Source organism: Nocardioides ochotonae, assembly GCF_011420305.2.
GTDB lineage: Bacteria > Actinomycetota > Actinomycetes > Propionibacteriales > Nocardioidaceae > Nocardioides > Nocardioides ochotonae.
The window spans coordinates 4,191,898-4,247,682 of sequence record NZ_CP061769.1 but is presented as its reverse complement, the minus strand read 5'-3'; the positions used below and the strand labels follow the sequence as shown (position 1 = coordinate 4,247,682).

Here is a 55,785-nt window from a genome sequence, read left to right as displayed (position 1 = left end):
GTCGAGGGTCGGGCCGGTGGTGCGTCCCGGGTTGCCGGCGGCGAGGCGGCGCGCCGCGTCGCTCACCGCGGGGTCGACCAGCCAGGTGATCGGCCGGGACCCGGACGCGGCGCCGAAGTCCACCAGGCTGTGCAGCCGGCCGCCGGGGCTGAGACTGCTGGTCCACCCGTCGACGTCGTCGAGGGAGCCGTCGTCCTCGTAGGCGATGCCGCGCCGCAGCGGCACCACGATCGCGGTGTCGACCGGGGCGCTGGCCCGGGCGCGACGCACCAGCGGGAGGAACATGCGGGCGCGGCCGTCCGCGACCACGTCGCGCGGGGTGGTCCTGGACTCGCCGAGGGCGTGGACGCCGAACCAGTAGACGCCGGGCTCGCTCACCGGCAGCACGCTGCGCGGCACCCGGACGGTGTACGTCGCGCTCTCCCCGGGGGCGAGTCGCTTGATGGTCGCGAACGGTCCGGGATCGGTGATCCGGTCCCCGACGAAGGTGGTGGCGTCTGCGGTGGCGGCGTCGGCCAGCTCCGCGCGGGTGGTCATCGGCGTCGTGGAGACGAACGGGTAGAGGTTGATCCTCGACCAGGCCACGTCGTCGAGGTTGGTGACGGTGCCAGTGACCCGTACGGCGCCACGCTGCGGGATCGCCGACGGGGCGAGCGAGCCGACGCTGATCGCGAGCGGGGCGTCGTCCTCGGCGCGGACCGGGGCGGTGGTCGCGGTGGTCGCGTCGGCCGGCGAGGCGGCGCCGAACGGCGTCGCGAGGGTCGCCAGCGCCACGAGGGCAGGCAGCAGCGACCGGGGGCGGACCATGGCCGTGACTCTATCGCCGGGTGGGGCAGCCCCGGGATGGCAGTTCGCCGTGAGCGCCGCCGTAGACTTCTCCGCTGTGTCCGACGCCTCGCTGCCGCCCCTGAACGTCGCCGACGTGCAGCGCTCGGTGAACGCCGAGCTCGACCGGATCGGTCCGGTCATCGACGAGCTCGGTCGCCGCTTCGCCGCTGCCGGTCACGAGCTCGCCCTGGTCGGCGGGCCGGTGCGCGACGCGATGCTCGGACGCCACCACCACGACCTCGACTTCACGACCTCGGCGCGCCCCGACGCCACCGAGAAGATCCTCAAGTCCTGGGGCGACGCCACCTGGGACATGGGCCGGGCCTTCGGCACCATCGGCTGCCGCAAGGGCGACTACGTGGTCGAGGTCACGACGTACCGCTCGGAGACCTACGACCCCTCCTCGCGCAAGCCCGACGTCGACTTCGGCGACACCCTCGACGGTGACCTGGGCCGGCGCGACTTCACCGTCAACGCGATGGCGGTGCGGATCCCGGGCCGGGTCGTGGAGGACCCGTACGGCGGCGTGGTCGACCTCGCCCACCGGGTGCTGCGCACGCCCGGCACGCCCGAGGACTCCTTCTCCGACGACCCGCTGCGGATGATGCGCGCGGCCCGGTTCGCCGCCCAGCTGGGGTTCACCGTGGCCCCCGAGGTGGTCGCCGCGATGACCGCGATGGCCGAGCGGATCACGATCATCTCCGCCGAACGGGTGCGCGACGAGCTGGTCAAGCTGGTGTGCGCGCCGTACCCCCGCCTCGGCCTGACCCTGCTGGTCGACACCGGGCTCGCCGCCCACGTGCTGCCCGAGCTGCCGGCACTGGCGCTGGAGCGCGACGAGCACCACCGCCACAAGGACGTCTACGAGCACACGCTGACGGTGCTCGAGCAGGCCATCGAGCTGGAGGACCGCCTCGGCGGGGAGCCCGACTTCATCTCCCGCTTCGCGGCGCTGATGCACGACGTCGGCAAGCCGCGCACCCGCCGCTTCGTCGACGACGGCACCGTCACCTTCCACCACCACGACGTGGTGGGCGCCAAGATCACCCGCAAGCGGATGAAGGCGCTGCGCTTCTCCAACGACGAGATCGACGCGGTGGCCCACCTCGTGGAGCTGCACCTGCGCTTCCACGGCTACGGCACCGGCGAGTGGACCGACTCCGCCGTACGCCGCTACGTGCGCGACGCCGGTGACCAGCTCGAGCGCCTGCACGTGCTCACCCGCGCCGACTGCACCACCCGCAACAAGCGCAAGGCCGAGCGGCTGCGGCGTACCTATGACGACCTCGAGGAGCGGATCGCCCGGCTCTCCGAGGAGGAGGAGCTGGCCTCGATCCGGCCCGACCTCGACGGCAACCAGATCATGGAGATCCTCGGGATCGGCCCCGGTCGCGACGTCGGCCAGGCCTACCAGCACCTGCTCGAGCTGCGCATGGACCGCGGCCCCCTCGACGAGCCCACCGCCCGCGCCGAGCTGTTGGCGTGGTGGAAGGCGCGGCAGGAGGGCTGAGGGCCCCCTCCCGCATGTAACGCGGGGTTGTTGACGCTGCACACGCGGTGTGCGGCGGTGGAAGCGTCAACAGCGCGTGGGAAGTCGCCCCCGCGTCGGCGCGCGCCCGCACCTGCCCGCGCCCAACCACCCACGTACGCCGACGGCCCGCCCGGATCTCTCCGGGCGGGCCGTCGGCACCGCAACAGCAGGACTTCAGCGTGCGGGGAGGGTCACTCCTCGCCGCGGATGAAGGCCTCCACGCGGCGACGGCCCTCGTCGTCGGGCAGCTGCACCGGCGGGGACTTCATGAGGTACGACGAGGCCGAGATGATCGGGCCGCCGATGCCGCGGTCCTTGGCGATCTTCGCGGCGCGGATCGCGTCGATGATGATGCCGGCGGAGTTCGGGGAGTCCCAGACCTCGAGCTTGTACTCGAGGTTCAGCGGGACGTCGCCGAAGGCGCGGCCCTCGAGGCGGACGTAGGCCCACTTGCGGTCGTCGAGCCAGGCCACGTAGTCCGAGGGACCGATGTGCACGTTGCGGTCGTCGGCGGTCGCGCCACCGAGCGGACCGCTCAGGTTCGAGGTCACGGCCTGGGTCTTGGAGATCTTCTTGGACTCCAGGCGCTCACGCTCGAGCATGTTCTTGAAGTCCATGTTGCCGCCGACGTTGAGCTGGTAGGTGCGGTCCAGCACCACGCCGCGGTCCTCGAAGAGCTTCGCCATCACCCGGTGGGTGATGGTGGCGCCGACCTGCGACTTGATGTCGTCGCCGATGATCGGGACGCCGGCGTCCTCGAACTTCTTGGCCCACTCGGGGTCGGAGGCGATGAAGACGGGCAGGGCGTTGACGAAGGCCACGCCGGCGTCGATCGCGCACTGGGCGTAGAACTTGTCCGCCACCTCGGAACCCACCGGGAGGTAGGAGACGAGGACGTCGACCTGGCGGTCCTTGAGGATCTGCACGATGTCGACCGGCTCCGCGGAGGACTCCTCGATGGTCTGGCGGTAGTACTTGCCGAGACCGTCGAGGGTGTGGCCGCGCTGGACCTCGACGCCGAGGGTCGGGACGTCGCAGATCTTGATGGTGTTGTTCTGGGAGGCGTTGATCGCCTCGGAGAGGTCCTTGCCGACCTTCTTGTCGTCGACGTCGAAGGCGGCGACGAACTCGACGTCCTTGACGTGGTAGTCGCCGAAGGCGACGTGCATCAGGCCAGGGACCGCCCCCGAGGGGTCAGCGTCCTTGTAGTACTCGACGCCCTGGATCAGGGAGGTCGCGCAGTTGCCGACCCCCACGATTGCTACTCGAACCGAACCCATGGGGGATTCCTCTCTTGTCACTGCTGCGGGGATCGCTGCTGGTGGTGGTCGGCGGCCGCGAGGCCGTCCGGGGACACGTCTGCTGGCGCGGCGGAGTCGCCGTGCATGAAGCCCGGGGATGGCCCCGGGGGGCTGCCGGCGCTGCGCTCGGCGTTGATGAGGTCGGAGAGCCAGCGGACCTCACGCTCGACCGATTCGACGCCATGGCGCTGGAGCTCGGCCGCGTAGCGGTCGACCTCCTTCTCGGTCATCGACAGCTGGCTCTGGACGCGGTCGAGCCGCTCCTGGAGCCGGATCCGCCGACCCTCGAGCACCCGGAGCCTGATCTCCATGTCGGTGGAGGAGAAGAAGGCGAAGCGGATGTCGAAGTTGTCGTCCTCCCAGGCGGTCGGGCCGACCTCGGACATGAGTCGCTCGAACTCGGCCGTGCCGGCGGCGGTGACCTGGTAGACGATGCGCGGACGCCGCGAGACCGGGGTGACCAAGGTGCTGGCCTCCTCGATGAGGTTGTTGCGCAGCATCTTCTTCAACGCCGGGTAGAGCGAGCCGTAGGACAGCACCCGACCCCACCCGAGCATCAGGTTGAGCCGCTTGCGCAGCTCGTAGCCGTGCATGGGTCCCTCGTGCAGCAGTCCGAGGACTGCCAGCTCGATGGTCTCTCCACGGCGTGCCATGCGACCTATCGTAGCGATATATCCGCCAGACGTGAATCGTGAGAGGTTCGTCGCGTGGTGCCCGCCTATACCGGCGGATGCGTACTCTGGTCGATTGGAACCGACCACCTACGCCCGGTCTGCTCCTCGGTTGCCCGTGACCGAGCGGACCGGGCGCCGCGACGAAAGAGCCGAGCTTGAGTGGAAAGCGCAGGGCCGCGGGTCCGCCCGTGACCAAGCCGCCGAGGACCAGCAGCACCTCCCAGGCGAAGCCCGGCAAGCCGCCCCGCACGCGCAAGCAGAAGGTGCTGCGCGTCGTGAAGTGGGCCTCGCTGGCCGCGTTCGTGGGCCTGCTCGCGCTCGTCGCGGTGTTCGTCGTCCTCTACCGGACGATCGACATCCCGGACCCCAACGAGGACTTCCAGACCGAGACGTCGTTCATCTACTACGCCGACGGCTCCACCGAGCTGGGCAAGTTCGCCACCCAGAACCGTGACTCGATCCCGCTGCAGGAGATGCCGCAGCACCTGCAGGACGCCGTGGTCGCCGCGGAGAACCGCACCTTCTGGAGCGACAGCGGCATCGACCCCCGCGGCATCGTCCGCGCGGCGTTCAGCAACGCCTCGGGCAACTCCAGCCAGGGCGCGTCGACGATCACCCAGCAGTACGTGAAGATCCTCTACCTCAGCTCCGAGCGGACCTACACCCGCAAGATCAAGGAGGCGGTCCTCTCGCTCAAGCTGCAGCGCCAGCAGAGCAAGCAGGAGATCCTCGAGGGCTACCTCAACACCATCTACTTCGGCCGGGGCGCGTACGGCGTCCAGGCGGCCGCCCAGGCGTACTTCGACAAGCCCGCCGCGAAGCTGAGCCTGCGCGAGTCGGCGGTCCTGGCCCGGGTGCTGAACAACCCCAGCCGCTACGACCCCGCCAAGGGCAAGGACGCGCGGCGCTCGCTGAAGGCCGGCTACGAGCGGGTCCTCAACGGCATGGCCGAGATGGGCACGATCGACGCCAAGCAGGCCGAGAAGGCCGCGAGGAAGCTGCCCAAGTTCCCCAAGATCGAGGCCGAGAGCACCTACGGCGGCCAGCGCGGCCACATGCTGTCGATGATCAAGAAGGAGCTCCAGCGCCTCGGCTTCAGCGAGGAGGAGATCGACGGCCAGGGCCTGCGGGTCACCACCACCCTCCAGCAGCCGGCGATGCGCGCGGCCGAGGAGGCGGTGAAGGAGGCCAAGCCCGAGGGCTTCGGTGACGAGCAGCTGCACGTCGGCGTCGCGACCGTCGAGCCCGGGACCGGCGCCTTGCGCGGGTTCTACGGCGGCCAGGACTACCTGGACTCCCAGATCAACTGGGCGGTCTCCGGCGGCCAGGCCGGCTCGACGATGAAGGCGTTCGCGCTCGCGGCCGCGATCAAGCAGGGCTTCTCGCTGCGCGACACCTTCGAGGGCAACAGCCCGATCGAGATCGGCGACACCTCGTTCGGCAACCAGGGCGACACCGACTACGGGTCGGGGGTCAACATGCTCCAGGCCACCGCCAGCTCCATCAACACCGCGTTCATCGACATGACCGACGCGATGGAGGACGGCCCGCGCAAGATCATCGACATCGCCACCGCGATGGGCCTGCCCCCGGCGGAGCCGAAGGGCGCGAAGGCGCCCGGCTTCCCCAACTCCTCCCCGGGTCTCAAGCCCGAGCTCGGCGTCTCGCTGGGCAGCGCGACGGTGAGCCCGATCAACATGGCCGGGGCCTACGCCACCATCGCCAACGGCGGGGTGGCCGCGGAGACCTACCTGATCGAGTCCGTCGAGGATGCCAACGGGGACGTGCTCTTCGACCACAAGGTCAAGACCAACCGCGCCCTCGACGAGGACATCGCCGCCGACGTCTCCTACGCGCTGCAGCAGGTGACCGAGTCCGGTGGTTCCGGCGCCGACGCCGGCGCCACGCTCGCCCGTCCCAGCGCGGGCAAGACCGGCACCTCGACCAACGGCCTCGACGACGTGGTCTCCTCCTGGTTCGTCGGCTTCACCCCGCAGTACTCCAGCGCCGTCGTCTACACCCGCGGCAAGGGCAACGAGCCGCTCGACGGGTGGCTGCCCTCCTTCTACGGCGGTGACTACCCCGCCGACACCTGGGCGCGGCTGATGGTGCTCCTGCACGACGGCCTCGAGGTCAAGGACTTGGCCGACCCGGCGTACGTCGACGGCGACGCGCCGTCGGACGGCCACGCGCCGTACGTCCCGCCGTCGAACCCGGCCCCGCAACCGCGCCCGAGCAAGAAGCCGAGCCCGACCAAGGAGCCGACGAAGGAGCCCACCAAGGAGCCGACGAAGGAGTCGACCCCGACCGAGGAGCCGGAGCCGACCGAGGAGCCGGAGCCCACACCGACCGTGCCGGAGCCGACACCCACCGTGCCGGAGCCGACACCGCCCAGCCCGACGACCAGCCCCGCGGCCGGCGCACCCACCCGCGGTCCCGACCCCGGGCGCGGGTAGGCCATGACCGGCGCGCCGGGCGGGTCCGGCCCGTACGTCGACCCGACCCGGGACGACCCGGCGGTCGGCGCGCTGAGCGCAGGTGTCGGCGGGCCGGTCGGGCGGCGCGCCGGCCGGCACCCGTGGTGGACGCCGGTGCGGGTTCTGCTCGCCCTGGTCGCGCTCACCATGGCGCTGGGGATGGTGCAGAAGGCCCCCTGCGTCGACGACGAGTGGAGCTCGCAGGACGTCCGCGCGACGTACATGTGCTACTCCGACCTGCCCTACCTCTACACCGGGCGGGGCTTCGTCGAGGCGGCCTGGCCCTTCGACGACGACGCGGAGGTCCGCGAGCGCTACGAGGTGATGGAGTACCCCGTCGGGATCGCCTACTTCGCCTACGCGACGGCGAAGGTGACCCACGCGCTCACCGGCGCGGACGCTGGCGAGCGGGCGGACCGCCCCACCGAGGAGTTCTGGGGCGATGACCGGGTCCAGCGCGAGATCACGGTGTTCCTCGCCCTGAGCGCGCTCGCCTTCGCCCTCGCCGCGATGCTCGCGGTGTGGTTCCTGGCCGGGGTCAACCGCCGCCGGCCATGGGACGCGGCGCTGTTCGCGGTCTCGCCCGCGTTGCTGGTGACCGGCCTGGTCAACTGGGACCTGCTCGCGGTGGTGCTGGTCGCCGGGGCGCTGTGGGCCTGGGCCAAGGACAGACCGGTGCTCACCGGCGTGCTGATCGGGCTGGGCGTGGCCACCAAGCTCTACCCGCTGTTCCTGCTCGGCGCGATCCTCGTCATCTGCCTGTGCGACCGCCGGATGCTCGACTTCGTGCGCGCGACGGCCGCGGCGGCCCTCGCGTGGGTGCTCGCCAACCTCCCGGCGTACCTCTCCGGGCCGGAGGAGTGGCGGGTGTTCTGGTCCTTCAACTCCGAGCGCGGGCCCGACCTGGGCTCGGCCTGGCTGGTGGCGGCGCAGTGGCTCGACCGCACGATCGAGCCCGAGACGATCAACCTCTGGTCCTGGCTGCTCTTCGGCGCGTGGTGCGTCGGCGTGTTCGTGATCGGCGTGCTCGCCCCCGAGACGCCGCGCTTCGCGCAGCTGGGGTTCCTGATCGTGGCCGGGTTCCTGCTGGTCAACAAGGTCTACTCACCGCAGTACGTGCTCTGGCTGCTGCCGCTCGCGGTCCTCGCGCGGCCCCGGCTGCGCGACCAGGCGGTGTGGCAGCTCAGCGAGCTGTTCTACTTCGCGGCCGTGTGGTGGTACCTCGCCGGCTGGCTCGCCCCCGGCGGCGGGGACGACCCGGGGTTCTACTGGCTGGCGATCGTGCTGCGCATCGCCGGCGAGCTGTACCTCGTCGCGCTGGTGGTGCGCGACGTGCTGCGCCCGCAGCACGACCCGGTGCGGGCCGCCCGCGAGGCGCCGGCGGCAGCGCCACCGACGCCGGTGCCGCTCAGCTGACGACGCTCAGCTGATCACGACGCGGTCGAAGGCCGTGGTCGTGAACCGCACCCGGACGTCGATCTCGTCGCCGACCGCCGGCACGTGCGCGCCGTGCGGCAGGAACAGCATCGAGGCCTGCATGTGCGGGGGCTCGGCGAAGAGCCGCTGCTTGCCGTCGATGGCGAACGGCGAGCGCACGAAGCCGACCGCGTCGAGACCGCCGCGCGCCAGGGTGGCCGCGCGCGCCTTGATCGAGGAGTCCCCGGTGGGCGCCTCGAGGCCGATGCCGTGGGCGGTGCCGCCGCTGACGACGAGCAGGTGCCCGGACTTCGGCGCGGTGCGGCCGCGGTAGCCGAAGGAGTCGCCGCGCTCGACCGGGTGGACGTCGAGCACGGTCGAGGTGACCCGCAGCGCGCCGCGGTCGCCGAGCCACAGGCCGGTGCCGATGCGCGGGCGCACGGTGTAGTCGGCGTACGACGTGGCCAGCTGGGCGAGCTCGTCGTCGGTGAGGTGGCTGACCCACAGGGTGCGGGTCGGCAGCTCCGCGGCGACCACGTCGTTGAGCAGCCGCTGGACCTCGGAGAGGTGGGAGCCCTGGGCGAGCGGCAGGTGCAGCGCGACCCCCTCCAGGCGGGCCTGGGGATGGTCGCGCAGCTGCTCGGCGACCGCCCACAGCTCGCGGGCGCTGAGCCCGTGGCGCTGCATGCTGGTCATCCGCTCCAGCACGAAGCGGGCGTCGGGCTGGCGGGCGAGCAGGTCGGTGACGTCCGCGGGCCGGCCGAGGGTGTGCACCACGCGGTCGGCCAGCGCCGGGTCGACCTCGAGGGCGACGCCGAACGGGCGCCACGGGGTGAGCACAAGCAGCGAGCCGTCGAAGCGGTGCGCGACGTGCTCGAGCTCGTCGTAGGTCCCCACGGCGAGGGTGTCCACGCCGTAGCCCTGGTCGGCCAGCCACTGCGCCTTGCGCGCCAGCCGGCCGAGGGTGAAGCCGTAGCCGTTGCCCTTGGCCACCGGGACCAGCCCGGGATGGGCGGCGGCGACCGCGCGGAGGTGGTCGCGCCAGCGGGGGCCGTCGACGTCGAGGGTCAGGCTCATCTCAGCCCCGCCGCTTCATGTAGAGGTCGAAGGCGGCGTACAGCGGCCGGTTGAGGGGGAGGTCCCACTCCCCGGCGTACTCGACGGCCTGGCCGCCGGTGCCGACCTTGAACTGGATCAGCCCGACGTGGGAGTCCTCGGCGTCCAGGGTGTCGGTGATGCCGCGCAGGTCGTAGACGCTCGCACCGGCCGCGAGGGCCTCGCGGATCATCGCCCACTGCACGGCGTTGGAGCCGCGGACCTCGCGCTTCTCGGTCGAGGAGGCGCCGTAGGAGTACCAGGCGTGGGTGCCGACGCGGATCGCGATGGTGGCCGCGACCAGGTCGCCCTCGTGGTGGGCCAGGTGGAGGCGGAACCGGTCGGGGTCCTCGGACTCCAGCGCCTCGGCCATGGTGCGGAAGTAGGCCAGCGGGCGCGGGGTGAAGTGGTCACGCTGCGCGGTGTGGACGTAGAGGGTGTGGAAGGCCTCGAGCGCGGTGAGCGGGCTGCCCTCGCGGGAGGGGTCGCCGGCGGCCACCGTGGTGACCTCGACGCCGGCCTTGGCCGCCTTCTTGATGTTGCGGCGCCACAGCTGGTTCATCCCGGCCAGCACGGACTCCTCCGTGCGCGGGGTGCCGTCGGCCTCCACCAGCGGGACCTGGAAGACGTACTGCGGCTGGCCGGCCGCGAAGCCGCCCTCGGCGACCTGCTGGCGCCAGCCGAGCTGGTCGAGCTGGGAGACCACGCGCGCACCGGTGCCGTCGCGCTCGAGTGGCACGATGTCGTCGAGGCGGCGCACGGCCGGGTCGGCGATGCCCTCCTTGACCTGCGCGGCGCTCCAGCGTCGTACGACGACGGGCGGTCCCATCCGCACCCCGAAGGCGCCGCGGCGCTTGAGGTGGGCGGTCATCGGCGTCAGCCAGGGGGCGAGGTCGTCGGCGGCCCAGTCGAGGACCGGGCCCTCGGGCAGGTAGGCGAGGTAGCGGCGGACCTTGGGCAGCTGGCGGTAGAGCACCAGGCCCGCGCCGACCAGCCGGTCGCCGTCGAACCAGCCCAGCGACTCGCGGCGCCACTCCGACTTCACCCGGCCCCAGGCGGGGGTCTGCAGGAACGAGGCGGAGGGCTGCGAACGCAGGAACGCCAGGTGGTCGGACTCGGGGATCTCGCGCACGGTCAGCACTGCGCCGAGGCTACCGGTGGCGGCGCTGGTGGCCGGTGTCGCGGCGCTCACAGGCGCTCCCGCAGCCAGGCGAAGTCGGCGACGTGGGCATCGACCGGTCCGGGGGTCTCGCAGACCACCGGCGCCGCGGCCTCGCGGACCACCGCGGCCAGCAGCTCGGGGTCGATGCGGCCGGCGCCGAAGTTGGCGTGCCGGTCGGCGCCGGAGCCGAAGTCGTCGCGGCTGTCGTTGGCGTGCACCAGGTCGATGCGTCCGGTGATGGCGCGGACGTCGGCGACCACCGTCTCCAGGGCGTTGCCGCCCGCGTGGGCGTGGCAGGTGTCCAGGCAGAACCCGACCCGGTCGGCCTGCTCGGCGGTGGAGATCGCCTCCCAGACCCGCGCGATGCGGTCGAGGTGGCGGGTCATCGCGTGGTCGCCGCCGGCAGTGTTCTCGATCAGCAGCGGGACCTTGAGGTCGGTGGCCTCGATGGCCTTGCGCCAGTTGTCGAAGCCCTTCGCCAGCAGCTCAGGGTCGTCCCCGGCCTTGTCGACGTGGCCGCCGTGGACGATCAGTCCCTTGGCGCCGATCGACGCGGCGGCGTCGACGTGCTGCTGGAGCAGCTTGCGGCTGGGGATGCGGACGCGGTTGTTGGTGGTCGCGACGTTGATGATGTACGGCGCGTGGACGTAGAGGTCGACGCCGGCGGCCTCGGCCTCGGCGCGCAGCCCCTCGGCCCCGCCGGGGTGCTCGAACACCGGTCCCTTGAAGCTCTGCGGGCTGCCGAGGAAGAACTGCACCAGGGGGGCCTGGCGGGCCTGGGCCTCCCCAACGGGGTCGGCCTGGTCGACGTGGGCTCCGATCTGCATCGCCCCATCGTAGGGAGCCGTGCCGACAGTCCCGGGCCGGGCCGGGGGCCGCCGTCGTCGCAGGTCCGGACCGGTGCCGGGGCCTGTACACAGGATTGGGACCGCCGTACCGCGCGCTGCTAGCCTGTCGTGTCCGCTGCGCCCTGCCCACCGACGGGTTCTGGTGCGCTACCGGGCCCCCGCACTCGTGCGGGGAACGCAAAGCCCTCCTGCCACGGAGAGACCGTGGCCGCCGAGTCCAGAGGAGGTGGAGACCGCTATGCGTGATTACGAAGTGATGGTCATCCTCGACCCCAGCCTTGAAGAGCGGACCATCGAGCCGTCCCTCGACAAGTACCTCAACGTCATTCGCAACGACGGTGGCACCGTCGAGAGCGTGGACGTGTGGGGCCGTCGCCGTCTGGCGTACGAGGTCAAGAAGAACGCCGAGGGCATCTACGCCATCGTCACGCTGAAGGCCGAGCCGGCCACGGTCAAGGAGTTCGACCGCCAGCTCACCCTCAACGAGTCCATCCTGCGCACGAAGGTCATCCGCCCCGACGCTCGCTGAGCGTTTGTGGATGATCCCCGTCCGCATGTCGGCGCCACCGGTCACGATGGTGCCGACCGCGAGACATCCGATCAGTTCGACAGCTAGGGAGACCTCATGGCAGGCGAGACCGTCATCACCGTGGTCGGCAACCTCGTCGACGACCCGGAGCTGCGCTTCACCCCCTCGGGTGCGGCCGTGGCCAACTTCCGGATCGCGTCGACGCCGCGCACCTTCGACCGCCAGACCAACGAGTGGAAGGACGGCGAAGCGCTGTTCCTCTCCTGCTCGGTGTGGCGTCAGGCCGCGGAGAACGTCGCCGAGTCGCTTCAGCGCGGCATGCGAGTGATCGTGCAGGGTCGCCTGAAGCAGCGCTCCTATGAGACCCGCGAGGGTGAGAAGCGCACCGTGATGGAGCTCGAGGTCGACGAGGTCGGCCCCGCGCTCGCGTTCGCCACGGCCAAGGTCACCCGGGCCTCGCGCTCGGGCGGCGGTGGCGGTGGCGGCGGCTACTCCGGCGGTGGCGGGGGTGGCGGCTACTCCGGTGGCGGCCAGCAGCAGTCCCGTCCGCAGCCTGCCGCGGCGGGCAACGACCCGTGGGCCACTCCCGGTCCCCAGGGTGGCGGTCCGTCGGGCGGTGGCGCTCCTGCCAACGACCCGTGGGGCGCCCCCGGCGTGGGCTCCGACGAGCCTCCGTTCTGATCAAACCCACCTGAACACCCTCAACCATTCCGGCGTCAGCCGGGCTTCTAGAAAGGAAGCACCACAATGGCCAAGGCAGTGATTCGCAAGCCCAAGAAGAAGGTTTGCCAGTTCTGCAAGGAGAAGGCGACCGGCGTCGACTACAAGGACGCCACGCTCCTCCGCAAGTTCATCTCGGACCGCGGCAAGATCCGCGCCCGTCGCGTGACCGGCAACTGCGTCCAGCACCAGCGTGACGTGGCCACCGCGGTCAAGAACGCCCGCGAGGTCGCACTCCTGCCCTACACGTCCACCGGTCGCTGAGAGGATCAGGGAAGATGAAGCTCATCCTGACCCAGGAAGTCACGGGCCTCGGTGGCCCCGGCGACGTCGTCGAGGTGAAGGACGGCTACGGCCGCAACTACCTCGTCCCGCGTGGCGTCGCCATCCGCTGGACCCGCGGTGCTGAGAAGACCGTCGAGTCCATCAAGGCCGCCCGCGCTTCGCGTGCGGTCCGCGACCTCGGCCACGCCGCCGAGATCAAGGCCAAGCTCGAGGCCCAGACGGTTCCCGTCAAGGTCCGTGCCGGTGAGGGTGGTCGTCTGTTCGGCTCCGTCTCCGTCACCGAGATCGCCAACGCGCTGACCGAGGCCACGGCCGAGAAGGTCGACAAGCGCACGATCGCGATCAAGAACCCGATCAAGTCGCTCGGTGCCCACACGGTCACCGTGCGCCTGCACGACGACGTCTCGGCGACCGTGTCGCTGAACGTCATCCCCTCCTGAGGCTCCGCCTCCGGATCAGCAGCGCCCAACGGGGCCGTCCTCCCTTCGCGGGAGGGCGGCCCCGTTGTCGTGCCCGGTGGCCGTCACGGCGCGCCTGCGTCGCGGCCTGTCCGTCGTGGTCCGTGCATCCGGGGAGATCTAGGTATCGGCCATACTTAGATATGTGAGCGACACTCCGCGCTGGCCGATGGCCTGGATCCGGGCCGGGCTCGACCTGGCCGTGCTGGGGAGCCTGTCCGTCGGGCCCCTGCACGGATACGCCATCGCCCAGAGGCTGGCTGCGCTGGGCTTCGGGGTGCTGAAGGGCGGATCCCTCTATCCGGTCCTCAACCGGTTGGAGGAGGCCGGCAGCGTCGACGCCGTCTGGGTGGAGGGGATGGGTGGACCCGGGAGACGGGAGTACCACCTCACCGCCGCCGGCCGCGCGCGGCTGGGCGAGGAGCTGGCGCAGTGGCGGCAGCTCACGGACACGTTGTGCGCCATGGCAGAGAACGACCCGGGACCGAGCAGCACGGGGGAGACGCGATGAACGAGGCCGATCGGCGGTCCGCGGACGTCGAGCACTGGCTTGACAGCGCCCGCTTCCGGCTGGCGGCGGCGAACGTGGCGTCCCCGGTCCGAGACGAGATGCTCGAGCGCGCGCGCCTCCTGGTCGACCAGACTGGTGAGTCCCCCACTGGTCTCTTCGGTCCGCCCGGGGAGTGGGTGGAGGAGCAGATCGCCGAACGCCGGAGCCAGGGACTGCCCTGCGTGGCCCCCGACCCGAGCGCGAGTTGGCGCGACGTCCCCGTGATGGGGATGTACGTCGCCGCCGGCCTCGGGGCTGTCCTCCTCGCCCTGGCACTGATCAAGCGGAGCGGGGAGCTCGACTACGACCTCCTCGGACTCGTCGGCTTCACGGTCGTCGGTGGGCTGACAGTGATGACCGCGCTCACTGCCTGGGAGAAGACCCTCTCCCGGCGTCCTGTCGGTGTCGCGATCGCGGTCGGTGGGGCCGTCGTGCTCGGTGGGGCCCTCGGTGTCGCCCTGCTGTTCGGGTGGGGCCGTGACCACCCCACCGCTGAGGCCAGTGCGTGGCACCTCGGCCTGCTGGTGCTGGCCTGTGCGCTGGGCGGCAAGATCCTCGACCGCCTGCTCCCGGAGCAGGAGCCCCGCACATGGCGTACGCCGCGTGCCGACGATGAGTGGCTCGGGGTGCTGGCCGGTGTGCTTCGCCTGCGGGCAGACATGCCCGAGTCGCGGGTGCACACCATCGTGGCCGAGGCGCACGCCCACGCCGCCGAGGCCGGTTCGACACTGCAGGAGGAGTTCGGCCGCCCTGAGGACTACGCGTCGCAGTTCTCCGTGGACGAGCCCAATCGGGCGCGTCGCAAGGCGTGGCTCTATTCGGCGCTGGCGGTCCTCGCCGCTATCACCGCCCTTCCGCCCGGCAGCAGCTGGTCGGCAGTGCTCGTGACCCTGCTGTGGGGCGCCCTCGCCACCCGGGAGTGGAGGCGGTTGCGCCGCTCAGCCGGACGGGGCCAGCGCTAAGACGGCCGTTGTCGTGCCGAGCGGGGTGCGAGGACCGCAGGTGTCAGCGCGGCGCCGCGGTCGCGCTGCGGGCCCACGCGCGGTCGGCGTAGGCGAAGGACAGCACGACCTGGAGCAGGCCGACCAGCAGGGCAAAGACCGCGGCCAGGGCGACCAGCGCGCCGTCGACCCCCAGCGGCAGCAGCACGGCCGGCAGCACCGCGACGACGACCGCGCCGACCCAGCAGATCTGCAACCAGCCGGCGGCGTCGTGGTTGCCGGCCGTCTTGGCCAGCTGCTGCAGCGCGTGGAAGAAGAGCACCGTGAAGACCACCTGGGGCAGGCTGAGCGCCCAGCCCAGGGCCGGGTCCGCCTCGGAGACGGCCTCGGCCACGCCGGGGATCCCCAGGGGCACCGACACCACGGCGGCCGTGATCGCGGCGGCGAGGACCGGGGTACCGGTGCTCAGGCGGGGACGCAGTGCGACGACACCGACCAGCACCAAGGCCCAGCCGATCGGGTCGGGCAGCAGGTCGACACCGCCGATGGTGACGGTCAGGAGGATGAGCAGCAGGCCGCACCCGGTCGCCTGGAGGGGCTTCATGGCGATCAGCGTACGGCGGCTGCTCCGGTGACCAGCCACGCCTCACCGCGGGCGCGGTGCAGCAGCACGAGCAGGCGGGCACCCATGAAGATCGCGCCGAACGCCGCCCAGACCCACGTCAGGCCGCTGCCGAGCGCGGCGAGCACCAGGACGACCGGGGCGTAGGCGAGGAGCACGACGGTGCCGGCGCGGGCCAGGTAGGCGCCGTCGCCGGCCCCGATCAGCACGCCGTCGAGGACGAACACCACGCCGGCCACGGGCTGGGCGAGGGCGGCCACGAGCAGCACCGGCACGAGCGTCTCCTGGACGGCGCGGTCCGGGGTGAACAGCTGACCCAGGAACGGGCCGGTGAGGGCCAGCAGCACTCCGGTGACGACGCCGGACCAGATCCCCCACCGCACCATGCGCCGGGTGACGGCGCGGGTGCTGTCCACGTCACCGGCGCCGAGGTGGCGCCCGGTGAGCGCCTGGGCGGCGATGGCGATGGCGTCGAGCACGAAGGCCAGGAAGGTCCACAGGGTCATGGCGAGCTGGTGGGTGGCCACCGGCACCGCGTCGTCCCCGGGCGCGGCGCCGGTGGTCACGGCGTACGTCGTGACGAGCAGCGCGGCGCGCAGCGTGAGGGTGCGGATCACCAGTGCGACGGCGGCCCGCGCGGCCAGGCGGATGCCCGCCGGGTGTGGGCGCAGCGAGGCGCCCTCCCGGCGCGCTCCGCGCACCACCACCGCGACGAGGGCGACCGCGCAGGCGACCTGGGCGATGACCGACCCGATCGCGGAGCCGGCCAGCCCGATGCCGGCGAAGGAGGCCACGCCGTGGACGAGCACCACGTTGAGGACGACGTTGAGTGCGTTGCCACCGACGGCGACGTAGAGCGGGGTCCGGGTGTCCTGCAACCCGCGCAGCACGCCGGTGGCCGCGAGCATCACCAGCAGCGGGACGGTGCCCAGGAACGCCAGACGCAGGTAGGTGGCCGCGTCGTCGGTGACGCCCGGGCTCGCCCCGAACAGCTCGACCAGCGGTCGGGTCAGGAGCATGCCGAGCACGGTCGCGATCGTGCCGATGAGCACCGCCAGCCAGATGCCGTCGATGCCCTGGGCGAGCGCGGCGCGCCGGTTCCCGGCACCGAGCAGCCGCGCGACGCTGGCGGTGGTGCCGTAGGCGAGGAACACGCACAGCCCGACGACCGTCTGCAGGACGGCACCGGCGATGCCCAGGCCGGCGAGCTCGCGGGTGCCGAGATGGCCGACGACCGCGGCGTCAGCGAGGAGGAAGAGCGGCTCGGCGACCAGCGCCAGGAACGCGGGGACGGCGAGGCGCAGGATCTCGCGGTCCTGCGCGCGGGTCGGGGACGTGCTCACGGGGCCGATCGTAGGGACCGAGGGCCTCTACCAGCAGATCGGCGCCGAGCGGTGGATAACTCGACGAAAATCACGGCCGATCCGCCGGTTGGGTGGCTTTGTCGACATCTGATCGGCGTGTCGCGGTCCTCAGCGAAAACAGTTGGCCACGAATTTTGCTCCACACCGGCCGAACTGAGTCTGCGCAGGTCAGGAGGGGTGTCCGGTCAAAGGGGGCCGCTTTATCCACAGGCCACTCCCCAGCCTGTGCACATCCTTCGTGCGTGTCGTCCACGGGTTATCCCCAGTTATCCACAGGGCCTGTGGACAGGCTGGTGTCGGAGCCCCGCCCCGGGCGCGTACGGTCGCGGGGCGAGGGGGCTCCGTACGGAGCTGTCGGTGGTCCTTCCTAGGGTCGGCGATGCCAGTCGATCAGTGGTTCTTCGCCCGTGGAGGAGGCAGGCTTGAGCGTCGCCGAGCAGTCGGAGCAGGACATCCCTGAGCCGTCTTTCGAGGACTGGGGCGATGGCCCGGTCCCGTACGCACCGGGGGAGCGTCCCTCACGTCCGGGCGACCGCACGCCGCCGCAGGACATGGCCGCCGAGCAGTCCGTGCTCGGCGCGATGCTGATCTCCAAGGACGCGATCGCCGACGTCTCCGAGACGATCCGGGGCACCGACTTCTACCGGCCCTCCCACGAGTCGATCTTCGACGCGATCATCGACCTCTACGGTCGTGGCGAGCCGGTCGACATGGTCACGGTCGCGGCCGACCTGCAGCGCAAGGGCGAGCTCCAGCGCATCGGCGGCGCGCCGTACCTCCACACGATCGCGGCCAACGTCCCGATCGCGGCCAACGCCGGCTACTACGCCGAGATCGTGCGCGAGAAGGCGATCCTGCGCCGCCTGGTCGACGCCGGCACCAAGATCGTGCAGCTCGGCTACGCCGGCGAGGGCCAGATCGACGACGTCGTCGACAACGCCCAGGCCGAGGTCTACAAGATCGCCGACAAGCGCAGCGGCGAGGACTACGCGCCGCTGAGCGACATCATGACCGGCGTCCTGGACGAGATCGAGGCGATCTCCAACCGTGAGTCCGGCATCTACGGCGTGCCGACCGGCTTCGCCGACTTCGACGAGCTGACCAACGGCCTGCACTCGGGCCAGATGATCATCGTCGCGGCCCGACCCGCGATGGGTAAGTCCACGCTGGCCCTCGACTTCTGCCGGGCGGCCTCGATCCACAACAACCTCACCAGCTGCTTCTTCAGCCTGGAGATGACGCGCGCGGAGATCACCATGCGCCTGCTCTCCGCCGAGGCGAAGGTGCCGCTCAACCACATCCGCAACGGCAACATGACCGACGACGACTGGGTCAAGCTCGCCCGCAAGATGGGCGAGGTCTCCTCGGCGCCGATGTTCATCGACGACTCGCCCAACATGACGATGATGGAGATCCGGGCCAAGGCGCGACGCCTCAAGCAGCGCCACGACCTCAAGCTGATCGTGATCGACTACCTCCAGCTGATGAGCTCGGGCAAGAAGGTCGAGTCCCGCCAGCTCGAGGTCTCGGAGTTCTCCCGCCAGATCAAGCTGCTCGCCAAGGAGCTCGAGCTCCCGATCGTCGCGCTCTCGCAGCTGAACCGTGGCTCGGAGCAGCGCGCCGACAAGCGCCCCGCGGTCAGCGACCTGCGTGAGTCCGGCTCGATCGAGCAGGACGCCGACATGGTCGTCCTGCTGCACCGCGACGACGTCTACGAGAAGGAGTCGACCCGCCCCGGCGAGGCCGACCTGATCGTGGCCAAGCACCGCAACGGCCCCACCCGCGACATCACCGTCGCCTTCCAGGGCCACTACTCGCGGTTCGTGGACATGGCGCACTGATGTGAACCGGTTGCCGGCAACTGGGGAATCTGAAGCTCTGACCTCGAATCTGAGATCAGTTCAGTTCAGAGGCGATTTCGAGAGTCCGCCACCATCCGGCTACTACGGTCAGCCGGATGGACCACTCGTTGGCGGTTGTTTGGCGGCTTTCGATGGAACGCCCGGGTTCGGCAAGATCGCGCTCACCGACGTTGGTGTCCGGCTCTATTGGAAGGGGCCCTTGACGCCAGGCTCGTAGGCGCGGCGATGACGACGATCCCTGGTGTTCGCGTGGAGGTGATCCCGTGCGATCTGGACGCAATCGAGGTCCAAGCCGCTATCTCACGAGTCCTCGAGCTACCGGCGGCGCTCACCCAGGCAATCGTCGAGATCGCCCCTCGTGACGACCTCTCCGGCCTGCAGGTCGTGACGCGGTCCGGAAAGGGCGTTCAGCGCGACCAGATGGAGGCAGCGGCGGGCGTCCCTGTCGAGGTGGTTCACCGCGCACCGCCAGGAGTCACCTCCTCGGGAGCACAGCTGTAACGCGGGGTTATGGACGCTTCACACGTGTTGTACGACGGGGGAAGCGTCCATAACCCCGCGTTACAAGAGGAACGGCCCGGGCGGGGTCGTCCTCGAGCCGTCACGGACCCAGTGCGACGCCCAGCTCGCTCTCGACGAGGTCCACCAGCTCCGCCGAGCTGTCGACGCCGCCGGGATGGACCGTCACCGACCCGTCCTCGGCGATGAACGCGAAGCTGGGGAACGCGCGGATCCGAAGATCGGATCCGGTGACAGACGTGTCCGGGTCCGCCAGCTGGGGGTAGGTGGCGCCGGTCTTCCTGGCGAGCTTGAGCGCCTGGTCGGGCCAGACGTCGATGCTGATCCCGATCACCTGCACGTGCTCGCCGTGCCGGTCGTGGAACTCCTGGATGGCCGGCATCTCCTTGCGGCACGGCGGACAGGCGGCGTACCAGAAGTTGATCACCGCGGGCCCGGAGATCGCCTGCAGGTCGGTGCTGGCGCCGCCACCGAGGCAGGCGAGCTCCAGGTCGGGCATCTCGTTGGGTGAGGAGCGTGTTCCGGGCTCGCACGGGTCGATCCCGGCGTCCTCTCGGAGCGCCCGCAGCTTCGGGGTGTCCACCTCGATGTCCGACGGCTTGGGCGCGAGGCCGGGCACGGACTCACCGGAGCAGGAGGTGAAGAGCTGCAGAATCGCGGTGCCGGCGAGGGCGAGACCGACTCTTCGCCAGATGTGCACGGCAGCACACTAGGCCAGGCTGCTCAGTCGCCCCGTGCCCTCTCGGGCCCTCGCTACGCTGCGGCGATGGGTGGACGCTCGAGGATCAATGCCGGCAGCGTGGTGACGGGCATGCTCGCCACCTTCTTCGGCCTGGGGGTGGCGCTCGGGCTCGCCGGGGCGGGTTTCATCGTCGCCTTCACGTCCGGCTGGTGGGGCGTGGGGGTGCTCGCCGTCCTGGTGGGGCTGTTCGCCGCGGTCCTGACCTACCGGCTGCAGCGGGGACGCGCGCGGCCCTGACCTCGGCCGACTCGGCAACTGGGTCAGGCGCGGGCCGCGGAGGCGCCGGCCCAGTGCTTCACCGCTCGGGCGCGAACGCCTGCCGCGAGCCGGCCTTGAAGCGGCGCACCTCCTGCGGCCAGCCGCACCCCTCGGCCACCCTCCCCGCCCACATGCGAGCGGACTTGTCGTCGGGCACGTCCACGATGGTCAGACCGCCGAGCCATTCCTCGGTCAGCCCGAACGGACCGTCGGTGACCACCGCCTCGCCGCTCGTGGCGTCAGCGCTCGCTGCCTCCTCGAGCGCCTCGACCAGGCCGCCGGCGTACACGAGGACACCTTGGTCCTGCATGTCGCGAACGACCGCCCGGGACGGCTCGACACGACTCTTGAACCATGCCTCGTCGTGGTCACCGACCCACTGCTGGTTGAAGTAGATGAGGTACTGAGGCATCGCTGCTCCCTTCCTCGGACGGACCTGTGTCGGCCGTCACTCATGCTACGAGCACGCCAAGGCCGACCCGGCCATCACCTTCACCGCGGTCGAGCCCGGCTACACCGACGCCGACATGACCGCGGCGATGGGCGGCGGCCGCCCGGTCGAGGAGAGCGCCCGGGTCGTCGTACGCCTGGTGACGGCCGGCGCGGACACGCCCTCGGGGACGCTGCACGACGAGGCCGGCCCGCTGGCCTGGTAGCCGCCCGCGGCGGCACCGGCACTCCCAGCGGGGCCGAGAATCTCACCCCTGGGTGTGGTGCATGCCACATCGGGGCGCGGCTACCGGCACGAGTCACGCACTATCCCCGAAGGGAGCGACAGCATGATCAACGAGTCCCAGGCATCCCACGTCGTCGGCGCCACCGCCTACGGCGCCAGCGGAGCCAAGATCGGCAAGGTGGGCCAGCTCTTCCTGGACGACGCCACCGGGCGCCCCGAGTTCGTCACCGTCAACACCGGGCTGTTCGGCACCAAGGAGTCGTTCGTCCCGGTCTCCGATGCCGAGCTGGACGGCGCAGACCTGCGTCTTCCGTACGAGAAGGACCTGATCACGGGTGCCCCGCAGGTCGACCTCGAGGGCGGGGGGCACCTTCCCGAGGGCGAGGAGGAGCGCCTCTACGCCCACTACGGCCTCGGGTCCGGATACCTCGCCGGCGACCCGGCGCCGCCGGCCGGGACCGGGTACGTCGACCCCGGCCTGACCGGCAGCGGCACCGGCACCACGGGCACCGGGACGGTGGGGCACGACACCTCCGGACCGACCACCGACGACGCGATGACCCGTTCGGAGGAGCGTCTCGACATCGGCAAGACCTCCCAGGAGGCGGGCCGCGCCCGGCTGCGCAAGTACGTCACGACGGAGACCGAGACCCACACCGTCCCCGTCACCAAGGAACGGGCGGTCGTCGAGTCCGAGCCGGTCACCGGCGACAACCTCGACGAGGCCCTCGACGGCCCGGCGATCTCCGAGGAGGAGCACGAGGTGGTCCTCAACGAGGAGCGGCCCGTGGTCGGCAAGACCACCGAGCCGGTCGAGCGGGTGCGCCTCGGCAAGGAGACGAGCGTCGAGGAGGAGACCGTCAGCGAGGAGGTCCGCAAGGAGCATATCGAGGTCGAGGGCGACGTCGAGGACCGGCGCAAGCGCAGCTGACCTCACCTCGGACCACGACACGACCGCTGCGCCTCGGGGCGCACGCGGTCGTTGCTCGTCCTAGGACGGACCGCCGTCGCGGCGCTCGACCTCGACCCCGTCGTCGGCCTCGATCGTCACGTGCTCGCGGCGGACCTCGGCCTCGACGGTCTGCTCCTCGACGACGGTCTGCTTGCGCACGATGATCCGCTCGCGGACCACCCGCTTCTTGGTGACCACGAGGACCTCCTCGAAGAGCGGGATCGAGATCGACCCGTCGGTCAGGGTCTCGACCTCGCCGCTGTCGCCCTCGCCGGCGGGGACCCGCTCGGAGGCGTCCGCGTGCTCGACCTCGCGCGCGACCGTCTGTGCGACCGGTACGTCCTCGACGTGCTTGCGGACCCGGATCCGGCCCGCCTCGTGCGTCTCGGTGCCGACCTCTGCCCGCTCCTCGTGGCGGATGGTCTCCGCGCCCGGTTCCTCGCCCGGCTCCTCGCCCGGTGTGGGCGCGCCGCTGTCGGTGTCGTTCATGGTCACCGCCCTTCGGTCGTCGTGAGCGGGTACCCGTCCACGACCAGGGCACGCAGGTGCCGGGCGGCTCAGGCCATCGGGCGGTCGACCGGCGCGAACCAGCCGGCCGCTGCACCTGCTTCCACCTCGCGCAGCGCGGTGACCTCCAGGTGCAGCGAGCGGTCGGCCCGCGCCCCGAGGACCAGCCCGGTGCGGTCATCGACGTGCAGCTCGCACTCGCCGTACCACTCGAGGGTGCAGCGCAGGAGCGTCGTACGCCGAGGCACCCCGGCCACGGTCCGGCTGCTGCTCGTGGCCTCGGGGGCCTCCCACTCCTCGGCCTCGAAGGAGTCGTCGAAGCTCTCGACGTCGGCGATCGCGACGCCCTCGATGCCGTGGTCGCGCGGCAGCAGCCGCGGCGGGAGATCGGGGTCGTGGCGCTTGAGCACCCACCGATCCGGGTCCGCGGGGTCGCGGACGGCGCTCTGCTCGGCGGTCTCCAGCCACAGCAGCCGGCCGTCGAGGTGGCGGACGACGAGGTCGGCGCCGCGGCGGCACACGTGCAGGCGGCGCGGACCGTGCGGTCCGGCGTGCACGGTGAGCTCCGCGACGACGGCGACGTCGCCGGGGATCGGAGGTGGCGCGGGCGGGCCGGTCCGGGTCGGGTTCGCGGGATCGAGCTGGAACCAGCTGCGGTCGCTCGGCACGTGGTCCCTCCGGTCGTCGCGGGTCGAGGGGATGAGCATGCACCATCCGCTCACCCGTGCGGACTGTTGCCAGCGCTGCCCGCGGCGAGGATGGTGAGGGGCCAACCATCCATTCGCTGCACTCGGGCAGACAGCATGGACCGGGCGCGGCGCGTTCTCGAGGAGCGCCATGTCCCCCCAACTCACGTCCTCGTCCCCACGACCGCGATCCCGGCGCGCGGGCCGTCGCCTCGGCGCCGCCGTCGCGGCGCTCACCGCCTCCGCCGCAGCTGCCGCCGGACTCTGGGGCGCCAGCCCGGCGCCCGGCCAGGCCAACCCGGGCGGCGGCTCGGACATGCCGGAGACCCTGCAGGCGGCCCCGGCCACCCTGCGTACGCCGTTCGAGGTCTCGAACGGCGCGCGGTGGACGACCGTCGCCGAGTCCCAGCGGTTCTGGCGCCAGCTCGACCGCAGCAGCGACCGGGTGCGGGTGACCCGGGTCGGGCGCAGCGTCGAGGGTCGGCCGCTCCAGCTGGTGGCGGTCGGTGACCCGGCGCCCGCGCCGAGGTCGCAGGCGGCCGACGAGTCGGTGCTGCTGTACACCTGCTCGGTCCATGGCGACGAGAACTCCGGGCGCGAGGCGTGCATGCGGCTGGCCCGCGACATGTCGACGACCACCGACCCCGCGTGGCGCCGGCTGCTGCGCGACACCACCGTGCTGTTCATCAACCTCAACCCCGACGGCTGGGCCGCCAACACCCGCCAGAACGCGCAGGGCCTGGACGTCAACCGCGACTACATGGCGCTGCAGTCGCCGGAGGCGCGCGCGGTGGTGAAGGTGATCCGCGACTGGAAGCCGGACGTCCTCAACGACCTGCACGAGTACGGCTCGAACCCCTACTACCGCACCGACCTGCTCCAGCTGTGGCCGCGCAACCGACAGACCGACCGCACCATCCACGACCTCGCCCAGCAGATGAGCGAGGACTACGCGGGCGGCCAGGTGGAGGCGTCCGGCTACACCGCCGGGGAGTACGGCATCTACGTCAAGGACGGCGAGCCGTTCCGCCAGGTCGCCGGTGACGAGCAGGGGCGGATCCTGCGCAATTACGCCGGGCTGCAGCACGTCGTCGGGATGCTGAGCGAGACCGCCGGCGACGCGCTGACACCGGAGGAAGAGGCCGACGAGGCACTGCGGAACCGGCGTCGCGTCGAGGTCAACTACCTCAGCGCCGTCGGGAGCGCGCACTTCACCCTGGAGAACCGCGACACCCTGATCCGGGAGACCGCCGCGGCGGCCCAGCGGGTCACCGAGGAGGGCGCCACCCGCAGCGGCGTCGTCTACTTCGCCGGCCAGGACAACCGCCTGCCGACCGAGGCCTCCGAGGTCGAGCCGGAGCCGATGTGCGGCTACCAGCTCACCGCCGAGCAGCGCCGGAGCGTCGCGCCGACCCTGCGCCTGCACGGCATCACCTGGCGCACCAACGCCCAGGGCGCCTACGTGACGATGGCCCAGGAGGACCAGCCGCTGATCCCGCTGCTCCTCGACGCCCGCTCGGAGTACCGGATCACCGAGGCGACCCCGGTGGAGGCCTGCTGAGGCGGGGCGGGGTGCGCTGACCCGCGGCCCCTTGTAACGCGGGGTTATTGACGCTGCACACGCCGTATGCGACGCGTTCAGCGACGATAACCCCGCGTTACAGCGCGCTCAGCCTCGCCAGAACAGGTGGTGCACCACACCCCCGTCGGGGCTGGGAACGACGTCGCGGTGGAAGCGGTCGAGCAGCTCCTCGGGGGTCTCCCACAGCCGCGACCCGCCGCCGAGCTCCACCGGGGAGACGGCGACGTGCAGGGTGTCGACGAGGTCGGCGTCCAGGAACTGCCGGACCGTGTCGGCGCCGCCGCCGAGGCGCACGTCCTTCCCGTCGGCCGCGGCGAACGCCTGGTCCAGCACGTCGGCCGGCGTCCCGCCCACGAAGTGGAAGGTCGTGTCGGAGAGGCTGAACGACGGCCGTTCGTGGTGGGTCATCACGAAGACCGGGGTGTGGAACGGCGGCTCCTCGCCCCACCAGCCCTGCCACGACAGGTCGGTCCAGGGCCCCCGCTGCGGGCCGAACTTGTTGCGGCCCATGATCTCGGCGCCGATGTTGCGGTGGAAGTCGCGCACCAGGTAGTCGTCCAGCCCGCGGCTGCCGCCGGGGTCGGCGCGGTTCGGCCAGCTCGCGGTCGCGCCGGCCCACGCCACCAGCTGCGCCGGGTCGGCGTGGCCGAACGGTCGCTCCAGGCTCTGGCCCTCGCCGGCGGCGTACCCGTCGCTCGACACGCAGAAGTTGTGCACTCGCACCTGCTGGGTCACGGCTGCTCCTCGGGGGTGGTCATCCTTCCTCAGACCCCGGTCGCCCCTCGGACTCATCGCCGGACCCGCCGATCTCGCGGTAGTCCGCCACACAGGGGTCGTGGATCGGGGCGTTCACGACCCCTGTGTGGCGGACTATCCGGCTGAGGTGTCGGCTCGCCGCGGCACGATGGCGTCATGGCAGGCGTGGGGAGGTGGCGGCGGGTCACGCGGGGTTCGTGGCAGTCCGCGGTGGTGACCGCGGTCGCGCTCGCCTGGGCGCGGTGCTGGGGCGGGCGCGCGGCGTACGACGAGGAGGCCGGGCTGTTCGTGTGCGCGGGGATGCGGGGCGGGTACGCCCGCGGCGGCACGACGTACGGCGGTGCCTACCTCACCGGCCATCCCCGCCCGGGTCGCGCGGTGCTGCGCCACGAGGCGGTGCACGCCGATCAGTGGGCACGACACGGGCTCGGCTTCGCGGTCCGCTACCTGCTGGAGGAGGTGCGGCGACCGGGGGCGCGCAACCGCTTCGAGATCGAGGCCGGGCTGCGCGAGGGTGGCTACCGCGAGCCGCCCCCTAGCAAGGGGAGCTAGGGGAGATCGACAAGATCGGGGGTCCGTGCGGCCGCGATGCGTGCCAGCATGAGACATGCGCCCGCTCATCGTCACGGAGTTCATCAGCCTCGACGGCGTCGTCGACTCTCCCGGCGGCGGCGATCATCCCCGCGCCGGGTGGACCTTCGCCGACGTGCCCTTCCAGGAGGAGGCCTACGAGATCAAGGGCCGCGAGGAGCAGGAGGCCTCCGCGCTGCTGCTCGGCCGGGTGAGCTATGAGGAGTTCGCGCCGGTGTGGCCGACGATGGCGGAGTTCGCGGAGTACAACGCGATGCCCAAGTACGTCGTGTCCTCCACCCTGCGCGACCTGCCGTGGGGGCCGGCGACGGTGCTCGGGTCGCTCGAGGAGGTCGCGGCGCTCAAGGAGGGCGACGGCGGCCCGATCCTCCTGCACGGCAGCGCCACCCTGGCCCAGGGCCTCGCCGCCGCCGGGCTCGTGGACCGCTACCACCTGCTGACCTTCCCCGTCGTGCTCGGCGCCGGGAAGCGGCTCTTCGCCGACGACGCCGACCACCACGGCCGCCTCGACCTCATCGAGCACGCGACGTACTCCAACGGCATCCGCCTCGGCGTCTACGAGGTGGTGCGCTGACCGGGCGCGCTGATCGACCTGACCAGACCTGACCCGCCGCTGCGGCGTCCGGCCGCCGCCGTGCGCGAGGATCGCGCCATGACTGACCAGATCCCCGGCCAGAGCAGCGGGCAGACCATCGGCGTCGTGGGCGGCGGGATCGTCGGGCTGGCCGTCGCGCGCGAGCTCACCCGGCGGCGGCCGGGCGTCCGGGTCGTGGTGCTGGAGAAGGAGGACCGCCTCGCGCAGCACCAGACCGGGCACAACTCCGGTGTCGTCCACGCCGGCATCTACTACCGCCCCGGCAGCCTCAAGGCCGAGCTGTGCACCCGTGGTCGAAGCCTGCTGCGCGAGTACTGCGCGGAGCGCGCGATCCCCTACGAGGAGTGCGGCAAGCTCGTGGTCGCCGTCGCGCGCGACGAGCTCGGGCGCTTCGACGCCCTCGAGCGGACCGCGACCGAGAACGGGGTCCCCGGCCTGCGTCGCGTCGAGGGCGCCGCGATCACCGAGATCGAGCCGCATGCCGCCGGGCTGGTCGCGCTGCACTCTCCGCAGACCGCGATCACCGACTACGTCGCGATCGCGCAGGCGTACGCCGACGACGTCCGCGCCGCGGGCGGGGAGGTGCGCACCGGCACCGAGGTCACCGGGATCCGGCGTACGGCGAGCGGCGTCGAGGTCGCGACCGCCGGCGAGCCGCTGCGCGTGGACCGGCTGGTGGTGTGCGCCGGGCTGTACGCCGACCGGGTCTCGCAGTGGGCCGACGGCAGCGCCGGGCCCCGGATCGTGCCGTTCCGAGGCGAGTACATGAGCGTGCGCCCGGCCAAGGCCGACCTGGTGCGCGGGATGGTCTACCCGGTCCCGGACCCGCGCTACCCGTTCCTCGGCGTGCACTTCACCCGCCGCGTCGGCGGCGGCCTCGAGGTCGGCCCGAACGCCGTCCTCGCCCTGGCCCGCGAGGGGTACCGGCGACGCGACGCCCGCCTCGAGGACCTGCGCGAGCTCGCGGCCTGGCCGGGGTTCTGGCGGCTGGCGGCGACCCACTGGCGCACCGGCGCCCGCGAGCTGCGCGGCAGCCTGTCGGTGCGCGCGTACATGCAGGTGGCGAGTCGCTACGTGCCGCAGATCGGCGCCGACGACGTCGTCCGGGCCGGTGCCGGGGTGCGCGCGCAGGCGGTGGAGCGCGACGGCAGCCTGCTCGACGACTTCCGGGTGCTCGGCGACGACGCGGTCACCACCGTGCGCAACGCGCCCTCGCCCGCCGCCACCTCCAGCCTCGCCATCGCCGAGCACGTGGTGGACCGGATGGGGGTCTAGGGGCGGGGGCTCTGCGGAGCGGGCCTCCCCTTGTAACGCGGGGTTATTGACGCTGCACACACCGCATACGACGGGTGCAGCGTCAATAACCCCGCGTTACATGTGCGCGGGAGGCAGCAGCGGGGGCGGCGGGGCGGGTTCGGTTCGCCGCTCCCCGGGGCAGGGTGCCGGTGGCAGCGCACCCGGCCTGCCCCGAGCAACCAAGGAGAGTCGCGATGTCGCAGGCCGCCCCCCAGGCCCCGTCGGAGCGTGGACCCGAGCCCGATGCCGAGTCGCGCGAGCGCGGCCTGGCGCGCTTCGCCCAGATCAGCGCGGCGTGGACCGAGAAGTGGTTCCCCGACGCCTACGTGTTCGCCCTCGCCGGCGTCGTCGTCGTCAGCGTGGCGGCGTTCATCAACGGCTCCAGTCCCAAGGTCGTCGCCGAGGCGTTCGGGGGCGGGTTCTGGGACCTCACCGCCTTCACCCTGCAGATGGCGATGGTGGTGCTCACCGGCTACATCGTCGCCACGTCCCCGCCGGTGGCCCGCCTGATCGAGCGGATCGCGATGGTGCCCTCGACGCCGCGGGGCGCGGTCGCCTTCGTCGCCCTGCTCTCCTGCCTGGTCTCGATGCTCAACTGGGGCCTCAGCCTGGTCTTCTCCGGGCTCCTGGCCCGCGCGATCGCTCGGCGCGGCGACCTGCGCGCCGACTACCGGGCGCTCGGCGCCGCGGCGTACCTCGGCCTGGGCGCGGTGTGGGCGCTCGGGCTGTCCTCCTCGGCCGCGCAGCTGCAGGCCACGCCGGCCTCGCTGCCGCCCGAGCTGCTGGAGATCACCGGTGTGCTCGACTTCGGCGCCACGATCCTCACCTGGCAGTCGCTGGTGATGGCGGCGGTCCTGATCGTCCTCAGCGTCGCGGTCGCCTGGGCCTCGACGCCGCGCGGCGAGGCGGTCCGCACTGCCGCCGACCTGGGCGTGGACCTCGACGACGAGGTGCCCGAGCCGCCGGTGCGCACCCGGCCCGGGGAGTGGCTCGAGCACTCGCGGATCCTGCCGGCCCTGATCGGCGCGCTGACCCTGCTGTGGCTGGTGTGGCAGCTCATCGACCTGCCGCTGCTGACCGTGCTGAGCAGCCTCAACGGCTACCTGCTGGTCTTCCTGGTCCTCGGCCTGGTGCTGCACGGCACCCCGCGCCGCTTCCTCGACGCGACGTCCAAGGCGGTGCCCTCGACGGCGGGCGTGCTCGTGCAGTTCCCGCTGTACGCCGCGATGGCCGCGATCCTGACCCGGGCCGAGGGCCGCGGCGGCGTGACCGTCTCCGAGCACCTCGCCGACCTGTTCACCGGGGTCGGCGGCGGTGGCGCCTTCGCGGTCGTGATCGCGCTCTACACCGCGCTGCTGGGCCTGCTGGTGCCCTCGGGCGGCGGCAAGTGGCTGGTCGAGGCGCCGTACGTCATGCAGTCGGCGAGCGACGTCGGGATGAACCTCGGCTGGACGGTGCAGATCTACAACGCCGCCGAGGCGCTGCCCAACCTGGTGAACCCGTTCTTCATGCTGCCGCTGCTCGCGGTGCTGGGCCTGCGGGCACGCGACCTGGTCGGCTTCACGTTCCTGCAGTTCCTCTTCCACCTGCCGGTGGTGCTGCTGCTGCTCTGGCTGCTCGGCATGACGTTCGAGTACGTGCCGCCGGTGATGCCGTAGGGCGTGGCACGATCCGCCTCGTGCGTGTCCTGGTCGTCGTCGCCCACCCCCGTCCCACGAGCTTCGTGCATGCGCTGGCCGAGCAGGCAGCGGACGCCTGGCGGGCCCGGGGTGCCGACGTTGCCGTCCACGACCTGTACGCCGAGGCGTTCGCGCCGGTCGCGCCGGCGGCGGAGACCGCGACGGTCGGCCTCGACGTCGAGGCAGCCGTCGCCGCGAGCGACGACCCCGTGGTCCGGGCGCACCGGGAGGCGCTCACCCGGGCCGACCACCTGGTCGTCGCGCACCCGAACTGGTGGGGCAAGCCGCCCGCGATCATGGCTGGCTGGCTCGACCGGGTGGTCGTGCCGGGCGTCGCCTACCGGCTGGCGACCGGCGAGGGGGCGCCGGTCTGCCTGCTCGGACTGCGCAGCCTGCTGGTGCTCAACACCGGCGACACCCCGCCGGAACGCGAGGTCGAGGTGTTCGGGGACCCGCTGGACGCCGTCTGGCGCCGCTGCGTGGGTGCCTACCTGGGTGACCCGCCGACCGAACGCCTGCTCGCGGGCCCGCTCGCCGGGTCGAGCGCCCCGCAGCGCGAGCGCTGGTTGGCGGACGTCGCGGCCGCGGTGGGCCGGCTGGCCGGGCCCTGAAACAGCTGTAACGCGGGGTTATCGTCGCTTCGCACGCCGTATGCGGCGCGTTCAGCGTCAATAACCCCGCGTTACAAGCGGGAGGGGGCGGGCGTCAGCCCACCGGCTCCGGGGTGGTGTCACGCTCCTCGGCGGGGGCGGGGGCGCGCTTGGCCGCCCGCTTCGCGGCACGACGCTCCTTGCGGCGCTCGACCAGCAGGTACAGCGCCGGGACGAGGAGCAGGGTGAGGAACGTCGAGCTCAGCAGGCCGCCGATCACCACGATGGCCAGCGGCTGGCTGATGAAGGCGCTGCCGCCGGTCAGCCCGAGGCTCATCGGGGTGAGCGCGAGGATCGTCGCCAGCGCGGTCATCACGATCGGGCGCACGCGCTTGCCGCCGCCCTCGCTCAGCGCCTCGGTGATCGAGGCGCCCCGCTCCCGGTACTGGTTGACCAGGTCGATCAGCACGATCGCGTTGGTGACCACGACACCGATCAGCATCAGCGCGCCGATCAGGGAGGCGACACCGAGCGGGATGCCGGTGAGCACCAGCAGCAGCAGCGCGCCGGTGGCCGCGAACGGCACCGAGACCAGCAGGATCAGCGGCTGGACCAGCGAGCGGAACGTCGCCACCATGACCAGGTAGACGATCGCGATCGCGACCAGCAGCGCCAGGCCGAGCTGGGCGAAGGCCTCCGCCTGGTCCTCCGAGACGCCGCCGAGGGAGACCTCGGTGCCCTCGGGCAGGTCGAGGTCGTCGAGGAGTGCCTGCACGTCGGAGGTCACCGCGCCGAGGTCGTCGGCGTCGGGCTCCGCGCTGATGGTGATGGTGCGGTCCCCGTTCGCGCGGGTGATCGCGGTGGCGACCTGGCGCTCCTCGACCTCGGCGACCTGGCCGAGCGTGACGCCGCCCGGGCCCACCGGCAGCTGCTGGAGCTCCTCGACCGACGACGGCTTCGGCCCGGAGACCACGACGGCGTCGAGCTGCTGGCCGTCCACCGAGACCTGCGCCACCGGGGGCTGGAACAGCGTGGCGGCGAGCAGCTGGCCCAGCACCGTGGAGGTGAGGCCGCTGGCCTCGGCGCTCTCGCGGGCCTGGACGCTCAGGATCGGCTGCGCGGCTGCGGCGTCGGACGTGACCACGCCGATGCTGTCGACGGTGCGCAGCTCCTCGGTGACCAGCTCGGCCGCCTCGGTCAGCGCGCTCTGGTCGGTCGCCGTCACGACGACCTCCAGGGCGGAGGCGAACCCGGTGTCGCCGGCGGAGACGGTGACCTCGCCGTCGGCGTCCGCGAGCCGCTCGGTGAGCTCGTCGGCCACCGCGTCGGCGTCCGCGTCCTCCGCGAGGGTGAGCGCGAACGACGTGCTGCCGCCGGAGAACAGGGCGGTGGCGGGGTCCGAGCCGACGGTCGCCTGGAGGTTCTCCACCTCGTCGAGCTCGCCGATGACCTTCTCGATGGCGCGCGCGGCGGTGTCCTGGCGGGCCAGGCTGGCCCCCGGCTCGAGCTCCTGGGTCACCGTGAGCGTGTTCTGCCCGCTGCTGCCCAGGAAGTTGGTCTTGATGAGCGGCGCGAGGGCCAGGGTGCCGAGGAGCACGAGGAAGGCCAGGCCGACGGTGATCCAGGGCTTGCGCAGCACCCAGCGCACGGTCGGGTCGTAGGCGCGCCGCAGCCAGCTGCGCTCCTCCTTGGCCTCCGCCTCGGCGGCGACGATCTCGGCGTCGACCGGGCCGGTCGTCTCCTTGAGGAACCAGTAGGCCAGCACCGGGATGATCGTCAGCGCGACCAGCAGCGAGGCCATCAGGGCGAGCGCGACGGTGACCGCGAACGGCCGGAACAGCTCGCCGACCTGACCGCCGACGATGCCGATCGGCAGGAAGACCGCGGCGGTGGCGATGGTCGAGGAGGTGATCGCCCCCGCGACCTCGCGGACCGCTGTCGTGATCGCCGCGACCTTGCCCTCGCCGTAGGACAGGTGGCGCTTGATGTTCTCGATGACCACGATCGAGTCGTCGACGACGCGGCCGATCGCCACCGTGAGCGCGCCGAGGGTGAGGATGTTGAGGGTGTAGCCGCCCAGCTGCAGGCCGATCAGGGTGACCAGCAGCGACAGCGGGATCGAGATCGCGGTGACGATCGTGGAGCGCACCGAGAACAGGAAGAGCAGGATCACCAGCACCGCGAAGATCAGGCCCAGGCCGCCCTCGGTGGTGAGGTCCTCGACGGACTTCTCGATGAACGGCGCCTGGTCGAAGGCGACGGTGATGTCCGCACCGGAGCCCAGGGACTCCTCGAGCTCGGGCATCAGGTCCGCGACCTGGTGGGAGATGTCGACGGTGTTGCCGTCGGGGGTCTTGGTGATCGCCAGCGACAGGCTCGGCTCACCGTTCGTGCGGGCGTACGACGTGGGCGCGACCTGCGCGACCTGCACCTGCGCGACCCGGCCCAGCGGCTGGGTGCCCTCGCCGACCGCGACGGGGATGCCGCGCAGCTGCTCGAGCGTGGTGGGGGTGCTGCCGACCTGGACCGACAGGCTCTGCTCGCCGGCGTCGAGGCTGCCCGCGGGGACCATCGAGGCGCCGCGCAGCGCCTCGGCGATGGTGCCGGCGTTGACGCCCTGGGCGGCGGCCGCCGGGAGCGGGGTGATCTCCACCCGGTCCTGGGGCCCGCCGGTCAGCTGGACCTCGCGTACGCCCTCGATGTCCTCGAGCTCGGGAATCGCGATCCGCTCGAGGTCGCTGGCGAGCTTCGCGGCATCGGCGTCGGAGGTCACCGACAGCTGCACGACCGGGAACTGATCGAAGTCGCCGGCGAACACGATCGGCTCGACCTGCTCGGGCAGTGCGTCGAGGCCGGTGACGGCCGACTCGACCTGCTGCTGGGCGCGGTCCAGGTCGGTGCCGTAGGTGAGGGTCAGGAGCACCAGCGCGGAGCCCGACGAGGAGGTCGAGGAGATCTCCTCGACGGCGTCGACGCCGCTGAGCGCGTCCTCGACGGGGATCGTGACCTCCTGCTCGACCGACTCGGGCGAGGCGCCGGCGTACGGCACGACCACGCCGACGGCGGGGAACTGCAGGTTGGGGATCAGCTCCATCTTCAGCGACCCCAGCGAGAGGAAGCCGAAGATCGCCACGAGGACGGTGGCGAGGGCCACGAAGGCGCGGTTGCGCAGGGAGAATGAGGCGAGGTGGCCCACCGGGGCGCTCCTGTGTTCTGTTGGGCGAGATGGGTACAGAATTTGATTAGGGCGACGCTAACGATCGCCCGGATCATCATAGGGAGCGCGCGGTGACGCCAGTGGACTCGGTGCGTGGGGGACTGGTGGCCTCGGTCTCAGCCCACCTCGCGGCGCTCGACCAGCTCGCGATCGAGCTGCGCCTCGACGCGCTGGTCGCCAGCGAGCTCTCCCTCCAGCAGCTCAAGGTGCTGCTGCTGGCGGTGCACCGGGCGCCGATCACCGCCCACGAGGTCGCCGCGGAGCTCGGCGTCACCGCGGCCACCGTCTCGGGCCTGGTCCGTCGCCTCGCCGAGCACGGTCTGCTGGTGCGCGAGGAGGCGCCGGACCGGCGCAGCCGGCACCTGGTGGCCACGCCCGCCGGCCGGCAGGCGCTCGAGGAGCTCGCGTCGTTCCAGCTGCGCTCCCGGCTCGGCATCCTTGAACGCCTCGACACCGCGGAGCTCGCCGCCCTCGACACCGGCCTGGCCATCGCCCAGCGTGCGCTGCGCGCGCACGTCGAGGGGGAGGCAGGACATGACGCTGGACATGACGGTGCCGCGCCGCCCGTGGGCGACGCGGCACCGTCAAGGGGTCGGTGAGGGGCGTCCCTCAGCGGAGCAGGACCCCCTCAGGTGCGCGCGGGGCGCTGCGGCGACCCGTCGGCAGGGTGTCGTCGGGGGTGTCGATCGCCACGGTGCTGCGGCCGAGCCGGATCGTCATGTGGGCGATCGCGTCGGACATGATGTCGAGCGAACGACGCGAGATGTTGGAGATGTCGTCCGCCGGCGTGTGGTAGTTCGGGTCGTAGGTGATCCCCGCGGTCCCGCCGAACAGACGTGCCTGCTCCTCGGTCTTGACGCCGTCGCCACCGCTGAACAGCCCGCCCGCGGCCACGCCGTTCTCGATGAACGCCTGGTAGTCCGAGCGACCGGAGAAGGCGGTGTCCACCACCGGCTGCTTCACCGAGCGGAAGTACGCGCGGTAGAGCCGCTCGGTCTCGATGGAGCCGGCCGGCACCGGGGCGCTCGCCGCCTCGGTGGACTCGTCGGCGTCGTACACGCCGATGATGTAGTTGGGCGAGGCCACCATGTCGTAGTTGAGGTAGACGGCGATGTCGTCGAGGGCCTCGGGGTTGTTCTCCACCAGCTGGTTGACGTAGTGGGTGGAGCCGAGCAGGCCGAGCTCCTCGGCGCCCCACCAGGCGAAGCGGACCTTGTTGCGCAGCCGGCCCTCCATCTTCTTGAGCTGGATGGCGGTCTCGAGCAACGTGGCGCTGCCGGAGGCGTTGTCGTTGATCGCGGCGGCGTCCTGCACGCCGTCGAGGTGCGAGCCGACCATGACCACGTCGTCGGCGCGACCGCGGCGGGTCTCGGCGATGACGTTCCAGGTACGGCGCTCCTCCACGGTGACGTCGAGGTCCACGGTCGCCTCGACGGGGCCGCCTGCGAGGTCGGCGACCAGCGCCTGGCCGTCCTCCTGGCTGATCCCGGTGGTGGGCGCGAGCGCCGGGGTGGACTCCCCGAGGGTGGCGTTGTTGAGCGGGCCGGGGGCGTTGTTCCAGATCACCACGGCCGCGGCGCCGGCGGCCTTGGCGACCTCGGACTTGATCTGGAAGCTGCAGGTGCCGCGGTTGACCAGGGCGATCTGGCCGGTGACCTCCACGCCCTGCCATGCCGCGGCGTCACAGCCCTGGGCGACGGCGGGGGTGACCAGGTCGGCGGTGACTCCGCCGGCGGGCGTGCTCGGCGAGCCGGTGAGCACGTCGTTGGCGATCTGCTCGCCGCCGACGCTGACGGTGTTGGCGTTCACGCGGGTGTAGACGAAGTCGAAGTACTGCCGGCGCGGGGAGTAGCCGGCGGCCCGCAGCTGGGACTCCACGTAGCGCGAGGCGGCGTTGTAGCCCTCCTGCCCGGCGGCGCGGTCGCCGTACCGATCGGCGGCGGCCTGGAACTGCCGCAGGTGGTTCATGATGCGCGGGGTCCCCACCGCCTTGCGCAGCTTCTCGCTGTCGGTGAGCTTCGGCTTACCGGGCTTGCCGGGCTTACCGGGCTTGCTCGGCTTGCTCGGCTTGCCGGGCTTGGCCGGCTTCGGCTTCGCGGCCTGCTGCCGCTCGTGCACGGCCGATCCGCTGTGCTCGGGAGTGCTGCTCTGGCCGGTGGCGGCCGGGCCGATCAGGGCGAGTCCGACACCGAGAACGGCCGATGCGGCGATCGCCGCGCGGCCTCGTGATGCGCTCAAGGTCATCTCCTGGGGGGGGTGGGGCGGGCTGAGGTGCCCCACCTTGGCCCATGGAGGTGACCTGTGTCACGCCTCAGACTGGGGAGGTCGGCGACGGCTCGCTGCGCCGGAGCTCGCGCAGCTGGGCGCGCCAGTTGTGCCGGCCGGTCCGCTGCAGCCAGCCGTTCGGGAGCGAGAGCCGGACGACCTTGTGCCACGCGCTGGCCACCTGCTGGGGCAGCGGGCGCACGTTGTAGCTCAGGCCGTAGCGCTCGAAGAGATCGCGCATCCGCGGGGCGATCTCGGCGTAGCGGTTGCTCGGAAGGTCGGGGAAGACATGGTGCTCGATCTGGTGGGAGAGGTTGCCGGTCATCAGGTGCACCAGCGGCGGGCCGGAGATGTTGGCCGAGCCGAGCATCTGGCGCAGGTACCACTCGCCCCGGGTCTCGTCGGGGTCGAGCTGCTCCATCTCGAAGGCCTCGACGCCCTCGGGGAAGTGCCCGCACATGATCACCGAGTGCGACCAGACGTTGCGCAGCACGTTGGCGGTCACGGTGGCGGTGAGGGTCGCGCGCCAGTGCCGTCCCGACAGCGCGGGCAGCACGACGTAGTCCTTGGTGGCCTGCTTGCCGATCTTGCGCAGGGTGGTGCGGATCTCCGCCTTCTTCTCCGCGCTGAACCCGGTCTTGTTGCGCAGCGAGTCGCCGAAGTCGAGGTCGTACATCGCGATGCCGTACTCGAAGATCAGCGCGTTGATCGCGTTCCACAGCGGCTGCACGAGATAGCGCGGCTTCCAGGGCTGGGCCTCGTCGACCCGCATGATCCCGTAGCCGAGGTCGTTGTCCTTGCCGAGGATGTTGGTGTAGGTGTGGTGGGTCTCGTTGTGCGCCCGCTTCCACTGCTCCGGCGGGGAGGCGTGGTCCCAGTCCCAGGTCGTGGAGTGGATCTTGGGGTCGCGCATCCAGTCCCACTGCCCGTGCAGGACGTTGTGGCCGATCTCCATGTTCTCCAGGCTCTTGGCGACGCCGAGCATCGCCGTACCGAGCACCCAGCCGCCGCGGCGGTTGCTGGCGAGCACCAGCACGGCGCGCCCGGAGAGCTCCAACGCACGCTGCGCCGCGATCACCCGCCGGATGTACGCCGCGTCGCGGGCGCCGCGGGAGTCCAGCACCTCCTGGCGGATCTGCGTGATCTCGCGCCCGAGCGCCTCGACGTCGTCGGCGGTCAGGTGGGCGGCGGGTCCGATGCGGGACGGCTGCAGGTGCGTGGTGGTGGTCATCGTGGGGGGCTCCAGGGGTGCTCGACACTGGTGGTCGCGGACGCGGATCCTCAGGGATCGCTGATGAAGCGGTACCCGTACCGCGAGCCGTTAGCCCGCAGAGCCTACGGCGTCGGGGCCGCCTGCCCCCGTCCGGGCGCGCGCGGGGCGCGATGCGGCAGGCTGATCCCATGCAACCCGATCTCCACCTCGTCGGCGTGGATCTGGCGTGGGGCCTCCAGCGGCCCACGGGGATCGCCGTGCTCGATGCGGGCGGTCGCCTCGTGCACGTCGCTGCGGTCACCAGCGACGACGAGGTCGTCGCCGAGCTGGACCCGTACGTCGCCGGGCCCTGTGTGGTGGCCTTCGACGCCCCGATCCTGGTGCGCAACCCGTCCGGCAACCGCCCGGCGGAGGCGGCGCTGAACCGCGACTTCGCCCGGTTCGAGGCCGGCGCGCACCCCTCGAACACCGCCAAGCCCGACTTCCGCGACGGCAGCCGCGCCCAGCGCCTGGCCGCGCGCCTCGGGCTGGACGTCAACCCGCGCTCGGGGCGCAGCCGGCGCGCGATCGAGGTCTACCCGCACCCGGCCACCGTGGCCATCTTCCGCCTCGGTCGCACGCTGAAGTACAAGGACAAGAAGGGCCGCGACCCGGCCTCGATGCGGGCCGAGCTGCTGGTGCTGATGGGCCTGCTCGAGGGCCTCGCGGCGGCCGAGCCGCCGCTGCTCCTCACCGGTCCCGCGTGGTCCGCGCTGCGGCGGGCCGCGGAGTCGGCGACCCGCAAGAGCGAGCTGCGGGTGGTCGAGGATCAGGTGGACGCGGTGGTCTGCGCCTACGTCGCGCTGCTCTCCCACCGGGCACCCGAGCGGCTCACGACGTACGGCGACGACGGCGGCTCGTCGTGGGAGGACGGCTACATCGTCACCCCGACGCTGCCCGCCGACCTGTCCCCGAAGCGCCCCGGTCCCGCCGACGGCGGCGAGGACACGGTGGCCGAGGCGGTGCGCGAGTACGCGCTGCGCCACCCCGAGCTGTCCCGCGGCGGTGCCCTGACCGTCGACCTGGTGACCCGGGTGCTCGACGAGGCAGGCATCAACTACCTGACCGTCACCGGGCGCACCAAGTCGGTCGCGAGCTTCGCGGAGAAGGCGACCCGCACCCGCGACGGCGAGCTGCTCTACCCCGACCCGCTGCGCGACATCACCGACCAGGTCGGGGTACGCGTGGTGACCTACGTGCACAGCGACGTCGCCGCGGTCGCGGACCTGCTGGCCAGCCAGGTGACGGTGCTCGACGACCGCGACATGGGCAGCGAGACCGCGGCCGAGGGGCGCTTCGGCTACGCCAGCCGGCACCTGCTCGTCGAGCTGGACCCGGCGCGCCTCGAGGAGCAGGACCTCGCCCCGCTGCACGCGCGCGTCGCGCAGATCCAGATCCGCACGGTGCTGCAGCACGCCTGGGCGGAGTTCGAGCACGACATCCGCTACAAGGGCACGATCCCCGAGGAGCACGCGCGCGACTTCGACCGCCGCTTCACCCTCGCCGCGGGGCTGCTGGAGCTCGCCGACCAGGAGTTCTCCACGATCCGCGAGCGGCTGCGCGGCTCCTCGCAGGACCCGACCCCGGACCGGGTCGGCCACGAGCCCGACGAGCCGAGCGGCAGCGGCATCGACGCGCGCGAGCTCGCGGCGTTCCTGGCCGGGCAGTACCACGACGCGGGCTGGTCGCGCAGCGACCACTACGCCTGGATCTCCGGGCTGCTGCGCGAGCTCGACATCACCTCCCTCGACGAGCTCGGCGAGGTGATCCGCCCGGCGCTGGCGTGGGACCTCAACGCCCGCATGGAGTACCGCTACCCGCCGGGCGCCGTACGTCGCCTCGACGACGCGCTGCTCGCGGTGTACGGCGAGCGCTACGTGCGCCTCGAGGGCAACGCGCACCGCGCCGACCTGCTCGCCCAGCGCCTGGAGCGGCTGCGCCCGGAGGGCGAGGGATGAGCGGCCCGCTCGACGCGGTGGCCTGGCCGGTGCGCACCGAGCGGCTGCTGCTGCGCCCGGCGCGGGTGGACGACGCCGACGCGACGTACCGGATCCGGTCGCTGCCGGAGGTCGCGCAGTGGATCACCAGCGCCCCGGGGGAGCCGGCGTCGTACGCCGCCAGCTTCGCCGAGCCGGAGCGGCTGGCGCGCACGCTGGTCGTCGAGGTCGCGGCGGACGGCGCGCCGGGCCGCGGCCCCGTGATCGGGGACCTGATGCTGTGGGTCGGCGACGGGTGGGCGCAGGCCGAGGTTGCCAGCGCCGCCCGGGCCAGCGAGGCCGAGCTCGGGTGGGTCCTCGACCCGGCGTACGCCGGCCGCGGCCTGGCCACCGAGGCGGTCCGCGCGCTGCTGGAGACCTGCTTCACCACCCTCGGGCTGCGCCGGGTCACCGCCCAGTGCTTCGCCGACAACACCGCCTCGTGGCGGCTGATGGAACGCGTCGGCATGCGCCGCGAGAGCCACGCCGTGCGCGAGTCGCTGCACCGCGAGCTCGGCTGGCTGGACTCGTTCGGGTACGCGGTGCTGGCGGAGGAGTGGCGCGCGGCCCGCGAGCTGTAACGCGGGGTTATTGTCGCTGCACCCGTCGCACACGGCGTGTGGAGCGACAATAACCCCGCGTTACATGTGGCAGGGGCCCGCTCAGGGCGCCGCGGCGCGGAGCTTGTCCAGCAGCGGGGCGGCGACCTCGTCGAGGAACTGCTGCTGCCAGCGGTCGCCGACCTGGACCAGCGCGACGTCGGTGAAGCCGGCCTCCCAGTACGCGCCGACCGCCTCCACGATCGCGTCGAGGTCGGGGCCGCAGGGGATCTGCGCGGCGACGTCCTCGGGGCGTACGAACTGGGTCGCGCCGGAGAAGCCGTACGGCGTGGGCAGGTCGGCGTTGACCTGCCAGCCGCCCGCGAACCAGCGGAACTGCTCGTGGGCGTAGGCGGTGGCGTCCTCGGCGCTGGGGGCCCAGCAGACCGGGATCTGGCCGATGGCCCGGGCGCCGGCGCCGATCTGCGGGGCGCCGGGGGTGGCGTTCCAGGTCTCGAGGATCTCGGCCTCGGGCGCGACGGCGACCAGGTGGTCCGCCAGCGGCGCGAGCTCGGTGATCGAGCGCTCCCCGGACACCGCGATCGCGAGCTCGACGCCCTCGTCGGGGACGTCCCAGACCCGCGCGGAGTCCACCTCGAAGTGCTCACCGTGGTAGTCGACGAGGTCGCCGGTGTGCAGCGCGCGGATCACCTCCACCGCCTCGGCGAGCATCCGCTGGCGCACCCCGATCGTCGGCCAGCCGGCGCCGACGACGTGCTCGTTGAGGTTCTCCCCGCTGCCCAGGCCGAGGGTGAAGCGCCCCTCTGCCAACAGCTGCAGCGTCGCGGACTTCTGCGCCACCACCGCCGGGTGGTAGCGCAGCGTCGGGCAGGTCACGTAGGTCATCAGCCCCATCCGCTCGGTCGCCTGGGCGACCGCGCCCAGCAGCGTCCAGGCGTACGGCGCGTGCCCCTGCTCGGTGAGCCAGGGCGAGTAGTGATCGCTGGAGACGGCGAAGTCGAACCCGACCCGCTCGGCGTCCACGGCGTACCCCACCAGCTCGCGGGGGCCGCTCTGCTCGGTCATGAGGGTGTATCCGAGATTGCTCATGTGCGGGGGGTACCCCGTTTCGCCTCGCGACCGTAGCGTCGGGACATGACTCCCGCGCAGCTGCTGTCCGACGGCTTCGGACGCGTCCTCGAGAGCGGTACGTCGGTCGTCGCCGGGCTGTCGGTCGATCAGCTGTCCCAGCGCCCGGCCCCCGACGCGAACCCGATCGGCTGGCTGGTGTGGCACCTCACCCGGGTGCAGGACGACCACGTCGCCGACGTCGCCGGGCGCCCGCAGGTGTGGAGCGAGCAGGACTTCGTGAGCCGCTTCGACCTGCCGCTGGACCCCGACGACACCGGCTTCGGGCACACCCGCGACCAGGTGGACGCGGTCTGCATCGACGCCGACCGGCTCGCGGCGTACCTCACCGCGGTGCACGAGCAGACGATGGAGTTCCTCGCCACGGTCGGCGAGGGCGACCTGGACCGCATCGTCGACACCCGCTGGGACCCGCCGGTCACCCTCGGCGTGCGGCTGGTGAGCGTCCTGGACGACGACACCCGCCACGTCGGGCAGGCGGAGTACGTGCGGGGGCTGCTGGGGTTCCGCGCGTAACTGCTGAGTTACGCGCAACCCCCCCCCGGGTCACCCTCACCAGGGACTGGGGACGTAGTCCTTCAGGAAGTGCCCGTACAGGTCCACGCCGGCCTCGCCCTGGACGATCGGGTCGTAGACCCGGGCGGCGCCGTCGACGAGGTCGAGCGGGGCGTGCCAGCCCTCGGCGGCGATCCGCAGCTTCTCCTGGTGCGGGCGCTCGTCGGTGATCCAGCCGGTGTCGACGGCGGTCATCAGGATCTTGTCGGTCTCGAACATCTCCCCGGCGGAGGTGCGGGTGAGCATGTTGAGCGCGGCCTTGCTCATGTTGGTGTGCGGGTGCCCGTGGCCCTTGTAGCGCCGCGAGAACTGCCCCTCCATCGCCGAGACGTTCACGACGTAGGCGCGCCGTGCGCCGCGGCGCACCGCCTCGCGCATCGCCGGGCGCAGCCGCGAGATCAGGATGAACGGCGCGGTCTGGTTGCACAGCTGGACCTCGAGCAGCTCCAGCGGGTCGACCTGGTCGACGCCCTTGGTCCAGGAGTTGGTGGACTGCAGGTCCGGCAGCAGGCCGCCGGCGTCCACGGCGGTGCCGTCGAGGTGGCGCTCCAGGGAGGCCGAGCCGGCGCTCAGCGCCAGTGCGGTCAGGTCCGCGGCGGTCGTCGCGGCCAGCGCGGCCGACCCGGACCCAGCACCGGCGTCCTCCCCGTGCGCCACTGCGTGCTCGCGCAGCGCGCCCGTGATCATCGCGGGGTGGGCGTCGCTGACCCGGTCGAAGGTGACCATCGGCGGCAGCTCGATGTCGTCGGGCAGCGGCGCCGACTCCATCTCGACCAGCTGGGAGTAGGCGCCCGGGGAGCGGCGCACGGTCTGGCAGGCGTTGTTGATCAGGATGTCCAGCGGCCCGGCCGCGGCCACGTCGTCGGCCAGCGAGACCACCTGGGTGGGGTCGCGCAGGTCGATGCCCACGACCTTGAGGCGGTGCAGCCAGTCCGCGGAGTCCTCCATCGCGGCGAACCGGCGTACGGCGTCCTTGGGGAAGCGGGTGGTGATCGTGGTGTGCGCGCCGTCGCGCAGCAGCCGCAGCGCGATGTACATGCCGATCTTGGCGCGCCCGCCGGTGAGCAGCGCCCGCTTGCCGCGCAGGTCGGCGTGCTGGTCGCGCTTCTCGTGGCTCATCGCCGCACACGAGGGGCACAGCCAGTGGTAGAAGGCGTCGACCAGGGTGTAGTCGTTCTTGCAGATGTAGCAGCCGCGCGGGTTGATCAGCTCGCCGGCGAACGCGCCCTGGGTGGTGGACACCAGCGGGATCCCGGCGGTCTCGTCGTCGATGCGCATCGCCGAGCCGGTGGCGGTGGCCTCCGTGACGGCGCGGTCGTGGGCCAGCTCGGCCTCGCGCTTGCGGGTGCGCCGCTCGCGCTTGAGCGCCTTGTACATGTGCGACGCGGCGTGCTTGACGGTGCGGATGTCCGGGTGGTCGTCGGGCAGCTCGTGCAGCTGGTTCAGCACCCGGACGGCGGTCGCGAGGTCGTCGGGATCGATGCCAGGGACGCTCGCGGAGGGCGTGCGGTCGTCGGTAGCGGTCACCGGCGGATCCTACGAAGCCGAGCCCCCGGACCCGACATCCTCACCCCCGGCTCAGACGCCGGATGCGGTGCGGGTCACGCGGTAGCGCACGAACGACGGTACGGCGAGCGCCGCGACCACCGTGCCGACCACCACGAGCACCCCGCCGCCCGCGGCGGCCGCCGCCGCGCCGACCGAGGCCGCCGCGGCGCCGTGCGCGACGTCGGCCAGGCGCGGGCCACCGGCGACGATCACGATGAAGACCCCCTGCAGGCGGCCGCGGACCGCGTCGGCCGCGGCGCTCTGGAGCATGCTGGTGCGGAACGCCGCCGAGGCCATGTCGGCCGCGCCGCCGATCACCAGCATCAGCAGTGCGATCGACAGCATCAGGGTGGAGGCGTGCCGGGCCAGCCCGACGGCGATGCCGAACCCGGTCATCGCCACGCCCCAGACCAGGATGCACACGATCACCGCGAGGCCCTGGCGGTGCACCCGGGAGACCCAGCCGCTGAAGACGCCGCCGATCACGGCGCCGGCCGGGATCGCGGCGAAGAGCAGCGCGAAGACCAGCCCGCCGTCCTCGGGCCCGCCGAAGTCGACGTGCGCGATCTCGGGGAACAGCGCTCGCGGCATGCCGAAGAGCATCGCGATCACGTCGACGACGAACGACATCAGCAGCACCGGGTGGTGGCGCAGGTAGGCCAGCCCCTCCAGCACCGAGCGCAGCCCCGGGGTGCCGGTGACGCCGGCGACCGGCAGGCGGGGCAGCTTGAGCACCGCGCCGAGGGTGGCCAGCAGGGTGAAGGTGTCGATCAGGTAGAGCCACTCGAAGCCCAGGACCGGGATCAGCACGCCCGCCACCAGCGGGCCGGCGATCGCGCCGGCCTGCATCACGGTCATGTTGAGCGAGTTCGCCGCCGGCAGCAGCTCGGCCGAGACCAGCCGGGGGACCACCGCGCTGCGGGTCGGCTGGTTGACCGCGAAGAACGCCTGCTGCACCGCGAACAGGCTGAGCAGCAGCCACACGTTCGTGGAGCCCGCGGCCGCCTGGAGCCAGAAGAGCGCGCTGGTCCCGATCAGCCCGAGCGTGGTCACGATCAGGATCGTGCGCCGGTCGAAGGCGTCGGCCAGCGCCCCGCCGTACAGGCCGAAGACGACCAGCGGCACCAGGCCGAACAGCCCGGTCAGCCCGACGTACGCCGAGGAGCCGGTGTCGGCGTAGATCTGCGCCGGCACCGCGACGACCGTGAGCTGCGCTCCGATCACCGTGATGATGTTGGCCAGCCACAGCCGCCGGAAGTGCGGGTTCTGCAGCGGCCGGGTGTCGGCGACGAGGGACTTCAGGCCAGGCACGAGGGGACAACCTACGCCCGGGTCCCGGGCGCCCGGCACGGGGCCCGGATCGCCCCTGCTGGGCCAGCGGGCGGGCTCGGCAGGCGACTCAGCAGGAGGGCGAGTCCGCCCGCCCGAGGAGCCGGTCGGCGAGCAGGTCGCACCACTGCCCGGCGGCGTTGCCGCCGTTCACGGCGCCGTCGGACTCGCCGGGGTGCTTGATCCACAAGGTGGCGTCGAGGCCGTCCTGGAAGCGCCGCTTCGGGGCCGGTCCGAGGCGCGCCCAGGTGGGGTTGATGACGTCGCCGACGACCGGGGCCGCGGCACCGTTGCGGGAGGTGTCCACGACGTAGCGCGCCCCCTTCACCCCGATCCGCGCCAGCTCCCTGCGCAGGCCGGTGGCGTAGGCCCGCTCGTCGGGGAGCGGGCGGAAGTTCGCGACGTTGGTGCTGAACCCGCGTGCCTGCGCGATCCCGGCCCGCTTGAGCAGCCGCGCGCGCCCGTCGTACGGCGTCCAGGCGGAGTGGCCGGCGTCGAGGTAGGCCCACGCGCCGGTCCGCGCGATCCGGGTGACCGCGAAGCGCAGCATCTTCAGGCGGGCCGCCGTGTCCGCGCAGTCCGGCTGGCCGATCAGGGCGATCGCGTCCGGCTCGACGACGACCAGCGCCTTGCTGCGGGTGCCGAGGCCGCGGGCGAAGGCCCGCACGTAGGCGCGGTACGCCGCGGCGCCGCGCAGCCCGCCGCCGGAGTGCTGCCCGCAGTCGCGGTCGGGGATCGCGTAGAGCACCAGCACCGGCGTGCTCCGGGTCGCGGTGGCGCGGACCACCTGGTCGGACACGGCCGCGGCGAGGGAGGAGGTGGGGTGCTGCTCGGGGGCGTACCAGATCGCCTGGGGGGTCTGCGCGATCCGGCGGTAGCGGCGCTCCTGCCCGGTCGCCGGGAGCCGGTCGTCGAGGTGGAGCGGGCGGGTGAGGCGGGGGTCCTTGCGCGCCCGCTCCGCCACGCTCGCGACGCTCGCCCCGCCGGCGTCGTCGGGCGACCAGGCCGGGACGGCGGTCGCGGCGGTGACCAGCGCGGGAGCCAGGAGGCCGGCGAGCACCACGCCGGCCCAGCGCTGGAGCAGGCGTGTCGTCATGGCTCGGATCGTAGGGCCAGCGGAAGCGGCGCGCGGGCACGATGACCGATCGCGGACCGTCCCCGGCGCGTGGCAGGCTGACGCCCATGAGCGCCCCCACCGCGTCCCCGGTCCTCCTGCCCGCCGCCGAGGGTGCCCTGGGCTGGGTCGACGACCAGTCCCGGGACCGCCTCGCCGTGGCCCGCGAGCTCGCCGACCGGCTCCGCGGCGCGGACGCCGGCGACCCGCTGGGCGTGCTGGAGACGTGGAACGACCTGTGCATCGAGCTGCGCCGGGTCGCCGCCGTCGGGTCGCTGTTCGCCAACGTCCACCCCGACCCGGCGGTGCGCGAGCACGCCGAGCAGGCCGAGGTCGAGGCCGACCGGCTGGGCACCGAGCTGTCCCAGGACCGTGCGCTGTTCGAGGTCTTCTCCGCCGTGGACCCCGCCGGCCTCGACGCCGACGCGCGCCGGCTGCTGGAGCACACCCTGCGCGACTTCCGCCGCTCCGGCGTCGACCGCGACGAGGCGACCCGGGCCCGGCTCGCCGAGATCCGCGAGCGGCTCACCGCGCTGGACCAGGAGCTCAGCCGCCACACCCGCGACGACGTCCGCACCATCACCTTCCCCGCCGAGCGCTACGCCGGCCTGCCGCAGGACTGGCTCGACGCGCACCCCGCCGACGAGGACGGCCAGGTCACCGCCACCACCGACTACCCCGACGCGGTGCCGGTGCGGATGTTCGCCCACGACGCCGAGGTCCGCGCCGCGATGAACCTCGCCTTCCTCACCCGCGGCTGGCCGCAGAACGACGCGGTGCTCAAGGAGATGTTCGCGCTGCGCCACGAGCTGGCGACGCTGCTCGGCCACGCCGACTGGGCGGCGTACGACGCGGAGGTGAAGATGATCGGCTCCGGCCCGGCGATCCCGGAGTTCATCGACCGGATCGCGGCCGCCGCCGAGGAGCCGATGCAGCGTGACCTCGCGGTGCTGCTGGAGCGCTACCGCCGCGACGTCCCCGGTGCGGAGACGATCCCCTCGGCCGATGCGTCGTACTACTCCGAGCTGGTGCGCCGCGAGCGCTACGACGTCGACTCCCAGCAGGTGCGCACCTACTTCGACTTCGCCACCGTGCGTCGCGGTCTGCTGGAGGTCACCGGCCGGCTCTTCGGGCTGCGCTACGACGAGGTGCCCGACGCCCCGGTCTGGCACGAGGACGTCACGACCTACGACGTGCGCCGCGCCGACGACCCGGCCGACGCCGCGCCGCTCGGCCGCATCCACCTGGACCTGCACCCCCGCGACGGCAAGTACAAGCACGCCGCGCAGTTCGACCTGGTCCCCGGCGTCGCCGGGCGCCAGCTGCCCGAGGGCGTGCTGGTCTGCAACTTCGCGCGCGGGCTGATGGAGCACGACCACGTGGTCACTCTGTTCCACGAGTTCGGCCACCTGGTCCACCACGTGCTCGGCGGGCACCAGCACTGGGTCGCCTTCTCCGGCGTGGCCACCGAGTGGGACTTCGTCGAGGCGCCCAGCCAGATGCTCGAGGAGTGGGCCTGGGACCCCGAGGTGCTGGCGTCCTTCGCCACCAACGCCGCCGGCGAGCCGATCCCGCGCCCGCTGGTGGAGAAGATGCGGGCGGCCGACGACTACGGCAAGGGCATCCAGGCGCGGGTGCAGATGTTCTACGCCGCGATGTCGTACTGGTTCCACGTGGAACGTCCCGACGACCTCACCGCCCGCACCCGCGAGCTCCAGGCGCGCTACTCGCCGTACCCCTACGTCGAGGGCACCCACATGTTCGCCAGCTTCGGCCACCTGGGCGGCTACTCCTCGGCGTACTACACCTACATGTGGTCGCTGGTGATCGCCAAGGACCTGTTCAGCGCCTTCGACGAGGACGACCTGTTCGACCCGGTCGTCGCCGGCCGCTACCGCGACACCGTGCTGGCGCGGGGCGGGTCGAAGGACGCCGCGGACCTGGTCGCGGACTTCCTCGGCCGGCCCTACACCTTCGACGCCTACGCGGCCTGGTTGGCCCGCGAGGCCTGATCCGCTCCGACCCGCCCGCCTCAGATCCAGCCGAGGCGGCGCGCGGTCGCGCAGGCGTCGTGCCGGTTGGCCGCGCCCAGCTTGGAGGTCGCGCTGGAGAGGTAGTTGCGCACCGTGCCGGGGCTGAGCGAGGCACGGCGGGCGATGTCCTCCACGGGCGCGCCATCGGCGGCCAGCTCCAGCACGTCGGCCTCCCGCGGGGTCAGCGGGCTGTCCCCGGCGGCCATCGCCTCCGCGGCGAGCTCGGGGTCGACGTAGCGGCGCCCGCCGTGGACGTCGCGTACGACGCGGGCCAGCGTGCTCGCCGAGGTGGTCTTGGGCAGGAAGCCGCGCACGCCGACGCCCAGGGCCCGCTTGAGGTGGCCGGGGCGCCCGTGCCCGGTCACCATCACCACCCCACAGCCGGGCAGCTCGGCGGCCAGGGCCTCCGCGACGCCGATCCCGTCGAGGCCGGGCATCTGCAGGTCGAGCACGGCGACGTCGGGGCGCTCGGCGCGGGCCACCGCGAGCGCCTCGGGGCCGGAGGCGGCCTGGCCGACGACCACCAGGTCGTCCTCGAGCTCGAGGAGCTGGGCCAGCGCGACCCGGATCAGGTTCTCGTCGTCGGCGAGGAGCAGCCGGATCATCGGGCACCGCCCTCGGTCGCGACCAGCCCCGCCCCGGCGGCCGGGACCGCCGCGGGGGCCGTGCCGGGCAGGGCCGCGACCACGGTGAAGCGCTCCGGGGTGTGCGCGGTCCGCAGCGCCGCACCCAACGGCACCAACCGGTCCGACAGGCTCCGCAGTCCGGTCCCGACCTGGGCGCCTGCGGGGGCCGGTCGGTCGTTGGTGACGCACAGCTCGCCGTCGGCGTAGCGGACCTCCACCCGGGTGGCGGCGGAGTGGCGCAGGATGTTGGTGACCGCCTCGCGCACCACCCAGGCGGCCGGCTCGTGCCAGGCGGGCGGCAGGTCGTCGACGGCCAGCTCGACCTCGGTGCCGGCCGAGCGCAGCAGCGAGCGGGCCCCCTCGACCTCCTGGTGCCAGTCGGTGGCGCGGTAGCCGCGCGCCAGCTCGCGGGCCTCGCGCAGCGCCTCGTGGGCGGCGGCGCGGACCTCCTGCATCCGTGCCGCGGCGCCCGGGTCGCCCCGCTCGGCGAGCGTTGCGGCCAGCTCGGCCTGCACCCCGATGACGGAGAGCTGGCGCCCGAGCACGTCGTGGACGTCGCGGGAGAAGCGCAGCCGCTCCTCCGCGACCGCCAGCGCGGCCCGGGTGCTCCGCGCCTCGTCGAGCTCACGGACCACCGCCAGCAGCCACAGCGAGACCCGCACGGTGAAGACGAAGAACGCGCCCACACCCAGCCCGAGCAGGGCCGTCATCGGCTCGCGGGACGCGAGGGCCGGGGTCAGCGTGAGCGCCGCGAGCAGCACGCCGGTGGCCACCCGCCCGCGCAGCCCGCCCAGCGACCAGGCCAGCGCGCTCCACAGCAGCATCACCGCCAGGCCCCGGGTCTCGGTGGGCAGCCACAGCGCCGCGACGTACGCCACGGCGAGCAGCGCAAGGAACGGCACCGCGCGCCGGGGCAGGGACCCCGCCCGCGGGTGCGCCTCCATCACGTCGCGCAGCACCACGGTCGCGGGCACGCAGACCGTCAGGCCCGCCGCGACGATGCCGGCCGCGAGCCCCGTCTGGTCCTCCGGCACCCGGGGCAGGGCCTGCAGCGCGAGGAAGAGCGGCGACCCCCACAGCAGCAGGTGGAGTGACTGCCGGGTGTAGGCGTCCACCCGGGAGACCTCGTCGCGGTCGGCCCAACGCCACCAGCGTGTGCTCATCGGGTCTCCGCTCCTGGGCCGTCGGTGGTCGGGTGGGCGCCATTGTGCCCGGCGCGGAGGCCTCAGGCGCGCGGCTCCCAGCGCATGGATCGGGCGGTGAGCCAGCCGCCCAGGACCGTCCAGGCGACCAGCACCAGCAGCGGTACGCCGGCGCCGGCCCAGGCGCCCAGGGTGTCGAGGGTCGGGTCGGCGTCGTCGGGGCCGAGGCCGAACCACGAGCCGCGCACCAGGTCGGTGACCGCGCCACCGGGCGTGTAGGCGATCCAGCGCCGGACCTCCTCGGGGAAGCCGACCGCGAGCTGGCCGGCGACCAGCAGCGCCATCACCGGCATGCTGGTGAGCTGGGCCGCCTCGGCGTTGCGGGTCCACGCGGCGGTCCAGAAGGCCAGGGTGGCCAGGGTCACCGACGCCACGGCGATCGTCAGCAGGTAGAGCACCGGCGCCTGCGGGGCGGGTACGCCGAGGGCCAGAGCCGCCGGGATGGTCACGACCCCGATCAGCATCGCGATGATCGCGCCCGGGGCGGCGAGCGAGACCAGCAGCTCGCCGTCACGCACCTCCCCGGTGCGCAGCCGCTTGAGCACCAGCTCGTCGCGGCGGGTCACGACCATCGAGAGGGTGTTGTAGAAGACCGGGAACAGCAGCGCGAGCATCACCACGGTGATCACCGAGGCGGCGCCCGGGCCGATCGCGCCGCGGTCACCACCGAGCACCAGCAGCAGCGGCAGCAGCGGCAGGACGACGGCGTAGGACAGCGTCAGCCGGTTGCGCACGACCAGGCGTGCGTTGGCGCGGACCAGGCCGCGCACCCGGCGCAGCGAGGCGCGGGCCGGCGACGGGGTCGCGGAGTCGGTGGGGGCGAGGGTGCTCATCGCGAAGTCCCTTCGAGGGCGGTCTGGTGGGATGCGGGCTCGCTCGTGCGGTCGACGGGCTCGCGGGCGATGTCGAGGAACACCGACTCCAGGCTCGCGGTCCGGGCGTCGAGGCCCTCGAGGCGTACGCCGTGGCGCCCGGCCCAGGTGAGCAGCGCGGTGAGCGTCGCCTGCAGGTCGCGGGTCTCGACGGTGGTCACGGCGTGCTCGGTGTGCACCCTCTGCGCCCCCAGGGACCCGGCGTCGGGCAGCGGCATGGCGACGGCGCCGAACCGGACCCGGGAGGGGCGCGCGGCGGTGATCTCGGCGGCGGTGCCGTCGCGCACGATCAGCCCGCCGTGCATGATCGCGATCCGGTCGGCCAGCTCCTCGGCCTCCTCGAGGTGGTGGGTGCAGAGCACCACCGTGCGCCCGGCGTCGCGCAGCCCGCGCACCAGCTCCCACAGCCGCTGGCGGCTCTCGGGGTCCAGGCCGGTGGTGGGCTCGTCGAGCAGCACCAGCTCGGGGTCACCGAGCAGCGTGCAGGAGAGGTCGAGGCGGCGCTGCTCGCCGCCGGAGAGCGCCCCGACCCGGGTGTCGGCGCGGCCCTCGAGGTCGAGCAGGGCCAGGCCCTCGGCGACCGGGCGTGGGGTGCTCAGCGTCGTGGCCCACATCTCGAGGGTCTCGCGCACGGTGAGGTCGGCGGCGAAGCCGCTGCGCTGCAGCAGCACGCCGGTACGACGGCGTACCTCCGCGCGGTCGGCGACCGGGTCCAGGCCGAGGACCTCGATCGTGCCGCCGCTGGCGGGGGCGAGGCCCTCGACGACCTCCAGCAGCGAGGTCTTGCCCGCGCCGTTGGTGCCGAGCAGGGCGACCACGCTGCCGCGGGCCACGTCGAGGTCGACGCCGCGCACGGCCTCGAACCGGGAGTCCCCGGTGCCGTAGGTGCGGCGGACCCCGCGCAGTCGGACGGCGGGGGTGTCGTCGGGGGTGCGGGGCACGGTGGATCGCATGCCTCCGACGATGCCGTGCGTCGGGGCCCGGCGGCAGTGCGTGGCATCACCGATCGGCCATGACAAATGTCAGCACGGCCGCTTGTTCGGTGTCCTTCACCGCCGTACGATCGCGATATATCGCTATGGGAACGAGACGTGAGGGAAGGAGCGGTCATGGGATCCGAAGAGGCATGTGGAGGCGGCGGGCTGGGGCGCGACCTCGGCCGGTGGGGCGCCGAGCTCGGCCGCCAGTTCGCGCAGGACGTCGACGGGCTGCGCCAGCAGCACCGCGGCGGGCCGGGCGCCTGGGGCTTCGAGGGCGGACGCCGTGGGCACCGCCGTCCCGGCGGCGGGCCGGGCTGGGCCGGTGGCCCGGGTGGCCACGGCGGACCGCCGCCGTGGCTGGCCGGGATCTTCGGCTTCGGCCAGCCCGGGACCGAGGAGCGTCGCGGGCCGCGGGTGCGCCGCGGCGACGTGCGCTCGGCGATCCTCGACGTGCTCGCCACGGCGGAGCGCGCCGGGGACACGCTCAACGGCTACCAGGTGATCCAGCAGATCGAGGCCCGTTCGGGCGGCGTGTGGAAACCGAGCCCCGGCTCGGTCTACCCGACCATCCAGCAGCTGGAGGACGAGGGGCTCGTCGAGACCACCTCCGAGCGCGGCCGGCGCTCGCTGCGCCTCACCCAGGCCGGGGTGACCTACGTCGGCGAGCACGCCGAGGACCTCGCCGCGGTCTGGGCGCCGTTCGAGGACACCTCGCACGCGGGCTCCGACCGGGACGGGGAGACCCAGCCCGGCGGCACCGACCTGAAGCCCGAGATCGGGCAGGTGATGAGCGCGGTCTGGCAGGTGGTCACCACCGGTACGCCGCAGCAGAAGGCCGCGGCCATCGAGATCCTCGTCGACGCGCGCCGCCGGCTGTACGGCGTGCTGGCCGACCCCGAGGGCGCCGACGGCGCCCCGGACGCGCCGGACGCCACCGACCCCGCCGGCAGCCCCGAGGCGGACGGCACCGGCGACGGGCACAGCGACGGCGGTGAGCGGTCGTGAGCGCCATGGAGGCCGCCCGCCTGCGCATCGGCGACGCCGAGCGGCAGCGTGCGGCGGACGCACTGGCCGCGCACTACGTCGAGGGGCGCCTCGACGCCGACGAGCACGCCGAGCGCCTGGAGCGCATCTGGGCGGCGCGCACCCAGGGCGAGCTGGCTCCGGTCTTCACCGACCTGCCCGCCCCCGAGGCCGGTGCCGGCCCGGCGCCGGGCGGCGCGGTGCCCGCCGGGTGCGAGGCGCGCGGCCACCGCGGCCCGCGGGCCCTGCCCCTCGTGCTGGTGCTCCTGGCCCTCGCGCTGGTGCTCCGGGCGCCGGTGCTGCTGGGCCTCGCCGCGCTGGCGGTGGCGTTCGTGATCGCCCGGCGCCGTCGTGGACCCGGCCGCGCGGGGCAGCCGCCGTCACTACGCTCCTCGATGTGACCTCGACCTCGCCGTCCTTCGACCTCTCTCCCGACCACGTCGAGCTGCGGGCGTGGGTGCACGACTTCGCCGCCGCAGTCGTGCGCCCGGCCGCTGCGGAGTGGGACGAGCGCGAGGAGTTCCCCTGGCCGGTGCTCGAGGAGGCCGCCAAGATCGGGCTGTACTCCCTCGACTTCTTCGCCACCCAGTCCTTCGACCCGAGCGGCCTGGGGTTCCCGGTCGCGATGGAGGAGCTGTTCTGGGGCGACGCCGGCATCGGGCTGTCCATCGTGGGCAGCGCACTGGCCGCGGCGGCGCTCAGCTCCAACGGCACCCCCGAGCAGGTCGGCGAGTGGGCCCCGCAGATGTTCGGCACCCCGGGCGACCTGCGGATCGCGGCGTTCTGCTCCTCCGAGCCCGACGCCGGCAGTGACGTCGGGGCGATGCGCACGCGCGCGACGTACGACGAGGCGAGCGATGAGTGGGTGATCACCGGCACCAAGACCTGGGCGACCAACGGCGGCATCGCCGACGTCCACGTGGTCACCGCGGTGGTCGACCCCGACCTGCGCACCCGCGGGCAGGCGAGCTTCCTGGTGCCGCGGGGCACCCCCGGGCTCAGCCAGGGCCAGAAGTTCCACAAGCACGGCATCCGCGCCTCGCACACCGCCGAGGTCGTCCTGGACCGGGTCCGGGTGCCCGGGCGCTGCCTGCTCGGCGGCAAGGAGCGCCTCGACGCCCGCCTGGCCCGGGCCCGCGAGGGTGGCGGCGCGCGCGGCAACGCCTCGATGGCGACCTTCGAGCGCACCCGCCCCGCCGTCGGGGCGCAGGCGATCGGCATCGCGCGCGCGGCCTACGAGGTGGCGCTGGACTACGCCCGCACCCGCGAGCAGTTCGGGCGCCCGATCATCGAGAACCAGGCGATCGCGTTCGCCCTCGCCGACATGCGCACCTCGATCGACGCCAGCCGGCTGCTGGTCTGGCGCGCGGCGTGGATGGCGGCGCAGGGCAAGACCTTCGAGGCGGCCGAGGGGTCGATGTCGAAGCTGGTGGCCGGCGAGACGGCGGTGAAGGTGACCACCCAGGCCATGCAGGTGCTCGGCGGCAACGGCTACACCCGCGAGTACCCCGTCGAGCGGTGGTCGCGCGACGCCAAGATCTACACCGTCTTCGAGGGCACCTCGGAGATCCAGCGCCTGGTGATCGCCCGCGCGATCTCCGGCGCCCCGATCCGCTGACCCCACCGCAGGGTGGGCAGACTTCAGGGGTGAGCTCCGACCCGATCGAGCGGCTGCTGGCCGCGCCGCCCGACCTGCCGGTCGCGGCCGGGCTGGCACCGCTGGCCGAGGCGCTCGCGACCCGGGGCGCCGCGGTGCTGCACGCGCCGCCCGGGACCGGCAAGACCACGCTGGTGCCGCCCGCGGTCGCCCTCGGCCGGGACGGGCGGGTCGTGGTCACCCAGCCGCGCCGGATCGCCGCGCGCGCCGCCGCCCGACGTCTGGCCCAGCTGCTCGGCGAGCCGGTCGGCGGCACCGTCGGGTACGCCGTGCGCGGCGAGCGCCAGGTCGGCCCGGCGACCCGGATCGAGGTGGTGACCACCGGGGTGCTGCTGCGCCGCCTCCAGCGAGACCCGGAGCTGCCCGGCGTGGCCGCGGTGGTCCTCGACGAGGTCCACGAGCGCCAGCTCGACGTCGACCTCACCCTCGCGCTGCTGGTCGACGTGCGCGCCCACCTGCGCCCCGACCTGGCGGTGGTCGCGATGTCGGCGACCGTGGAGGCCGCGCGCACCGCGGGCGTGCTGGGCGGACCGGACGGCCCCGAGGGGGCCGGCCCGGTGCCGGTCGTGGGGGTGCCCGGCGCGCTGCACCCCGTCGCGCAGCACTGGTGCCCGCCGCCCCCCGGCGTACGACGCCTCGACGAGCGGGGCGTGACGCCTGCCTTCCTCGACCACGTCGCGGCGACCACGCGGCGGGCCCTGGCCGAGCAGGCCGGCGACGTCCTGGTCTTCCTGCCGGGTGTCGGCGAGGTGTCCGGGGTGGTGCGCCGGCTCGGCGGGGTGGCGGCCGACGTGCGCCCGCTGCACGGGCGGCTGCCGACCGCGGAGCAGGACCTCGCGCTCACCGCCGGCCCGCGCCGCCGGGTGGTGGTCTCCACCTCGGTGGCCGAGTCGTCGCTGACGGTGCCCGGGGTGCGGGTGGTCGTCGATGCCGGCCTCACCCGCCGCCCGCACACCGACCACCGCCGGGCGCTCGCGGGGCTGGTGACGGTGCCGGTCAGCCGGGCCGCCGCCGAGCAGCGCGCCGGGCGGGCCGGGCGCGAGGCCCCGGGTGCGGCGTACCGCTGCTGGTCGGAGGTCGAGCACACCCACCTCGACCCGCACCCGGCGCCCGAGATCGCCACCGCCGACCTGACCGCGTTCGCCCTCGAGCTGGCCGTGTGGGGCAGCCCGGACGGCGCCGGTCTCGCGCTCCTCGACCCGCCGCCGGCCCCGGCGCTCGCCTCCGCCCGGGCCACCCTGACGTCGCTCGGTGCCGTGGACGAGCACGGTGCGGTGACCGCGCGCGGCCGCGAGATCGCGCGGGTGGGCGCCGACCCGCGCCTGGCCCGGGCGCTGCTCGACGGCGCCGGACCGGTCGGCGCGCGCCGTGCCGCCGAGGTGGTCGCGCTGCTGGCCGAGGACGTCCGGGTGCCCGACGGCGACCTGGTCGCGGCGCTGCGGGCGATGCGCCGCGGCGGCCCGGCGGCGGGCGCGTGGCGCACCCAGGTGCGGCGGCTGCTCGACGCCGTGCCGCGCGCCCCGGACGGTGCGGCGGGCGACCCGCTCACCGATGACCTGGCCGTGGGCCTCGTGGTGGCCCTGGCGCACCCGGACCGGATCGCGCGGCGGCGCCGCGAGACCACGTCGTACCTGATGGCGTCCGGGACCGGCGCCGTGCTCGCGCCCGGTCAGGGTGCGCTCGCCGGGCTGCCGTGGCTGGTGGTCGCCGACGCCGAGCGCCGCCCCGGCCAGCGCGACGCCACCGTGCGCGCGGCCGCACCACTGAGCGAGGACCTGGCCCTGGAGGCCGCGCCGTCGCTGTGGCACGAGCGCGACGAGGTCACCTGGCGCGAGGGGCGCGTGGTCGCCCGTCGTACGACGCGGCTCGGCGCGATCGAGCTCGCCTCGGTGCCGCTGCCCGACCCCGCCCCCGAGCTGGTGGCGGCGGCCGTGGGCGAGGCGCTGCGCCGCGAAGGGCTCGCGCTGCTGCCGTGGTCGGAGGCCGCCACGGCGCTGCGGGCGCGGCTGGCGTTCCTGCACCGCGCGCTCGGCGACCCGTGGCCGGACGTCTCCGACGAGGCGCTGTCGGCCTCCGTCGAGAGCTGGCTGGGGCCCGAGCTGGCCGGGCTGCGCGGCGGTCGCGACCTGCGCCGCGTCGACCTGGTGACCGCGCTGCGCCGACTGCTTCCCTGGCCCGAGGCGGGACGCCTCGACGAGCTCGCCCCCGAGCGGGTCGCGGTGCCCAGCGGCTCGACGGTGCGCATCGACTACTCCGGCGACCAGCCGGTGCTCGCGGTGCGCCTGCAGGAGGTCTTCGGCTGGCGGGCCGCGCCCACCGTGGCCGACGGCCGGGTGCCGCTGCTGCTGCACCTGCT

At 72.9% G+C, this 55,785-nt stretch carries 53 protein-coding genes (2 of these 53 cut by a window edge); 29 read left to right on the top strand and 24 right to left on the bottom strand.

What is annotated here, in order from left to right; genetic code table 11:
- Window positions 1-807: the 5' portion of a DUF6049 family protein gene (locus tag HBO46_RS20380; protein WP_166135142.1), read on the bottom strand. It extends 1,509 nt beyond the left edge of the window; only the first 807 of its 2,316 coding nucleotides appear in the window; it begins with the start codon at window positions 805-807; its stop codon lies beyond the left edge, outside the window.
- 76 nt (window positions 808-883) lie between these two features.
- Here HBO46_RS20380 and HBO46_RS20375 point away from each other — a divergent pair, with 76 nt between their 5' ends.
- On the top strand, window positions 884-2,338 hold the full coding sequence (locus tag HBO46_RS20375; protein ID WP_224769523.1) for a CCA tRNA nucleotidyltransferase: 1,455 nt from the start codon (window positions 884-886) through the stop codon (window positions 2,336-2,338).
- A gap of 212 nt (window positions 2,339-2,550) precedes the next feature.
- On the opposite strand, the gene HBO46_RS20370 is transcribed toward HBO46_RS20375, so the two are convergent.
- Both HBO46_RS20370 and HBO46_RS20365 read right to left on the bottom strand, forming a co-directional pair.
- Complete coding sequence (locus HBO46_RS20370) at window positions 2,551-3,639, bottom strand: inositol-3-phosphate synthase (protein ID WP_166135136.1); 1,089 nt, start codon at window positions 3,637-3,639, stop codon at window positions 2,551-2,553.
- Between the two features lie 17 nt (window positions 3,640-3,656).
- On the bottom strand, window positions 3,657-4,313 hold the full coding sequence (locus HBO46_RS20365) for a PadR family transcriptional regulator (RefSeq protein ID WP_166135133.1): 657 nt from the start codon (window positions 4,311-4,313) through the stop codon (window positions 3,657-3,659).
- 209 nt (window positions 4,314-4,522) lie between these two features.
- Between HBO46_RS20365 and HBO46_RS20360 the strand changes: the two genes are divergently transcribed.
- Window positions 4,523-6,790 (top strand): transglycosylase domain-containing protein, encoded by a 2,268-nt coding sequence (locus tag HBO46_RS20360; RefSeq protein WP_224769278.1) that lies wholly within the window; start codon window positions 4,523-4,525, stop codon window positions 6,788-6,790.
- A 3-nt stretch (window positions 6,791-6,793) separates the two neighbouring features.
- Window positions 6,794-8,227 (top strand): glycosyltransferase family 87 protein, encoded by a 1,434-nt coding sequence (locus HBO46_RS20355; RefSeq protein WP_166135127.1) that lies wholly within the window; start codon window positions 6,794-6,796, stop codon window positions 8,225-8,227.
- A gap of 6 nt (window positions 8,228-8,233) precedes the next feature.
- Here the strand turns inward: HBO46_RS20355 and HBO46_RS20350 are convergent, their stop codons facing one another.
- From HBO46_RS20350 to HBO46_RS20340, 3 genes are read right to left on the bottom strand one after another with little or no spacing between them, the layout of a single operon-like run.
- Complete coding sequence (locus HBO46_RS20350) at window positions 8,234-9,304, bottom strand: alanine racemase (RefSeq protein WP_166135124.1); 1,071 nt, start codon at window positions 9,302-9,304, stop codon at window positions 8,234-8,236.
- A gap of 1 nt (window position 9,305) precedes the next feature.
- A complete protein-coding gene (locus HBO46_RS20345; protein ID WP_397186334.1) occupies window positions 9,306-10,514 on the bottom strand; it encodes a lipid II:glycine glycyltransferase FemX in 1,209 nt (402 codons plus the stop codon).
- Entirely contained in the window at window positions 10,511-11,311 is an 801-nt protein-coding gene (locus tag HBO46_RS20340) for a deoxyribonuclease IV (RefSeq protein ID WP_166135121.1), read from the bottom strand. Before HBO46_RS20340 ends, HBO46_RS20345 begins: the two co-directional genes overlap by 4 nt.
- Window positions 11,312-11,570: 259 nt before the next feature.
- On the opposite strand from HBO46_RS20340, the gene rpsF reads away from it, so the two are divergent.
- From rpsF to HBO46_RS20310, 6 genes are all read left to right on the top strand, one after another.
- Complete coding sequence (gene rpsF, locus HBO46_RS20335; RefSeq protein ID WP_166135118.1) at window positions 11,571-11,861, top strand: 30S ribosomal protein S6; 291 nt, start codon at window positions 11,571-11,573, stop codon at window positions 11,859-11,861.
- A 96-nt stretch (window positions 11,862-11,957) separates the two neighbouring features.
- Window positions 11,958-12,542, top strand: a complete 585-nt coding sequence (locus HBO46_RS20330) for a single-stranded DNA-binding protein (RefSeq protein WP_153325513.1) — start codon at window positions 11,958-11,960, stop codon at window positions 12,540-12,542.
- Between the two features lie 66 nt (window positions 12,543-12,608).
- A complete protein-coding gene (gene rpsR, locus HBO46_RS20325) occupies window positions 12,609-12,845 on the top strand; it encodes a 30S ribosomal protein S18 (protein WP_153325512.1) in 237 nt (78 codons plus the stop codon).
- Window positions 12,846-12,859: 14 nt separating this feature from the next.
- Window positions 12,860-13,306, top strand: coding sequence for a 50S ribosomal protein L9 (rplI, locus tag HBO46_RS20320; RefSeq protein WP_166135115.1), 447 nt, complete (start codon window positions 12,860-12,862; stop codon window positions 13,304-13,306).
- Between the two features lie 163 nt (window positions 13,307-13,469).
- Window positions 13,470-13,835, top strand: coding sequence for a PadR family transcriptional regulator (locus HBO46_RS20315; RefSeq protein WP_224769277.1), 366 nt, complete (start codon window positions 13,470-13,472; stop codon window positions 13,833-13,835).
- Window positions 13,832-14,836, top strand: a complete 1,005-nt coding sequence (locus HBO46_RS20310; RefSeq protein WP_166135112.1) for a hypothetical protein — start codon at window positions 13,832-13,834, stop codon at window positions 14,834-14,836. The genes HBO46_RS20315 and HBO46_RS20310 overlap by 4 nt, the downstream gene beginning before the upstream one ends.
- Window positions 14,837-14,879: 43 nt before the next feature.
- Here HBO46_RS20310 and HBO46_RS20305 read toward each other — a convergent pair whose 3' ends face one another.
- Together HBO46_RS20305 and HBO46_RS20300 are read right to left on the bottom strand one after the other, a co-directional pair.
- Window positions 14,880-15,419 (bottom strand): hypothetical protein, encoded by a 540-nt coding sequence (locus HBO46_RS20305; RefSeq protein ID WP_166135109.1) that lies wholly within the window; start codon window positions 15,417-15,419, stop codon window positions 14,880-14,882.
- A 5-nt stretch (window positions 15,420-15,424) separates the two neighbouring features.
- Window positions 15,425-16,780 carry an MATE family efflux transporter gene (locus tag HBO46_RS20300; RefSeq protein ID WP_224769276.1) on the bottom strand — a complete coding sequence of 452 codons (1,356 nt, stop codon included), beginning with the start codon at window positions 16,778-16,780 and terminating at the stop codon, window positions 15,425-15,427.
- Between the two features lie 443 nt (window positions 16,781-17,223).
- Between HBO46_RS20300 and dnaB the strand changes: the two genes are divergently transcribed.
- Window positions 17,224-18,642, top strand: coding sequence for a replicative DNA helicase (dnaB, locus tag HBO46_RS20295; RefSeq protein WP_207949848.1), 1,419 nt, complete (start codon window positions 17,224-17,226; stop codon window positions 18,640-18,642).
- 246 nt (window positions 18,643-18,888) lie between these two features.
- Window positions 18,889-19,164, top strand: coding sequence for a hypothetical protein (locus tag HBO46_RS20290; RefSeq protein ID WP_166135106.1), 276 nt, complete (start codon window positions 18,889-18,891; stop codon window positions 19,162-19,164).
- A 100-nt stretch (window positions 19,165-19,264) separates the two neighbouring features.
- On the opposite strand, the gene HBO46_RS20285 is transcribed toward HBO46_RS20290, so the two are convergent.
- Window positions 19,265-19,882: a TlpA family protein disulfide reductase gene (locus HBO46_RS20285; protein WP_166135103.1), complete on the bottom strand. Its 618-nt coding sequence runs from the start codon at window positions 19,880-19,882 to the stop codon at window positions 19,265-19,267.
- A 66-nt stretch (window positions 19,883-19,948) separates the two neighbouring features.
- Here HBO46_RS20285 and HBO46_RS20280 point away from each other — a divergent pair, with 66 nt between their 5' ends.
- Entirely contained in the window at window positions 19,949-20,161 is a 213-nt protein-coding gene (locus HBO46_RS20280) for a hypothetical protein (protein WP_166135100.1), read from the top strand.
- Between the two features lie 58 nt (window positions 20,162-20,219).
- Here HBO46_RS20280 and HBO46_RS20275 read toward each other — a convergent pair whose 3' ends face one another.
- On the bottom strand, window positions 20,220-20,594 hold the full coding sequence (locus tag HBO46_RS20275; RefSeq protein WP_166135097.1) for a YciI family protein: 375 nt from the start codon (window positions 20,592-20,594) through the stop codon (window positions 20,220-20,222).
- 115 nt (window positions 20,595-20,709) lie between these two features.
- On the opposite strand from HBO46_RS20275, the gene HBO46_RS20795 reads away from it, so the two are divergent.
- Both HBO46_RS20795 and HBO46_RS20270 read left to right on the top strand, forming a co-directional pair.
- Window positions 20,710-20,838: a hypothetical protein gene (locus HBO46_RS20795; protein WP_263457781.1), complete on the top strand. Its 129-nt coding sequence runs from the start codon at window positions 20,710-20,712 to the stop codon at window positions 20,836-20,838.
- A 123-nt stretch (window positions 20,839-20,961) separates the two neighbouring features.
- A complete protein-coding gene (locus HBO46_RS20270; protein WP_166135094.1) occupies window positions 20,962-21,789 on the top strand; it encodes a DUF2382 domain-containing protein in 828 nt (275 codons plus the stop codon).
- 60 nt (window positions 21,790-21,849) lie between these two features.
- Here the strand turns inward: HBO46_RS20270 and HBO46_RS20265 are convergent, their stop codons facing one another.
- Window positions 21,850-22,299 carry a YsnF/AvaK domain-containing protein gene (locus HBO46_RS20265; RefSeq protein WP_166135091.1) on the bottom strand — a complete coding sequence of 150 codons (450 nt, stop codon included), beginning with the start codon at window positions 22,297-22,299 and terminating at the stop codon, window positions 21,850-21,852.
- Between the two features lie 68 nt (window positions 22,300-22,367).
- Window positions 22,368-23,024, bottom strand: a complete 657-nt coding sequence (locus HBO46_RS20260) for a hypothetical protein (protein ID WP_166135089.1) — start codon at window positions 23,022-23,024, stop codon at window positions 22,368-22,370.
- Between the two features lie 130 nt (window positions 23,025-23,154).
- Here HBO46_RS20260 and HBO46_RS20255 point away from each other — a divergent pair, with 130 nt between their 5' ends.
- On the top strand, window positions 23,155-24,564 hold the full coding sequence (locus tag HBO46_RS20255) for a M14 family zinc carboxypeptidase (protein WP_166135086.1): 1,410 nt from the start codon (window positions 23,155-23,157) through the stop codon (window positions 24,562-24,564).
- Window positions 24,565-24,672: 108 nt separating this feature from the next.
- Here HBO46_RS20255 and HBO46_RS20250 read toward each other — a convergent pair whose 3' ends face one another.
- Entirely contained in the window at window positions 24,673-25,320 is a 648-nt protein-coding gene (locus HBO46_RS20250; RefSeq protein ID WP_166135082.1) for a dihydrofolate reductase family protein, read from the bottom strand.
- Between the two features lie 177 nt (window positions 25,321-25,497).
- On the opposite strand from HBO46_RS20250, the gene HBO46_RS20245 reads away from it, so the two are divergent.
- From HBO46_RS20245 to HBO46_RS20225, 5 genes are all read left to right on the top strand, one after another.
- Window positions 25,498-25,893, top strand: coding sequence for a hypothetical protein (locus tag HBO46_RS20245; protein ID WP_166135079.1), 396 nt, complete (start codon window positions 25,498-25,500; stop codon window positions 25,891-25,893).
- Window positions 25,894-25,948: 55 nt separating this feature from the next.
- Window positions 25,949-26,506, top strand: a complete 558-nt coding sequence (locus HBO46_RS20240; RefSeq protein WP_166135076.1) for a dihydrofolate reductase family protein — start codon at window positions 25,949-25,951, stop codon at window positions 26,504-26,506.
- A gap of 78 nt (window positions 26,507-26,584) precedes the next feature.
- Window positions 26,585-27,802 carry an L-2-hydroxyglutarate oxidase gene (gene lhgO, locus HBO46_RS20235; RefSeq protein ID WP_166135074.1) on the top strand — a complete coding sequence of 406 codons (1,218 nt, stop codon included), beginning with the start codon at window positions 26,585-26,587 and terminating at the stop codon, window positions 27,800-27,802.
- A gap of 215 nt (window positions 27,803-28,017) precedes the next feature.
- Window positions 28,018-29,481, top strand: a complete 1,464-nt coding sequence (locus HBO46_RS20230) for a short-chain fatty acid transporter (protein ID WP_166135072.1) — start codon at window positions 28,018-28,020, stop codon at window positions 29,479-29,481.
- A gap of 20 nt (window positions 29,482-29,501) precedes the next feature.
- Complete coding sequence (locus HBO46_RS20225; protein WP_166135070.1) at window positions 29,502-30,113, top strand: NAD(P)H-dependent oxidoreductase; 612 nt, start codon at window positions 29,502-29,504, stop codon at window positions 30,111-30,113.
- 94 nt (window positions 30,114-30,207) lie between these two features.
- On the opposite strand, the gene HBO46_RS20220 is transcribed toward HBO46_RS20225, so the two are convergent.
- Window positions 30,208-33,288: an efflux RND transporter permease subunit gene (locus HBO46_RS20220; protein ID WP_166135068.1), complete on the bottom strand. Its 3,081-nt coding sequence runs from the start codon at window positions 33,286-33,288 to the stop codon at window positions 30,208-30,210.
- Window positions 33,289-33,380: 92 nt separating this feature from the next.
- Between HBO46_RS20220 and HBO46_RS20215 the strand changes: the two genes are divergently transcribed.
- Window positions 33,381-33,908 carry a MarR family winged helix-turn-helix transcriptional regulator gene (locus tag HBO46_RS20215; protein WP_166135065.1) on the top strand — a complete coding sequence of 176 codons (528 nt, stop codon included), beginning with the start codon at window positions 33,381-33,383 and terminating at the stop codon, window positions 33,906-33,908.
- 10 nt (window positions 33,909-33,918) lie between these two features.
- Here HBO46_RS20215 and HBO46_RS20210 read toward each other — a convergent pair whose 3' ends face one another.
- Window positions 33,919-35,547 carry a M28 family peptidase gene (locus HBO46_RS20210; RefSeq protein ID WP_166135062.1) on the bottom strand — a complete coding sequence of 543 codons (1,629 nt, stop codon included), beginning with the start codon at window positions 35,545-35,547 and terminating at the stop codon, window positions 33,919-33,921.
- 73 nt (window positions 35,548-35,620) lie between these two features.
- On the bottom strand, window positions 35,621-36,805 hold the full coding sequence (locus HBO46_RS20205; protein WP_166135059.1) for a fatty acid desaturase family protein: 1,185 nt from the start codon (window positions 36,803-36,805) through the stop codon (window positions 35,621-35,623).
- 170 nt (window positions 36,806-36,975) lie between these two features.
- Between HBO46_RS20205 and HBO46_RS20200 the strand changes: the two genes are divergently transcribed.
- Entirely contained in the window at window positions 36,976-38,784 is a 1,809-nt protein-coding gene (locus HBO46_RS20200) for a DUF429 domain-containing protein (protein ID WP_166135056.1), read from the top strand.
- Entirely contained in the window at window positions 38,781-39,383 is a 603-nt protein-coding gene (locus HBO46_RS20195) for a GNAT family N-acetyltransferase (RefSeq protein WP_166135053.1), read from the top strand. Before HBO46_RS20200 ends, HBO46_RS20195 begins: the two co-directional genes overlap by 4 nt.
- 81 nt (window positions 39,384-39,464) lie before the next feature.
- Here HBO46_RS20195 and HBO46_RS20190 read toward each other — a convergent pair whose 3' ends face one another.
- Window positions 39,465-40,451, bottom strand: coding sequence for a TIGR03557 family F420-dependent LLM class oxidoreductase (locus tag HBO46_RS20190; protein WP_166135050.1), 987 nt, complete (start codon window positions 40,449-40,451; stop codon window positions 39,465-39,467).
- Between the two features lie 45 nt (window positions 40,452-40,496).
- Between HBO46_RS20190 and HBO46_RS20185 the strand changes: the two genes are divergently transcribed.
- On the top strand, window positions 40,497-41,006 hold the full coding sequence (locus HBO46_RS20185; protein WP_166135047.1) for a mycothiol transferase: 510 nt from the start codon (window positions 40,497-40,499) through the stop codon (window positions 41,004-41,006).
- A gap of 36 nt (window positions 41,007-41,042) precedes the next feature.
- Here HBO46_RS20185 and HBO46_RS20180 read toward each other — a convergent pair whose 3' ends face one another.
- The 3 genes from HBO46_RS20180 to HBO46_RS20170 form a co-directional block, all read right to left on the bottom strand.
- Window positions 41,043-42,572, bottom strand: coding sequence for an SDR family NAD(P)-dependent oxidoreductase (locus HBO46_RS20180; protein WP_224769275.1), 1,530 nt, complete (start codon window positions 42,570-42,572; stop codon window positions 41,043-41,045).
- A gap of 51 nt (window positions 42,573-42,623) precedes the next feature.
- Window positions 42,624-43,904, bottom strand: a complete 1,281-nt coding sequence (locus tag HBO46_RS20175) for an MFS transporter (protein ID WP_224769274.1) — start codon at window positions 43,902-43,904, stop codon at window positions 42,624-42,626.
- A gap of 88 nt (window positions 43,905-43,992) precedes the next feature.
- Window positions 43,993-45,018: a glycoside hydrolase family 6 protein gene (locus HBO46_RS20170; protein ID WP_166135044.1), complete on the bottom strand. Its 1,026-nt coding sequence runs from the start codon at window positions 45,016-45,018 to the stop codon at window positions 43,993-43,995.
- Between the two features lie 86 nt (window positions 45,019-45,104).
- Between HBO46_RS20170 and HBO46_RS20165 the strand changes: the two genes are divergently transcribed.
- Complete coding sequence (locus tag HBO46_RS20165) at window positions 45,105-47,048, top strand: M3 family metallopeptidase (protein WP_166135042.1); 1,944 nt, start codon at window positions 45,105-45,107, stop codon at window positions 47,046-47,048.
- 20 nt (window positions 47,049-47,068) lie between these two features.
- Here HBO46_RS20165 and HBO46_RS20160 read toward each other — a convergent pair whose 3' ends face one another.
- From HBO46_RS20160 to HBO46_RS20145, 4 genes are all read right to left on the bottom strand, one after another.
- A complete protein-coding gene (locus tag HBO46_RS20160) occupies window positions 47,069-47,674 on the bottom strand; it encodes a response regulator transcription factor (protein WP_166135040.1) in 606 nt (201 codons plus the stop codon).
- Window positions 47,671-48,858: a sensor histidine kinase gene (locus HBO46_RS20155; protein WP_166135038.1), complete on the bottom strand. Its 1,188-nt coding sequence runs from the start codon at window positions 48,856-48,858 to the stop codon at window positions 47,671-47,673. The genes HBO46_RS20160 and HBO46_RS20155 overlap by 4 nt, the downstream gene beginning before the upstream one ends.
- A gap of 62 nt (window positions 48,859-48,920) precedes the next feature.
- On the bottom strand, window positions 48,921-49,730 hold the full coding sequence (locus HBO46_RS20150) for an ABC transporter permease (RefSeq protein ID WP_166135036.1): 810 nt from the start codon (window positions 49,728-49,730) through the stop codon (window positions 48,921-48,923).
- Entirely contained in the window at window positions 49,727-50,722 is a 996-nt protein-coding gene (locus HBO46_RS20145; protein WP_166135034.1) for an ABC transporter ATP-binding protein, read from the bottom strand. Before HBO46_RS20145 ends, HBO46_RS20150 begins: the two co-directional genes overlap by 4 nt.
- A 156-nt stretch (window positions 50,723-50,878) precedes the next feature.
- Between HBO46_RS20145 and HBO46_RS20140 the strand changes: the two genes are divergently transcribed.
- The 4 genes in view from HBO46_RS20140 to hrpB are tightly spaced (at most 29 nt apart) and all read left to right on the top strand, a layout consistent with a single transcriptional unit that may run on beyond the window.
- Window positions 50,879-51,754: a PadR family transcriptional regulator gene (locus HBO46_RS20140; RefSeq protein ID WP_166135032.1), complete on the top strand. Its 876-nt coding sequence runs from the start codon at window positions 50,879-50,881 to the stop codon at window positions 51,752-51,754.
- Between the two features lie 5 nt (window positions 51,755-51,759).
- Window positions 51,760-52,173: a DUF1707 SHOCT-like domain-containing protein gene (locus HBO46_RS20135; RefSeq protein WP_224769522.1), complete on the top strand. Its 414-nt coding sequence runs from the start codon at window positions 51,760-51,762 to the stop codon at window positions 52,171-52,173.
- Window positions 52,170-53,390, top strand: a complete 1,221-nt coding sequence (locus HBO46_RS20130; protein WP_166135026.1) for an acyl-CoA dehydrogenase family protein — start codon at window positions 52,170-52,172, stop codon at window positions 53,388-53,390. The genes HBO46_RS20135 and HBO46_RS20130 overlap by 4 nt, the downstream gene beginning before the upstream one ends.
- Window positions 53,391-53,419: 29 nt before the next feature.
- On the top strand, window positions 53,420-55,785 hold the 5' portion of the coding sequence (gene hrpB / locus HBO46_RS20125; protein WP_166135023.1) for an ATP-dependent helicase HrpB. Its footprint extends 175 nt past the window's final position; the window shows 2,366 of its 2,541 coding nt (coding positions 1-2,366); it begins with the start codon at window positions 53,420-53,422; the stop codon falls past the right edge of the window.

Bases quoted from the DNA above. Each gene is read 5' to 3' on its own strand.
- HBO46_RS20795 (WP_263457781.1), top strand. From the start codon at position 20,710: ATGACCGCGGCGATGGGCGGCGGCCGCCCGGTCGAGGAGAGCGCCCGG.
- HBO46_RS20270 (WP_166135094.1), top strand. From the start codon at position 20,962: ATGATCAACGAGTCCCAGGCATCCCACGTCGTCGGCGCCACCGCCTAC.
- rpsR (WP_153325512.1), top strand. From the start codon at position 12,609: ATGGCCAAGGCAGTGATTCGCAAGCCCAAGAAGAAGGTTTGCCAGTTC.
- HBO46_RS20150 (WP_166135036.1), bottom strand. From the start codon at position 49,730: ATGAGCACCCTCGCCCCCACCGACTCCGCGACCCCGTCGCCGGCCCGC.
- HBO46_RS20205 (WP_166135059.1), bottom strand. From the start codon at position 36,805: ATGACCACCACCACGCACCTGCAGCCGTCCCGCATCGGACCCGCCGCC.
- rpsF (WP_166135118.1), top strand. From the start codon at position 11,571: ATGCGTGATTACGAAGTGATGGTCATCCTCGACCCCAGCCTTGAAGAG.
- HBO46_RS20355 (WP_166135127.1), top strand. From the start codon at position 6,794: ATGACCGGCGCGCCGGGCGGGTCCGGCCCGTACGTCGACCCGACCCGG.
- HBO46_RS20370 (WP_166135136.1), bottom strand. From the start codon at position 3,639: ATGGGTTCGGTTCGAGTAGCAATCGTGGGGGTCGGCAACTGCGCGACC.
- HBO46_RS20310 (WP_166135112.1), top strand. From the start codon at position 13,832: ATGAACGAGGCCGATCGGCGGTCCGCGGACGTCGAGCACTGGCTTGAC.
- HBO46_RS20280 (WP_166135100.1), top strand. From the start codon at position 19,949: ATGGGTGGACGCTCGAGGATCAATGCCGGCAGCGTGGTGACGGGCATG.
- HBO46_RS20330 (WP_153325513.1), top strand. From the start codon at position 11,958: ATGGCAGGCGAGACCGTCATCACCGTGGTCGGCAACCTCGTCGACGAC.
- HBO46_RS20265 (WP_166135091.1), bottom strand. From the start codon at position 22,299: ATGAACGACACCGACAGCGGCGCGCCCACACCGGGCGAGGAGCCGGGC.
- HBO46_RS20160 (WP_166135040.1), bottom strand. From the start codon at position 47,674: ATGATCCGGCTGCTCCTCGCCGACGACGAGAACCTGATCCGGGTCGCG.
- HBO46_RS20135 (WP_224769522.1), top strand. From the start codon at position 51,760: ATGGAGGCCGCCCGCCTGCGCATCGGCGACGCCGAGCGGCAGCGTGCG.
- HBO46_RS20145 (WP_166135034.1), bottom strand. From the start codon at position 50,722: ATGCGATCCACCGTGCCCCGCACCCCCGACGACACCCCCGCCGTCCGA.
- HBO46_RS20340 (WP_166135121.1), bottom strand. From the start codon at position 11,311: ATGCAGATCGGAGCCCACGTCGACCAGGCCGACCCCGTTGGGGAGGCC.
- HBO46_RS20305 (WP_166135109.1), bottom strand. From the start codon at position 15,419: ATGAAGCCCCTCCAGGCGACCGGGTGCGGCCTGCTGCTCATCCTCCTG.
- HBO46_RS20140 (WP_166135032.1), top strand. From the start codon at position 50,879: ATGGGATCCGAAGAGGCATGTGGAGGCGGCGGGCTGGGGCGCGACCTC.
- HBO46_RS20170 (WP_166135044.1), bottom strand. From the start codon at position 45,018: ATGACGACACGCCTGCTCCAGCGCTGGGCCGGCGTGGTGCTCGCCGGC.
- HBO46_RS20185 (WP_166135047.1), top strand. From the start codon at position 40,497: ATGACTCCCGCGCAGCTGCTGTCCGACGGCTTCGGACGCGTCCTCGAG.
- rplI (WP_166135115.1), top strand. From the start codon at position 12,860: ATGAAGCTCATCCTGACCCAGGAAGTCACGGGCCTCGGTGGCCCCGGC.
- lhgO (WP_166135074.1), top strand. From the start codon at position 26,585: ATGACTGACCAGATCCCCGGCCAGAGCAGCGGGCAGACCATCGGCGTC.
- HBO46_RS20350 (WP_166135124.1), bottom strand. From the start codon at position 9,304: ATGAGCCTGACCCTCGACGTCGACGGCCCCCGCTGGCGCGACCACCTC.
- HBO46_RS20200 (WP_166135056.1), top strand. From the start codon at position 36,976: ATGCAACCCGATCTCCACCTCGTCGGCGTGGATCTGGCGTGGGGCCTC.
- HBO46_RS20365 (WP_166135133.1), bottom strand. From the start codon at position 4,313: ATGGCACGCCGTGGAGAGACCATCGAGCTGGCAGTCCTCGGACTGCTG.
- HBO46_RS20275 (WP_166135097.1), bottom strand. From the start codon at position 20,594: ATGCCTCAGTACCTCATCTACTTCAACCAGCAGTGGGTCGGTGACCAC.
- HBO46_RS20245 (WP_166135079.1), top strand. From the start codon at position 25,498: ATGGCAGGCGTGGGGAGGTGGCGGCGGGTCACGCGGGGTTCGTGGCAG.
- HBO46_RS20255 (WP_166135086.1), top strand. From the start codon at position 23,155: ATGTCCCCCCAACTCACGTCCTCGTCCCCACGACCGCGATCCCGGCGC.
- HBO46_RS20155 (WP_166135038.1), bottom strand. From the start codon at position 48,858: ATGAGCACACGCTGGTGGCGTTGGGCCGACCGCGACGAGGTCTCCCGG.
- HBO46_RS20240 (WP_166135076.1), top strand. From the start codon at position 25,949: ATGCGCCCGCTCATCGTCACGGAGTTCATCAGCCTCGACGGCGTCGTC.
- HBO46_RS20190 (WP_166135050.1), bottom strand. From the start codon at position 40,451: ATGAGCAATCTCGGATACACCCTCATGACCGAGCAGAGCGGCCCCCGC.
- HBO46_RS20230 (WP_166135072.1), top strand. From the start codon at position 28,018: ATGTCGCAGGCCGCCCCCCAGGCCCCGTCGGAGCGTGGACCCGAGCCC.
- HBO46_RS20195 (WP_166135053.1), top strand. From the start codon at position 38,781: ATGAGCGGCCCGCTCGACGCGGTGGCCTGGCCGGTGCGCACCGAGCGG.
- HBO46_RS20290 (WP_166135106.1), top strand. From the start codon at position 18,889: ATGACGACGATCCCTGGTGTTCGCGTGGAGGTGATCCCGTGCGATCTG.
- HBO46_RS20260 (WP_166135089.1), bottom strand. From the start codon at position 23,024: ATGCTCATCCCCTCGACCCGCGACGACCGGAGGGACCACGTGCCGAGC.
- HBO46_RS20165 (WP_166135042.1), top strand. From the start codon at position 45,105: ATGAGCGCCCCCACCGCGTCCCCGGTCCTCCTGCCCGCCGCCGAGGGT.